This window comes from Geomesophilobacter sediminis (genome assembly GCF_016458275.1).
Classification (GTDB): domain Bacteria; phylum Desulfobacterota; class Desulfuromonadia; order Geobacterales; family Geobacteraceae; genus Geomesophilobacter; species Geomesophilobacter sediminis.
Window position 1 is genome coordinate 1 of sequence record NZ_JAEMHM010000029.1, and the last position, 57,671, is coordinate 57,671.

Genomic DNA, 57,671 nt, shown 5'->3' on the forward strand with positions numbered 1-57,671 from the left:
GCCCTGACCACCGCAGAGATCGCGGCGATCAGCACCGATAACATCTCCACGCTGACTACCGCTGAGGTGAAAGCACTTACCACGGCTCAAATCGCCGGCCTCGATACCGCTCACGTCCAGGCGCTGGGCACCGCACAAGTTGCGGTCCTCTCCACCGCCCAGGCCCAGGCACTCGGTGCCGCAGGGGTAGGCGCACTTACTTCCGATCAGCTCCGCGCCCTCTCGACCGGCGATGTGGCGGCCCTGACCACCGCCGAGATCCAGGCGATCAGCACCGACAACCTGGCGACCCTGACTACCGCGGAAATCGCGGCACTGACCACCGCTCAGGCACAGGCCCTCGGCGCCACCGGCATCGCAGCCCTTGGTTCCGATCAGCTCCGCGCTCTGGCAACTCAGGATGTAGCAGCCCTGACCACCGCTGAGGTAGCGGCGATCAGCACCGATAACATCTCCCTGCTGACCACCGCCCAGGTCAAGGCAATGACCACGGCCCAGATCGCCGGCCTTGATACCGCTCACGTCCAGGCCCTGAGCACCGCAGAAATCGCGGTCCTCTCCACCGGCCAGGCTCAGGCGCTTGGTGCAGCAGGCGTTGGCGCACTTACCTCCGATCAGCTCCGTGCGCTGAATACTGCGGACATCGCAGCCCTGACCACCGCAGAGATCGCGGCGATCAGCACCGATAACATCTCCACGCTCACCACGAGCGAGATCAAGGCACTTACCACGGCCCAGGTCGCCGGCCTCGATACCGCTCACGTCCAGGCGCTGGGCACCGCACAAGTTGCGGTCCTCTCCACCGCCCAGGCCCAGGCACTCGGTGCCGCAGGGGTAGGCGCACTTACTTCCGATCAGCTCCGCGCCCTCTCGACCGGCGATGTGGCGGCCCTGACCACCGCCGAGATCCAGGCGATCAGCACCACCAACCTGGCGACCCTGACCACCGCGGAAATCGCGGCACTGACCACCGCTCAGGCACAGGCCCTCGGCGCCACCGGCATCGCAGCCCTTGGTTCCGATCAGCTCCGCGCCCTGGCAACTCAGGATGTGGCAGCCCTGACCACCGCTGAGGTGGCGGCCATCAGCACCGACAACATCTCCCTGCTGACCACCGCACAGGTCAAGGCAATGACCACCGCCCAGATCGCCGGCCTTGATACCGCTCACGTCCAGGCCCTGAGCACCGCGGAAATCGCGGTCCTCTCCACCGGCCAGGCCCAGGCCCTTGGCGCAGCCGGGGTAGGCGCACTTTCCTCCGACCAGCTCCGTGCGCTTTCCACTGCAGACATCGCAGCCCTGACCACCGCGGAGATCGCGGCGATCAGCACCGATAACATCTCCACCCTGACTACCGCTGAGGTGAAAGCACTCACCACGGCACAGGTCGCCGGCCTTGATACCGCTCACGTCCAGGCGCTGGGCACCGCACAGGTAGCGGTCCTCTCCACCGCCCAGGCTCAGGCACTCGGCGCTGCAGGGGTAGGCGCACTTACTTCCGATCAGCTCCGTGCGCTGAATACCGCCGATGTGGCGGCCCTGACCACCGCAGAAATCGCGGCGATCAGCACCGACAACCTGGCGACCCTGACTACCGCGGAAATCGCAGTCCTGACCACGGCCCAGGCACAGGCCCTCGGCGCCACCGGCATCGCAGCCCTTGGTTCCGATCAGCTCCGCTCCCTGAGCAACTCCGACATCGCGGCTCTGACCACGGCCGAACTTGCAGCGATCAGCACCGATAACATCTCCACGCTGACCACTGCCCAGATCAAGGCGCTCACCACGGCGGAAGTCGCCAGCCTTGATACCGCCCACGTCCAGGCGCTGGGGACCGACCAGATCTCGGTCCTGACCACGGCCCAGGCGCAGGCACTCGGTGCCACCGGCATCGGCGCCCTCGGCTCCGATCAGCTCCGCGCGCTGTCCACCGGCGACATCGCGGCCCTGACCACCGCCGAATTGGCAGCGATCAGCACCGACAACATCAGCACCCTGACCACCGGCCAGGTCATGGCACTGACCACCACCGAGGTCGCGGCTCTCGACACCGCCCACCTGCAGGCCCTGGGGACCAACCAGATTGCGGTCCTGACCACGGCCCAGGCCCAGGCACTGGGAGCCTCCGGCATCGGCGTTCTCAGCACGGATCAGCTCCATGCCTTCTCCACCGGTGATATCGCAGCACTGAGCACCGCAGAGGTTCACGCGATCGACAGCGCCCACATCTCGGGCCTGAGCACCGGTCAGATCGCGGTCCTCACCACGACCCAGATCCAGGCGCTGACTACCGACAGCATCCACGCCCTCAGCACGGATCAGGTCCACTCGATCAACGCCTTCGACGTACGGGCCATGACCACCGACCAGGTGGTGGCGCTGACCACCGACCACATCCAGGCGCTGTCCACGACCCAGCTCTACGCGATGACGACCGCCGAGGTGAATGCCCTCACCACGGACCAGGTCCATGCGATGACGACCACAGAGATCCACGCCCTGAGCACGGCACAGATTCACGCCCTGACCACCGGGGATATCAATAACCTCACTACCGATCAGCTGCGGTCCCTGACCACCGCACAGATCGCGGGTCTGAGCAGTGATCAGGTTCACGCCCTGACCACCGACCACATCACGTCCATGACCACCGCCCAGGTCTACGCGCTCACGACGGATAACCTGGCCAGCCTGACCACCGACCAGGCCCACGCCCTGAGCACCGCCGACCTGGCAGCCCTGGAGAACCCGACTGGCACCTACAACTCGGCTCTGGACAAGACCAACGCCCTCTCCACCCAGATTGCGGGTGGCGCCTTCGACAGCAGCCAGCTGGATGCCATCTTCCATACCCCGATCGTCCTCGACCTCGGGACCTCCGGCATCCATACCGTAGGGATCGGCGCCGGCAACACCTTCGACCTCGATGCCAACGGCGCCAAGGAGCATGTCGGCTGGATCTCCTCCGACAGCGGCTTCCTGGTACGGGATGTCAACCACAACGGCACCATCGACAACGGCAGCGAGCTCTTCGGCTCCGCTACCAAGCTCTCCAGCGGCGCTACGGCAGCTGACGGCTTCGCCGCCCTGAAGGATCTGGACAGCAACCACGACGGCGTCATCAACTCCAAGGACGCTGCCTGGAGTACCCTCGGCGTGATGACCGCCGACGGCAAGATCCACTCGCTCGACTCGCTGGGTATCACGAGCCTCAACGTGAACGCCACCCAGACGGCGATCAACAACAACGGCAACTTCGTCATGCTGGATTCCAGCTACACCACTGCCGACGGCAAGACCCACGAAATGGGCGACGTCTGGCTCAAGGACTCCGGCGACATCGCGCTGAGCACTGCCGAGGTTACCGCCCTGAGCACGGCACAGATCCACGCCCTGACCACCGCTCAGATCGCGACCCTGACCACTGCCGACATCGCGGTCATGAGCACGGAACAGATCCATGCCCTGAGCACGGATCAGATCCACGCCCTGACCACCCAGGACGTGGCGGCGATGAGCACCGCACAGCTCCACGCGCTCTCCACCGACCAGGTGGCGGCGCTGACCACGGCGGACATCGCGGCACTCCAGACCATGGGCCATGCCGACGCCCTGACGACCACCGCGCATCACAGCCAGATCCACCAGGGTCTGCAGGACATCCTCAACTTCAACAACCCGGCGTCCGCGCTGCCGATGGCCAACGCAGCCGATCACCTGGCGGTAACCGCCACCGGCCACGACCTTACCGCCCACGTCGCCGGCGCCCACGACACCGCAACCGTCGACGCCAACGGCCACCACGCCGACGGGACCGTGACGGTCCAGGGGGTCAACCCCCACCATCACGATCTGCTGATCGGCTAAACCTTCCCCAAGGTGCCGGGCTTCGGCCCGGCACCCAGTGGGAAAAGCTGGTAACACCTTTGAGTGCGGCCGGGCAATACGTTGCCCGGCCTTTTTTTTCTCCGGGGGGAATCCGGGAATCGCACCGGCGCCCAAGGAGCCGGGAAGGGGAGGGGGCTGTCAAATTCACCCTTGCGGCTTTTGGGCGGCCAGGACAAATTCTTGACGAAAAATACGGCGCGTTTTCTCCGCCAGCGCCGCCGACCGGTGCCGGCGCCGCTTTTTGCCCCGCTTCTGGGACGAATGGGTCACTTCCTCCCCGGAAATCCCGCTCCGCGGGGCCACCGTGGCTGACTCATGAACTGGCAGATAAATTGCAGTACCATCTCGTTCAGCGGCAATCACTACGGTCGGCAGGGGTAAGGAATGGAAAACGAAGCGGTACCGCAGCAGCATCAGCTGTCGGAGGAAGGAACCAGGGTGCTCAATGCAGCCTTCGATCTCGCCACGCGGGGGGAGCTGCAACTGATCGACCTGATCAACATCGCCGATCGACTGACCGCCGCGGGAAGGTGGGACCTGACCTCGTCCCTTTACCGCACCTTCCTGGAACACACGTCCCTCCCCACCGCCTACGTTGCCTATTTCAACTACGGCGTTTTGCTCTCCTCCCACGGAGAGACCTCCGAGTCCGAAAAGATGAACCGCAAGGCCCTGGAGCTCAACCCGGACCTCATCCAGGCCCGGCTGAACCTCGGGAACAACCTGGAGCAGCAGGGGCGCCCGGAGGAGGCCCTGGAGCAGTGGCGGGCGGCTCTCGCCTCGCCGGCCTCCCAGACGCCGGAGAACCTCTCCTTGCGCCTCCACGCGCTGAACAACCTGGGGCGGCTCCTCGAGTCGCGCCGGCAGTTCCAGGAGGCGCTCCAGATGCTGGAGCAAAGCATTTCCTTGGACCCTTCCCAGGAGAGCGTCATCCTGCACCTGGTCCATCTGCGCCAGAAACAGTGCATCTGGCCGGTGTACGCGGCGCCGCCGGGGATGACCCCCGAGGCCCTCGAAGCGCATACCTCCCCGCTGGCGATGCTGGCGGCCTCCAACGACCCTGCGCAGCAGCTTGACGCGGGGCAGCGCTTCGTCGCCTTCAAGTACGGGGTGGCCCCGGAGACCCCGCTGGCCACCGTTCCCTATGGCCACGAGAAGATCCGGATCGGCTACCTTTCCTCGGACCTCTGCCTGCATGCCGTCTCGATGCTGACCATCGAGCTCTTCGAGCGGCACGACCGGGAGCGCTTCGAAGTCTACGCCTTCTGCTGGAGCCGCGAGGACGGCACCGAGATGCGGCGGCGGGTGGTCGACGCCATGGATCACCTGATCCGGATCGACGCCATGGGGGACGCCGAGGCGGCGGCCTGCATCCGCTCCCACGAAATCGACGTCCTGGTCGATCTGCACGGACTCACCTCGGGGGCGCGTCCCAAGATCCTTTCCTACCGTCCGGCTCCGCTGCAGGTGACCTACCTCGGCTTTCCCGGCCCGACCGGCCTCCCCTGGATCGACTACGTCATCTGCGACCGGTTCCTGATCCCGGAGGCGGAGGTCGGCAACTACACCGAAAAGCCCCTGTACCTGCCGCACTGCTTCCAGTCGAGCGACAGCAAAAGGGCCATCGGTGCGCTGCCGACCCGCGCCGCCAACAACCTCCCCGAGGACGCGGTCGTCTTCTGCTCGTTCAACAACAACTACAAATTCACCCCCCAGCTCTTCGCCCTTTGGATGAAGATCCTGAAGCGGGTCCCCAAGAGCGTCCTGTGGCTTTTGGCCGACAACCAGTGGTCCCACGACAACCTCTGCCGGGAGGCCGAGCGGCACGGCGTGAAGCGGGAGCGGCTGATCTTCGCCTCGCGGGTGGCGCCGCCGGATTACCTCGCGCGCTACCAGCTCGCCGACCTTTTCCTCGATACCTTCCCCTTCAACGGGGGGACCACCGCTAACGATGCCCTCTACATGGGACTGCCGCTGCTCACCGTCTCCGGGCGCACCTTCGCCTCGCGCATGGCGGGTTCGCTTTTGACCCACCTCGGACTCGATGAGCTGATCGCCACCGATTTTGCCGACTACGAAAGAAAAGCCGTCGCCCTGGCGCGCAAGCCCTCCCGGCTGCGCAAGCTTAAGGAACAGCTCCTGGAAAAGCGCTCCCAGCCCGGCTCCCCCTTCGACATGGGGACCTTCATCAAGGATTACGAGGGCGCGATACTGGGCGCGCTCTCCGAAGTGAAACGGCCTGCCGAGCCGGCTCCCGCCGCGCACCAGGCTCCGGCGCCCCTGGTCCAGACCGCGCCTGCGGGACCACCACTTACCATTCTGCTCATGGCGGTAAATCCCGGGTTCTTCGCCGAGGCGCTCGGCTCCGTGCTGAGCCAGACCTTCGGGGATTACCGGCTGGTAGTGAGTGACAACAGCGAGCCGGGCACCATCCTCGCGCAGTTTCGGGACCGGTTTTCCGACCCCCGGATCACCTGGGTCCACGCCTGGCCGCAGACCAAGGGGAACCTGCTCAACCACGTCCGGTTCCTGCTGGACCTGGTGGAGACCCCCTTCTTCAAGTTCATGCACGACGACGACATCCTGTATCAGACCTCCAACGCCCACCTCATCTCGCTGCTGCAGCAAAACGAGAACGTGGTCTGCGCCTTCCACGGCAGGCACATCATCAACGAGCTGGGGCAGTTGGTCAGCCTGAGCCACTGGTTGCCGACCGGACAGCTACAGGCCTTCACCGAACGGCAGATTGCGGAACTGGTCTGCAAGACCGCAGCTAACCTCTTCGGGGAGGTCCCCTTCGGCATGTACCGCAGCACCGTGCGGGAATGCTGGTCGGCAGAGTTTGCCGGCTGGCCCTTTACCTACATTGGCGACATCACCTCGGTCCTCAACATCGCGCGGCTGGGATGGATTGCCGGCTCGGGGGCCATCCTCGGGGCCTACCGGCGGCACGGGAGCCAGATTTCCGTGGTCGATTCTCCGATCCGCCTGTCGGCGACGGTGGAGACCGACCTGTTGAGTCGGCTCCTCAACGCCCGCTTTGGCTTCTCCCCGGAGACGGTGTCGACAACCTACGACCGGCTGTTGGAAACCTACCAGCGCAATCTCCCCCATTTCCCGATCCTGGAGCGTTTCCTGAGCAACCTGCAAAGTTGCGTCACTGAGGGGCGGTTCGCGCCGGACCGGGAGTTCTACGAGCTCTGGAGGGAAGCCCGGACCATGCAGGACCTTCCGGTGGTGGATGCGGAGCAGCTGGTGTTCTGAAGTTCACAACCGGGGAATGAAAAAACGGCGTCCGGCCGGCCACGATGAAGGCCGGCGGGACGCCGTTTTTTTTTGTCGGTCAGGGGAGGGGGGCGGTCGGTGGCTGGGCGGGCGCTGCTCGGGTAGCGGCGCTGCAACCGGGAAAGGTAACCCTTCGCGGTACCCGGCCGTTTACCCTGGAAACGTCGTCAGTCCCAGATCTTCTTCTCGTTCACGACCCCGAACAGCTCGTCGACGAAGAAGGTTTCCTTCACCTCCGGGGCGATGGTCATTCTGCCGTCCATGCTCAGCCCGAAGATCTCATCCACCAGTGCCGGAGAGACGGGGGGCATCGCCTTGCCGTTGAGCTCCAGCATCTCCAAGATGAAGGCCTCGATCCCGGCATGGAGCTGCGCTTTCTGGGCGAAAAGGCGCTGGTTGTTGAAGCAGGGGCCGTTGACGAAGGTGCCGTCCGGATTGGCCTTGATGTACATCCCCTCCGGTGCGGCCAGCGCCGATTCGAAAAGGATGTGGTACTTCATCACGTTGCTGGGGCGGCCGTGCCCTGGGGGGCTTTCCGGGAACAGCGCCTTGGTGCGGTCCGCCATCCCGTACGGGTTCCAGGCTCCCACGAAACCGGTGACGTAGAAGCCGAAGAAATCGGCGTCGAAGAACCGTCCCAGATAGTACTGGATCGACCCCTTGATGCCGATGTCGGACAAGGCCAGCCGGCTGCCGGGTTTGAGGCCGATCTCCCGGATGTAGCGGAGATACCCGGCGCGCTCCCGGGCGGCATTTTCCAGGATCTCCTCAAGGTGATCGTCCACCACGGTCTTCAGCCTCGGGTCCGTATTGACCATGATCTCGTCCGAATCGGCCTCGTCTCGGCAGGGAACCCCGAACCGGTTGTTGAGAAGCTGCTTCGTGGTCCCGGAAAAGCTGTCCTTCAGGGTCTCGTGAACGTCGGCGGCGGTTTTCAGCGCGGCCACCGAGGCCATTCGGCGGGAGGTCTTGAAGTAGATCCCCTCCGGGAGATCGTCCCGGTCCAGGCGCCGCACGATTCCCGCGTAGAGTTTTTCCAGCAGGTAGCCTTCCCGGGCCAGGAAGAGGACCCGGTCGAAACGCCCCGCCTCCAGTTCCGCCGTCAGCCAGGAAAAATAGTTGTAGAGGAGCGGCCCGAAGAAGACGTAGCCGAAGTCGAAGAGAGAGCTGATTTCGGGGACCCCCTTCTTGCCGCTGAGCGCAAAGGGGTTGTCGAAGAGACGGGCGAGGAGCAGCCCCACCGCCTTGCTGTCGGGCAAGGTGGTGCTGTGGACGGCAGCGTCCCTGATGGACGAGGCGAGGAGCATCTCGTAGGGACCCATCACCTTGAAGGTATCGATGCCGTGGGGGAGGGGATTGGCGACGTCGGCCCGGTCGCTGTCGCCGATATGCAGGGCGGTTTTCCCGGCGACGACGCGGGCATAGCGCTCCCAGAGCGCCCCGGACTTTTTCGACGCACCCGCCTCGCACGATACCAGCAGCCCCGCGTACCCCTCGATGCCGCAGCGGGAGAGGATCTGTTCCATCACCGGGAGGGGGAGGTGGATGTCGCTGATCAGGTAGACGGACTTTTTCCCGGCGAGACAGTGCCGGTAGAGACGGAGGAGCTCCTGCCGGGGGACCGCGTGGTCGATCTCCGCGGCGACTTCCAGCTCCCGCAGGTGTTTCGCCTCGGCCTCGGGGAGGCCGGCGGCCTGGGCGAGCTGGCCGTAGATGTCGTCGATGGTGAAGTTCTCGCCGCTTTCCCGCAGGCAACGCTCTTCGGCCTGCTTGCGGGCGTTGAGAAATTGCTCCGGCCCCATCGCCAGGCCTTTGGCTTCGGCCTCCACCACCTGCAGGAGGTCTTCCGGCCGGCTGACCCCGCGCAGCACGAGGGTGTCGAAGACGTCGAAGGAGATCACCTCGTGGGCGTCGATCGCCGCTTCCAGCTGGGCGGCGGTCACGTTCCAGTAGGGATTGCCGCTTACCGAGGCGTCCCCCTGCTGCAGCGCTGCGATCTCGCCGTTGGTGAAAAAGATCTCTTTGCCGTGCTCGGACTTGAGAAAGGCGATCCGCTTGAAAATGGTCTCCCAGTAGACGTCGCTGGAGGCGATGATGACCGCATCGACCGCACCGATTACCTCGTGGTAGTCGAGGACCCTCTTGCCGTAGATGATCTTGCCGGTGTTTTCCGGCGCCTTGTCCATCAGCCCCGCGATGCGAAGGTGCGGCAGGGCGTCGATGACGCTCTTGGCGACCGCTCCGATCCCGTAGACCGCGAAGTTGAATTCCCGGTAGGGGCTCGTATTCAGGCGCTCCGCCAGGCGTCCGGTTTTGTCGTTGGTCAGATCCAAGGTTGCGGTTCCCCCAGCGGGTTCAGCGGCGCGGCAGCGAGGCGCGGATTCGCCTCGCTGCCGGCACCCGGCTCGGTTGGGCGGCTGATCAAAGCTGCTCGCCCGCAGTCACCTCTTTCGCACCGCCCGGGATCGAGCAGTAACGGCAGGCGTCGATGAATTCCACCTTCTCGAACTTGTCCAGCTCCCGGGCCAGGTCCGCGACCGAAAGCCGGTGGATGTCGACGTATTGTCCCTCCACCTTCTCGAATTTGCCGAGTTTCACCCCGTTGCACTGGTACGGGCAGTGGTAGAGCGTGCCGTTGTACATCCTGCGGCAGGCGGCCAGGAAACAGTTGCTGTAGTTGGCCTCGAGGCGGCCGTCGTCGGCCTGGTGCAAGTCGAAGGAGTTGATGTCGAACCAGTAGCGGTCCGAGTAGTTGAAATGCTGCACCCCGTACTCGGCGAGCTTTTTCAGGGTCTGGGCGATTTTGGCCCGGAACTGGTCCGAGAGGGACTCCCCGTAGTTGGCCACGGTGACGATGATCCGGTCGTTCTTGAGGACCTGGCAGAGCTCGTCCGAGGGGACCACGGTCCCGTTGGTGAATACGCCGATGTACCCGATCCGTTCGATCCGGAGGATGTCCCGAACCAGATCGGCCAGTTCGCGGTGGAGAAACGGCTCCCCGCCGACCAGGTCCAGCCGGTGGATGAAGCGGCAGGCCTGCACCATCTTTTTGATGTCGTTCAGGATGGTGTCCTTCGGGAGGGTCTCGCGGTTTTTCAGGTACGGCACCGCCTCCAGGCAGTGCTTGCACTTCAGGCTGCAGACCTCGCTCAGCAGGTAGCCGAACTCGTTGAACGAGGAACCGGCGACCTCCTGGTAGGGGTTGTCCCGATAGGCCATCTCCTCGACCTTCTTGCAGAAGATCGGGCACTTGTACGGCTTGACGTGGTACGAGGTGCACTCGAGGAGCTCGGGCGGGGTCCCCGCGGCATGGTGCGCCTTGCAGACCAGGTATTTGAGGAGGTAGACGAGAAACAGCCCGTTTGCTTTGGGATGGGTGCACCCGAGCTTGACGATGTCGTCGTCGATCAGCTCGGCCAACTGCATGGTCCCGGCGGCGATGATCAGCAGTTCGTCCGCCTGGGGCGGCCGGGCGGTCAGCGATGCCGGGGCGTCGACCGGGACGCCGTTGACGGAGCCGATCTGGTCGTGAAAGCGGTCGATGAAGCGCTCGATGGGAATCCCCAGCTCCTGGAACGCACCGTAGAGCATCTTCCCGGCCCGTCCGGCGCCGTAGATGATGTTCTTGCGGGTCTTGAGATACGCGATGACTTCATCCGCGGCCTTCTGGTCCGGTTCGGTCCCCTCGATCAGGCCGTCGTACAGCTCGGACAAAGTCTGGTTGAGCTCGATGAACATGTTCTTTCTCCTTTGGGTGCAGCTTTGTATCGGTTGAAAGTGGCAAACAGACGGTTTTTTTGGTTCAGGCGGAGCGGCTTCCGGCGTCCGGCTGCCGCTCCGCGGGGATCGCGTAGAGCACCAGGCCGGTGGCGCACCAGCCGTGCAGCCGTAACAAAAAGCGGTATCCCTCCAGCGCCTGCATCAGGAAAAGGGGGAGTTCCCACAGTCCCAGGCGGTTGTGGTAGGCGGTCGCGGCGATGATGGGGCGGCAGCGGCGGATCGTCTCCACCCCCCCTTTCAGGACCTCCAGTTCCCATCCCTCCAGATGGAGCTTGAGGAAGGTGGGGTCCTCGTGGAGCTGGTCGATGGTGGTGGTCGCGACCCGGCGGGGGCCGATGGCGGAGAGCTGGGTCGCGTAGCCCAGCCCGTCGTAGAGGAGGGCGCTTCCCTCCTGCTGTGCCAGGACCCGGTCCGAGATGGCGATCCGGCCGGCCGGCGCCGGGATGGCCGCGGCGATTTCCCGGCGTAAGACGGCCAAGTTGTCCGGGTCCGGTTCGACCGCCACGATCTCCCGGAACCGCTCTCCCACTGCGCGGGCAAAGGCGATGCTCACTTCGCCGTGGTGCGCCCCTACATCCAGCAGCGCTTCCTCGTCCCCGAGCAGTTCCCGCACCTGTGGAATGAAGTAGCGGTCCGCCACGGTGACCGGGGCTTCGGGGAAAAGCCAATCCTGGCGCAGCCGGCGCCAGGCGAAGAACTGAAGCTGATGCGCCCGGGAGATCGGGTCCTCCCAGCGGCTGAGTACCTCTTTCATCCCGGCGCGGTCCGCGTCGGAGATCTGGTCGGCGAACCACCCGTTACTCAGCGGATGGCGGTCCCGGTACGCCTCGGCCACGTCGTAGAAGGGGATCACGTCCGGCCATCCCTTAGCCGTCAGGCTCCGGTGCACCGGGCCGTACTGAACGGTGGAGATGCAGACCGCGAGCAGCACCCTGGATTGCTCTTCGGGAGAAACCTCATCCGGCGCGAGGATCCGGGTGCCCTCCCAGAAGGGATCGGCGCGGTGCTGCGCCGCGTTGGCGTCGACCACGTACTCGAACGGGATCCCGACGTGGCGGAGGTACTCGGCGGCCATGTGCCCCAGGTTTCCCGCGCCGTAGAGGACCAGCGGCTTGTCCACCGGGCGCGGGCCGAGTTCCGCCGGGGTGGCTGCGATCCGGTCGATAAGCGCCGCGCCCCCTTCTCTGGAGGGGAGTTCGGCAAAGGTCAGTTCACGGTAGCCACAGTCTCGGCCCATCGCCGCAACCTCTCGTTTTCGGGAAAATGCTGTTGGAAGTGGAACACCGACCCCTTGGTCTTTTCCACCAGGCCGTGCCGGGAAAAGGGGGACGGGACCGGTGCCGCGCCGGTGAAGATCTCCGGGTGCGCCTGGCAGGAAAGGAACCATTGCGCCGGGTCGGCGCCGAAGATGGCGGGAAAGGCGATCTCCCGCTTCGGCTGCTCCAGGACCGCCCGGTAATGCCCTTCGAGGAGCTCCACCATCCGGGGAACGGCGAAACGGGTCCGTACCGAGGCCGCCGCTTGCTCCCCCATCTCCCGGCGTGCCTCCGGGTGCTCCCAGAGCCATTGCAGGGCGTCGGCGAGCTCTTCCGGGGTCCGGACCACCAGGCCGGTTTTGCGGTCTTCCACCAGGTGGCGCTCCGCGGGGTTGTCCAGGACCACCGGGACGATCCCCATCGCCATCGCCTCCAAAAGCGCGTTTTCCGTGGTCCCGTAGTGCTCCGGGTTGAGGAGGTAGACCAGGGTGTCGATGTCGGCCAGCGCGCCGACCACATCGGGGGTGTACCCGGCGAATTGGAGCATCCCGGGGCGGCCGGCCAGCTCGCACTGCCGCTCCAGGATCTCCCGGTTCAGGGTGTCGCCCACCAGGCGGACCGTGAAGCCGGGTATCCGTACCTTTTTCAGGAAGTTGACGTAGTCCGGATGCAGCTTGGCGAAGTTGAGGCTCCCCAGGTATCCCGCCCGCATGCCGGCGACCTGGCGCCGGGCCGGCTCGGGAAAGCCGTCGAACCCACCGCAGCTGTGCACCACCCCGAGTCGTTCCCGCTGTGCCGGGTGCAGTCGCGCGACCGCCTCGGCCTCATAGGAACAGGGCGAGGTGAAGAGGAAACGCTCGGCGTTTTCCAAGAGCCCGGACGGGATCACCGGGGTATGGAGGCCGGAGACGTGGCACCAGACCAAAAGACGCATCGGGGGGAGCGCGGCGCGGCAAAGGGCCGCGATGGTGGCGGGATGGTTCCACCATTCCAGCTGCACGACGTCGGCGGCGGCGACCTCGGCGGCCAGGGTCGCCGGGTCCGGTTCCACGATAACCGCTCCGCCGGCGGCCAGGGTCCGGTCCACGAAGAGCGGCTTTTCCGGGCGCTCCAGGCAGACCACGCGGTGCCGAAACGCCCCGGAAAAGGCGCCGCCGACCACTCCGCTCAGCGCTTTCCCCACGCCACCGCCCAGGTGGGCGGTGAGATGCAGGACGGTCACCGGCCTCATCGGCGGCTCTCCTCCAGTTTTTTCAAAAGCTCGCCGGCGTACGGGTCGATGTTGTCCGGCAGGCAGTGGCTCAACTGGCCGCACTGGCTGCAGATCGGGTCCTGCATCCGCTCCCCGCGCAGATGCGCCACCCGGTGGCGGTACATCGCTTCCGAGTTCCAGATCTCCTTCACGCTCTGGGTCCGGACGTCGCCGATGATGAGCTTTCTGGCCCAGTCGAGGAAGCAGAGGCTCACCGAGCCGTCCGAGTTCACCGACATGGAATAGAAGATGTAGGGGCAGACGTTGGTCTCGCCGACCGGCTGGTCGTAGATCCCCTTCTCCATGGAGACCCCCAGCCGGTCTTCGATGTCGAACTCGGGCCAGCAGGGGGCCATGTTCTCGATGAAGATCCGGTCCGCGTAGTTGCCGAAGGTGGCGTAGAACCGCTCCTTGTCCGCCTCGCTCAGGAAGTCCCCGGCGATCTTGATGCAGATCTCGCAGTTCCCCTTGAATTCGTAGAGCTTGGCGATGTTCTCCACGAAGCGGTTGAAGTCGACCTTCACCCCGGTGAAATCCAGAAACTGCTGGTCGGAGAGGCCGTCCACCGAGATGTTGATCCGGTCGATCCCCGCCTCGATCACCGGGCGGATCCGCTCCGGCTCGAAGAAGTAGCCGTTGGTGGTGGTGTCGATGGCATCGGCCACCCCCCGCTCCTTGGCGTAGCGGATCATGTCGGCGAAGTGCCGGTTCATCATCGGCTCCCCTTCCTTGTAGAGGCGGAGCACCTTGAGGGGGCGGTCGAACTCCTGCAGGTCGTCGATCACCTTTTTGTAGAGATCGAAATCGAGCGGCCCCTGGAAACGGCCGGTCTCCCGGATCAGCTTGTCATCGCCGTTCGGGCAGAACTTGCAGCGGAAGTTGCAGGCGCTGGAGGGATCCACGAAAAGCACCATCGGGGTGGCGAGCGGGATCACCGTCTCCAGGCGGGTCCTGCCTTCGGCGTTGATGCGGGGTTTGATCTCTGCTTTCATGCGCGTCGTTTCCTTTTGTGTGGGAAGGTGAGGGGGAGCGCTACCTTTCGGACCGGTCCCCTTTTTCCGTTTCGTTGCCGCCCGCGTCAGGCGGTGAGCTGTTTCAGTTTCCCGGCGTCGCCCCAAAAAGCCATCGGCTCCCACTCCGGGTAGGGATAGCGGCCGAGCTCCAGCCGGATCGAGGCGCCGCGCCGGGCGATGTGCTCCTCCACCAGCCGGCGCACCGAAATGGGGGTGCCGCTGCAGACGTTAACGATGCCGTCGAAGTCGCGCCGTTCCAGAAGCCGCACCAGGCGCTCGGCGATGTCGCCGACCGGGGAATAGTCCCTGAGCTGCTCCCCGCCCGACATCGCGAAGTTCTCCGCACCGGCGTCGATGGCCCGGTCCAACTGGGCGATCAGGCTGCGCGGGTTCTGTCCCGCCCCGTGCATGTAGAAAAGCCGGGTCCAGGTGAGCCGGAAGGGGATTTCGCGCTGGAGGGCCTGGAGGAAGCGGCGCAGGGTGTCCTTGGCCTGGGGGTAGGGGAGGATCGGGGCGGTCGGGCACTCCTCGGTGAGGGGGCCGTTTTGCAGCCCGTACTCGAAGCAGGTGCCGGCGACCAAAAGCCGCGGCACCCCGGCGCGGACCACCAGTTCCAGGAAGCGGCAGTGCTCGCCCAGGGTTTCCGAGAGGTGCCGCAGCGCGCGGTAGTTGTCCAGGTCCGGCCAGGCCAGGTGCAGGAGGGCGTCGTGGCCGGCGAGCGGCTGGAGGTCGGGAGGGTTTTGCAGGTCGCAGGGAAGGGTCGCGACGCCGTCCGGCGGCTGCGCCGCGGAGCCCGGACGCACCAGCAGGGTCACCTGGTGGCCCCGCTCCAAAAGCGACGCCACCGCGTAGCGGCCGATGAAGCCGGTCCCGCCGGTCACCAACACCTTCATCGCGCCCCTCCCATGGTGAAGGGGGAGACGAACTCGGCCAGGGGGGCGAAAGAGCGGTCCCGCTGCGAGATGACCGGATCGGCATCGGGCCAGGGGATGCCGGCGGAGTCCCAGCGGATGCCGGTGTCGTGGGCGGGGGCGTAGACGGTGGCGACCTTGTAGAGCATGGTTGCCGGGCCGTCGGTGACGTAGAAGCCGTGGGCCACCCCCTTGGGAAGGTAGAGGAGGTTCGCCCGCTCCGCGTTCAGCTCGAAGAGCTCGTGCCTGCCGTAGCTTGGCGAGTCCCGGCGCAGGTCGAGGACGACGTCGAGCACCCCGCCGGCGCTGCAGTAGACCAGCTTCTCGTGATCGTGGGGGGGGAGCTGGAAATGGAGCCCCCGCAGCACGCGCGGGTGCGAGACCGAGTAGTACTCCTCGCGCCAGTCGGTGTTGAGCCCCAGTTCGGTGAAGAGCCCGTGGTGGAAGGTCTTGACGAAGCTCCCCCGGTCGTCCCGGAACCGGTCCGGAAGGAGCTCGCAGCAGCCCGGTATCGAGGTCTGGCGGAGCTCCATCAGGAGGCCATCCCGGCGAAGCGGCGCATGGTGGCGGCGATTCTCGCGATCATCTCGGCGGAGAGCCCCGGGTAGACCCCGACCCAGAAGGTGTCGCGCATGATCCGGTCGGTGTTGGCGAGCTCGCCGACCACACGGTAGCCCTGGCCGCTGGCCCGCATCTCGTCGAAGCAGGGGTGCTTGAGGAGGTTGCCGGCGAAAAGCATCCGGGTCTGGATCCGCTCCCGTTCCAGATGGCTGACCATCTGGTCCCGGGTGAACCCGGCATCATCGCGCACCGTGATCAGGAAACCGAACCAGGAGGGATCTGAGTTGGGGGTCGGCTCGGGGAGGATCAGCCGGTCCGCCAGCGGGGTGAGCTCCTCGCGGAGCTGGGCCCAGTTCTTCTTGCGCGCCTCGACGAAGCCGGGGAGACGGTCCAGCTGGGCGCAGCCGATCGCCGCCTGCAGGTCGGTCACCTTCAGGTTGTAGCCGAAGTGGGAATAGACGTACTTGTGGTCGTAGCCGACCGGGAGCTCGCCGAACTGCTGGTCGAACCGGTGCCGGCAGGTGTCGTCGCGCCCCGAGGGGCACCAGCAGTCGCGTCCCCAGTCGCGGAAGGACTCCACCAGGCGCTTGAGCTGGGTATCGCCGGTGTAGACCGCCCCCCCCTCGCCCATGGTCATATGGTGCGGCGGGTAGAAGCTCGAGGTCCCGAGGTCCCCGATGGTCCCGGTGTAGCGCCACTGCCCGCGGAAGAGGTAGCGGGAGCCGAGCGCGTCGCAGTTGTCCTCGATGAGCCACAGGCCGTGTTTCTCACAGAAGGCGCAGACCGCCTCCAGGTCGAAGGGGTTGCCCAGGGTGTGGGCGACCATGACGGCGCGCGTCTTCGGGGAGAGGGCGGCTTCCAGCTGGGTTACGTCGATGTTGTAGCCGGGAAGGGTCACGTCCACGAAGACCGGGACCGCCCCGTACTGGATGATGGGTGCCACGGTGGTCGGAAAACCGGCCGCCACGGTGATCACCTCGGCGCCGGGGAGAATCCGCCGGTCCCCGAGCTTCGGGGAGGTGAGCGCCATGAAGGCGAGGAGGTTCGCCGAGGAGCCGGAGTTGACCAGGGAGCAGTGGGGGACCCCCAGGAAGCGGGCGAATTCGGTCTCGAAACGCTCGGCGTAGCGCCCGGTGGTGAGCCAGAAATCGAGGGTGGCTTCGGTCAGGTTGGCGATCTCTTCCTCGCCGAAGATCCTCCCGCCGTAGTTGATGCGGTCCCCCGGGGCGTACGCCGGCTTGTGGCCGTGCACCTCCCGGTAGTAGGCAAGCGCCGCGGCCACCGCCTCGCGGCGCAGCGTCTGTTCCCGGTTATCGGCCATGCTCGGTCTCCCCCGATGCCAGAGTTTGGTAGTTTTCGATCTGCCGGAGGGTGAACTCCCGCATGTCCCCCCCCTTGAGCTGGGTGCGGTACCAGGAGACGGTCCAGTCGAGCGCCGTCTCCAGGTTCAGGGCCGGCTGCCACTTGAGCCCGGCGCGGGCCGCGGAGCAGTCGAGCTTCAGGTACTTCGCCTCGTGGGGCTGCGGCGTGCCGACGAGCTCCCAGCCGGCTCCCTCGCCCCACAGGGCGCAGGTCCGGGAGACCAGGTCGAGGGTGGGACGGGCGTCCTCGTCGCGGGGGCCGAAGTTCCACCCGCGGGCGAAGGGCTCGCCTTCCTGGTGCAGCTTCCGGGCGAGGGTGAGGTAGCCGCGCAGGGGCTCCAGGACGTGCTGCCAGGGGCGGATGGCGTCCGGGTTTCTGATCTGCACCTTCACCCCTCCGGCGCAGGCGCGGATCAGGTCCGGCACCAGCCGGTCCGCGGCCCAGTCGCCGCCGCCGATGACGTTGCCCGCCCGGGCGGTGGCGAGAAACGGGGCGGCGGCAAAGAAGGAGCGGCGGTAGGAGGCGGTGACCAGTTCGGCACACCCTTTGCTCGCCGAGTAGGGGTCGTTCCCCCCCATCGGCTCGTTCTCGCGGTAGCCCCAGTCCCACTCCCGGTTCTCGTAGCATTTGTCGCTGGTGATCACGACGGCGGCGGCGACCGAAGGGGTGCGGCGCACCGCCTCCAGGAAGTTCACCGTCCCCATCACGTTGGTGGCGAAGGTTTGCGCCGGGGTCTGGTAGGAGGCGCGCACCAGCGGCTGCGCCGCCAGGTGGAAGACGACCTCGGGGGCTGCCTCCCGCATGGCCGCGGCCAAGGCCTCCGCGTCGCAGACGTCGCCGATGCGGCTGACGATCCCCTCGGCGGCACCGGTCACCGTGAACATGCTCGGGTCGGTGGGGGGATTGAGGGCGTAGCCGGTGACCCGGGCCCCGAGCAGCTTCAGCCACAGGGTGAGCCAGGTCCCCTTGAAGCCGGTGTGGCCGGTGATGAAGACCGATTTTCCCTTCCAGAACGAGCCGTTCATCACCAGGTCTTCCATTTGGCCTGGTTGGTGGTCCACAGGTGCTCCAGGTCCTGCTTGTCGCGCAGGGCGTCCATGCATTTCCAGAAGCCGTGGTGCTTGTAGGCCTTGAGCTGGTTGTCGTGGGCGAGGTTTTCCAGCGGTACCTGCTCCCACATCCACTTGTCCGCATCCTCGGGGAGGTAGTTGAAGATCTCGGGCTTGAGGACGAAGAAGCCGCCGTTGATCCAGCCCCCCTCCTCGATCGGCTTCTCCTTGAAGCTGGAGACCGTGCCGTCCTCTTCGAGGTCTAAAAGGCCGAAACGTCCCCCCGGCTGCACCGTGGTGACGGTGGCGTACTTGCCGTGCTCGTTGTGGTAGGCGACCAGTTGCTCCAGGTTGACGTCGGCCACCCCGTCGCCGTAGGTGAGGAAGAAGTCTTCCTTCCCCACGTACTGCTGCACCCTTTTCAGGCGCCCGGCGGTCTGGGTCATCAGCCCGGTGTCGACCAGGGTCACCCGCAGCTTTTCGGTGTTCGCCTGGTGGATTTCGAAGCTGTTGGTCTGCAGGTTGAAGGTGACGTCGGAGTTATAGATGTAGTAGTTCATGAAATACTCTTTGATCATGAACCCCTTGTAACCAAGACAGATGATGAACTCGTTGTGCCCCTGGCTTTCGAAGATCTTCATGATGTGCCACAGGATCGGCTTCTCTCCGATCTCGATCATCGGCTTCGGCTTCAGGTACGACTCCTCGGAGATGCGCGTGCCGAGACCACCGGCGAAGATGACAACTTTCATAGAGGCTCCTGGGGGATTTGGATTGAAAGATCCTGGAGGGGCTGCCGCCAGAGTTCATTCTGTAGATGTGACCCGGGCTTGACTTGCAACGGCTGTGCCGTGCCTTTGCTGGTGCCGTCTGTGAGCATCCCGGGGCGATTTATGCCAGTGGGGCGGCCTTTTTTTGTCAAAGCTTTGGCTGAATCCCCGCGGCGAATCTGTCAATAATTTGAAAATAATGGGGAAATGAGCGGGGCGCGGGGGCTTGGTGCGGCAGCGGCGCAAGCGACCGCTATGGCCGGCGGCAGAGCGCTCCCGGCTCCCCCGACCCCGGTTCAGGACCCGGGCACTGTTGTTGCAGTACCGGTTCGTTTGAGGATCGGCCCCGGCGCCTTTCCCCGACGGCACCTAATCTATCGACACGGGACGGGATTGATGAACAAACTGGACAAGACGCTGAACGAAGCCACCGCACTGCAGCAGGCCGGTCGCTTCAAGGACGCCGAGAAGCTTTTTCTCAAGGTACTGAAAGCGCGCCCCAACGACCTGGTGGCCATCTATTCCCTGGCGGTGACCGCGGCGAAGTTCAAGGAGCGCGAGAAGGCTCTTTCCTATTTCGACCGGGCCGCCCAGCTCAACCCGTCCTACGGGCCGACCTGGTACAACCGGGGCCTGGTGCTCCAGGAGCTCAACCGCCACGACGAGGCGGTCGAGAGCTACCAGCGGGCGGTCCAGCTCGATCCCGGTGACTTCGGCTCGCTCTACTCGCTCGGGGTGATCGCCTCCCTGCGCGGCGACCAGGCGACCGCACTGGATTACATGGAGCGCTCGCTCAAGATCAACGACGCCTTTCCCTGGACCTGGTACAGCCGCGGCGTCATCTTCCATCTGCTCCACAAAAACAGCGAGGCGCTGGAGTGCTTCGAGCGGACCCTCAAGCTCGATCCGACCTTCATCCGTGCCATGATCAACCGCGGCAGCGTCCTTGAGGAGCTGGGGCGCCACTCCGAGGCGGTGGAGAACTACGATCGGCTCCTCGCCATCGAACCGGACAACCAGATGGCGCTCGGCAACCGGGGCATCATCCTCACCGAGCTGAACCGCTACGAGGAGGCGGTGGCAGACTTCCAGCGCCTCCTCGCCCTCAACCCCGATTACGACTACGCCTGGGGGCTTCTCTACTTCGCCCAGCTCTACATCTGCCGCTGGGAGCATCTCCCGGAGTACCTCCCCCACATCGAGGAGGGGGTGGCCCGGGGGAAACGGGTCTGCAAGTCGCTGCCGCTCCTCTCCGTGTCCGACAACTCCCTGGATCACCTGCGCTGTTCGCGCATCTTCGCCGCCCAGCACGCCCCGGCCCGACAGAACGCCTGGACCGGGCCGACCTACCGGCACGACAAGATCCGCATCGCCTACGTCTCTCCGGACCTGCGCGAGCACCCGGTCGGGCACCTGACCGCCGGCATCTTCGAAAACCACGACCGATCCCGGTTCGAGACCATCGCCATCTCGCTCGACGGCGGGGACCAGAGCAAGCTGCACCAGCGCATGGTCGCCGCCTTCGACCGGTTCGTCTACGTGAACGAAATGTCCTCCGAGGAGATCGCCAACCTGATGCGCTCGCTGGAGGTCGACATCGCCATCGACCTCGCCGGCTACACCGCCAACAGCCGTCCCGACATCTTCACCTACCGTCCCGCCCCGATCCAGGCCACCTACCTCGGCTACCCGAGCACCACGGGGCTCGACTGCATCGACTACATCATCGCGGACCACACCATCATCCCCGAGGAAAACCGCCCCTTCTTCTCGGAAAAGGTCGCCTACCTTCCGGACACCTACCTTCCGACCGACGCCACCCTGAAGGTCGCGGAAAAGACCCCCTCGCGCAAGGCCTGCGGCCTCCCCGAGAAAGGGTTCGTCTTTTGCTCCTTCAACCACTCCTACAAGATCAACCCCACCATCTTCGGGGTCTGGATGCGCATCCTGAAGCGGACTCCGGGGAGCGTCCTGTGGCTGATGAAGCTCAACCCGGTGGCCGAGGTGAACCTGCGCAAGGAGGCCGAGGCCGCCGGCGTCGATCCGTCCCGGTTGATCTTCGCCACCCGGGTCCCCAAGGTGGAGGATCACCTGGCCCGCTACCGAAACGCCGGCGTCTTCCTGGACACCACCCCGTACAACGCCCACACCACGGCCAGCGACGCCCTCTTCGTCGGGCTTCCGGTCCTGACCTGCTTGGGGAAGGCCTTCCCGGGACGGGTGGCGGCGAGCCTGCTGAACGCCGTCGGGATGCCGGAGCTGATCGCTGCCGACCTTAAGGAATACGAAGAGCTGGCGGTGCGGCTGGCCGAGGACGCGGCACTGCTCACGGGGCTCAAGGAAAAGCTCGCCGCCAACCGGGGCAGCTACCCGCTCTTCGATACCGCGGGCTTTTGCCGCAACCTCGAGGCCGCCTACCTCGAGATGTGGGAGCGCCACCAGCGCGGGACGGCCCCGGAGAGCTTCTCGGTCCCCGCCCCGGCGGGACGTGCGATCCCGGCGGTAAGCGGGACCCCGGCAAAAGCGGCCGGTACCGCCTCCGGCGTTGCCCCGGCGCCCCCCACGCGCGAGATCGAGCGGATCATCGCGCCGGAGATCAAGGACGACGAGATGCACCAGATGATCGTCGAGCTGGCGCAGCGCCCCGACGTCAAAACCATCCTCGAGATCGGCTCCTCCGCCGGCGGCGGGAGCACCTCGGCCTTCGTGGCGGGGCTTTTGCGCAACCCGGTCCGGCCGACCCTCTACTGCATGGAAGTCTCCGGGCCACGCTTCGAGGTCCTTGCCGGCACCTACCGGGAGATCCCCGAGGTCCGCTGCTACCGCGCCTCGTCGGTCCCCCGGGAGCGCTTCCCCTCCGAAGAGCAGGTGCGCGACTTCTACCGCACCACCCGGACCAACCTGAACGCCTATCCCGAGGACGAGATCGTGCGCTGGCTCCGGCAGGACCTGGAGTACATCGCCGAGGCCAAGGTGAACGAGGAGGGGATCCGCACCATCAAGCGGGAAAACAACATCGACACCTTCGACATGGTGCTGATCGACGGCTCCGAGTTCACCGGGGAGGCGGAACTGGAGGAGGTCTACGGCGCCCGCTTCATCCTGCTGGACGACACCGTCGCCTATAAGAACTGGGCCACCTACCACCGGCTCGCCAAGGACCCGAACTACCGCCTGCTCAGGGAGAACCACCGGCTGCGCAACGGCTACGCGGTCTTCGAGCGGGTGACCCCGGCGCTGCGGCCCCAGCCCAACCCGGAGCTCCCGGTCCACTTCTTCACCATCGTCTTGAACGGCGAGCCCTTCATCCGCTACCACCTGGACGTCTTCCGCAGCCTCCCCTTCGACTGGCACTGGCATATCGTGGAAGGGGTGGCCGACCTCAAGCACGACACCGCCTGGTCGGTCCGCAACGGCGGGCGCATCGACGGCTCCTTCCATGACAACGGGGTGAGCAACGACGGGACCACGCAGTACCTGGACGAGCTGCAAAAGCGTTATCCGGATCGGATCACCGTGTACCGCAAGCCGGCCGGCACCTTTTGGGACGGGAAGCTGGAGATGGTAAACGCCCCGCTGGGGCGGATTTCCGAGGAGTGCCTCCTCTGGCAGGTCGACGTCGACGAATTCTGGACCTTCGAGCAGATCTGCACCGCGCGGGAGATGTTCCTGGACGCCCCGGAGCGCCGCGCCGCCTTCTACTGGTGCCGCTTCTTCGTCGGCCCCGAGCTCATGGTGAACAGCCGCTACTGCTACAGCCAGAACCCGACCTTCGAATGGCAGCGGACCTGGCGCTACACCCCCGGCTGCCGCTGGTCCTCTCACGAGCCGCCGCAGCTGGTCGAGCCGCAGGCGACCGGCGCGGCCCGCCCCCTGGCCGAGATGTCCCCGTTCATGCACGCCGAGACCGAGCGCAAGGGGCTCGTTTTCCAGCATTTCGCCTACGTGCTCCCGGAGCAGTTGAGCTTCAAGGAGAGCTACTACGGTTACAAGGGGGCGGTGAAGAGCTGGAAGAAGCTGCAGCAGCAAAGCCGGTTTCCGGTGCCGCTCAAGGATTACTTCGGCTGGGTGCACGACGGCACCACCGTGGACCGGACCCTGGCGCAGGGCGTGCTTCCGATGCCGCTGCCGGCGCAAGGGAAGGGGGGGCTGGATAGGTTCAAGGTCGTCCTGGACGGCGTCTTCCTGCAGCAGTACCGCACCGGGATCGCCCGGGTCTGGCTGTCGCTGCTGCAACAGTGGGCGGGGACCGCGTTCGCCGATCACCTGGTGATCCTGGACCGGGACGGGACCTTCCCGCGGGTGGACGGGTTCAACTATCGGGTGGTGCCGCGCCACGACTACGGCACCCTTGCCGAGGACCGCAAGATGCTGCAAAACGTCTGCGACGAGGAGGGGGCAGCGCTGTTCGTGTCGACCTACTTCTCGCACCCGCTGACCACCCCTGCGTTGCAGATGGCCCACGACATGATTCCGGAGCTGCTCCGGTTCCCGGCGCATCCCATGTGGGACGAGAAGAAAGCGGCCATCGAGTACGCGAGCGCCTTCGTGGCTGTTTCCGAGAACACCGCCCTCGATCTGGCCCGGCTCTATCCCAGGGCCGCCGCGGCCGGGGTGACCGTCGCCCATAACGGGATCGATCCCGGTTTCGGTCCCGCCACGGCCGAGGAGGTTGCCTCCTTCCGGAGCCGGTTCCAACTGGAGGGGGGGTACTTCCTCCACGTGGGGGCGCGCGGCACCTACAAGAACGTCGGAGCCCTGTTCAAGGCGCTGGCAGCGCTGCCGGGAGGGGAGGGGATCAAGGTGGTCTGCACCGGCCGCGCCCCGCTCGAGCCGGAACTCGCCGCGCTGCTGCCGCCGTCCCGGATCGTGATGGCGGGGGAGCTGGACGATGCCGGCCTGCGAGCCGCCTACAGCGGGGCGCTGGCGCTGGTCTATCCCTCCTTCATCGAGGGGTTCGGGCTGCCGCTGGTCGAGGCGATGGCCTGCGGCTGTCCGGTCATCACCGGCAGGCATCCGGTGCTGCGGGAGGTATCCGGAGATGCCGCCCTGTATGTTACCTGTGACGACATCGACGAGATCGTGAAGTCGATGCTTTCGGTGGAGGCGCCGAAACTGAGGGAGCTCCTCGTAGCGCGGGGGCTGCGCCGGGCGCGGCACTTCTCCTGGGAGCGGATGGCGCGGGAGGTGCTGCGGGCCTGCGGTCGTGCCGCCGGACTCACCCAGTGGGAGTGCGCGGCGCTGGAGGCGCGGAAGAAGCATCCGGCGCAAGGCGCCGGGGCGGCGGTTGCTGCCGGGGGGACCGGAGCCGGCTGCTACGCCCCGTAGAGCACACTGACTGATGAAATGAAAAGCCCCCGCAGCGCATGCGGGGGCTTTTTTTTCGTCTGGACGTGTGTTGTAGGAGCGCCATTCCTGTCGCGATCAAATGCCTGTTCTGCTCAGGGTAGATCGAACAGACCAGCAATTGGCTGCCTACCCTGTGGGAGCGCCTTTCCTGTCGCGATCCGCCGAAGGCGCTGACCGTGGTTGCGGATCGCGCCCGGAACGGTGCTCCCACAATTCATCGGCTCTTATCCCACCGGTTTCTCCAGCACCAGCAGGAGGCTGCTGTGGTCGAAGTTTTTCCGCCCCGGATACATCGCCTCCAGGCGCTCCTGCACCGGAGGTTGCATGTTGACCGGGAACATCGGCGTGCACTGAAGGGTCGTGAAGCTGCTCCTGGCGACGATCTCGCGGTAGTCGTCGAGGAAGAAGCGGTTGATGTGGGGCGAGGAGTACACGAAGTAGACGATTTCGCGGGCGGTCTCGGGGTCGGTCTTGCTGCAGAGAAAATCGAAAAGCTCCATCGGCCGCACCAAAAGGTGCGCCCACGGCGGCACCGGGGAGTTGCTGAAACTCCAGCGGTTGCCGGCTCGGTCCTCGATCTCGGGAAGGTGGTGCCCGTTGTAGGATGACCAGAGCGGGCCGAACAGGGCATAGAGCTTGCCCCCCGGTCTCAGCGCCTGCGCCATCTTCTCCAGTGCCAGCGGGAGCTTGGCAATGTGCTCGAAGGCGGCTATCGAGAAGATCGCGTCGAAATAGCCGGTGAGCGCCTCCGGAAGTTCCTCGATCCGGCCGAAGCAGAGGTTGTGCGCGGCAAACTGCGCCGGATCGGCCTGCGCGAAAAGCTTCTTTTCCCCCTGGAGCTCGGGCGGGGTTCCCTGCAGGTGTCCGGTGCTCAGGCTCTCGGTCCAGTAGTCGATCTCTTCCAGGGAGAGCCACTGTGCCGCCTGTAAATCCCCGATCACCAGCCCCTCGGGGAGACTCCCCCCCACTTCCAGGACCTTCTTCCCCTTCAGTCCGATCAACTGCTCCCCATAGAGGAGGTAGTCGATATGGTAGGTGAGGTTGTACTTCTGCTTCAGGGCAGCGGTGTCGGGGATAGCCATGGAGGACCTTTCTCGGAAAATCATGCACGCACCGGCGGTGCGCGGCGGGGGGCGAGACCAACTTTCAGGACAACCCCGTGGGAGCCCCCTTCCGGGCGCGAGTTACTACTTCAGGAACGGGTTCCCCGGGTAGGCCGTGATCTTCCAGTAGCCGTTATACCGGGTCACGTCCACTTCCTGCAGCTTCTGCTTGTAGATGATCGCCAGGAGGTAGTTGTTCTTCTGCAGGTTCTGCGCGCAGCGCGCCTGCCCTTCCTCGGTCTGGCGCCGGAATTCCAAAAACTGCGGGATGGCGTCACTTGCCGGGAGTTCCTCGACCCCTTCGTAGTAGACGTCGAACAGCCCCCGCGTCGCCAAAACCGGCAGGTCGAGCCCGAGCACCACCTTTTCCAGTTCCCGCCGGGAGATCGTATAGATGTAGTTGCCGGCCTTCTCGTAGCCGAGGATCGGCTCCCCGGTGTACTGCGGGACGTCGATCATCGGGTCCTGCGGCTCGATCAGCACCACACCCTTCCGGGCCACCCGGAGCATCTCGTAGAGTGCCACCATCGGCCGGGGAAAATGGTGGAACGCCTCGCGGCAGACGGCCCAGTCGAAGCTTCCGTCGGCAAAGGAAAGCGCCTCGGCATTCTCCACCCGGTACTCAGCAATGAGCCCGCGCTTTTTCGAGTCCTCCAGGAAGGTTCCGCCGATGCTGGTCGGCAGCACGTTGCGGAAACCCTCGCGCATCATCTGGAAGGCGTCGGAGCCGAAGGTGTCGCCGACGGTGAGCCAGCGGTCGTTCTTGGTATGGGAGAGACAATCGAAGACCGGCTCCCACAGGCGCCGGTGCCGCCACCAGTTGGCGGTGTCGGTTCTCAGCCGCGCGTCGAGCGAGCTCTCCAGACTGGTTTCCTTCTCCTCGAATTCAAGATGGGCCCGGTACACCCGCTCCGCGTGACTCTCCCCGGCCACCGGCGGGGCCGCGCCGCCGATCCGTTCCAGGGCCTCCCGGACCGCGTCTCCCATGCCCCCTTTCTGGGCGGCATCGGCGAAAGCCTGAAGCAGCGCATCCTTGTTGCGAAACTCCTCGTCCAATGCCGCGAGGTGCTCCTCGTACCAGCGCAGCAAGAGACTCTTTATCGGGGCGTACTCACTCTGTTTATTCCCGGTCATGCGCGACGCTTCCTCCAGATCGGTTGGGGGTGTTACAACGATGTCAGCGTGAAGCGAAGAGAACTGCTGGATTTGCAACAATGAAGTAAGTATTGAACGGTGACGGTTGACATATAGTGTTCGGCTGGTTGAATATGAAAGCCGCCTTAATATAGCTGGATGCAGATCTTGTGTCAAACGATCAAACCAATAACTGTGACCGAACCGACTCGTCGGCGCAGGATCTGTCGCCCCGCTTTCATAACAGGTGCTTTACTTGACGATTGCGGGGGGAAGGGCTATGTTGGGTGAATTTACAGATTTACCGGTGAAGGAGACCGCTATGTTCAGACGTACCAAGATTGTTGCTACCGTAGGCCCGGCCAGCGAAACGCCGGAGATGATCGACGCCCTGATCACCACCGGGGTCGATGTCTTCCGCCTTAATTTCTCCCATGGGGAGCAGGAACAGAAGGTTCCCATCATCCGCTGCATCCGGGAAACCGCCCGCAAGTACAAGAAGGCGGTCGCGATCCTCGGCGACCTGCAGGGTCCCAAGATCCGCGTGGGGCGGATGAAGGGGGGCGCGCTGGAGCTGGTGGCCGGAAGCGACGTCACCATCACCACCCGGCCGGTGGAGGGGGAGGGGAACCTCATCTCGACGGTGTACCAGGGGCTTCCCAAGGACGTGATCCCCGGGGACCGGATCCTCCTCGACGACGGCCTGATGGAACTGGAGGTGCTTGCCTCCATCGGCGACGAGGTGCGCTGCCAGGTGATTACCGGCGGGATTCTCAAGGACCGCAAGGGGATGAACCTCCCCGGCGCCAAGATATCCGCCCCGGCGCTGACCGAGAAGGATCGCGAGGACCTCGAGTTCTGCATCCGGGAGGAACTGGACTACGTCGCGCTGTCCTTTGTCCGCGAAGCGGCCGACGTCATCGAGCTTAAGGAGATCATCAAGGAGCGCGAGTCGTTTTTGCGGGTCATCTCCAAGATCGAGAAGCCTGAGGCGGTGGCGAACTTCGAGAAGATCCTCGACGTCTCCGACGGGATCATGGTCGCCCGCGGCGATCTCGGGGTCGAGATCAACCCCGAGAAGGTCCCCCTGATCCAGAAGCGGATCATCCGCCTGTGCAACGAGGCCGGCTGCCCCGTCATCACGGCAACCCAGATGCTGGAGAGCATGGTGCAGAACCCGCGCCCGACCCGCGCCGAGACCTCCGACGTCGCCAATGCGATCCTGGACGGCACCGACGCCATCATGCTGTCGGCGGAGACCGCCTCCGGGCGCTACCCGATCGAGGCGGTTTCCATGATGGTGCAGGTGGCGCGCGACATCGAGGCGGAGCCGCTTTTGCCCAAGCCGAGCCTCACTCCCAGTATCGAGCTGAAGGACCACGGCCGGCTTTCCGAGGTGATCGGGCAGGCCGCCTGCCGGGTCGCCGAAGGGGTGAACGCCAGCGCGATCCTCGCCTTCACCCAGACCGGGAGGACCGCGACCCTGGTCTCCAAGTACCGCCCGCCGCTGCCGATCATCGCGGTGACCCCGGCCCAGCAGGTGCGGCGTCGGCTTGCCCTTTACGCCGGCGTGACCGCGATCCGCGTCGATATCGAAGGGGACACCGAGTCGCAGATCCTCTCGGTCGACGAGGCGGTATTGGCAACCGGCCTGCTGAAACCGGACGACGTGGTCGTCATCACGATGGGGAGCCCGCTTTCGACCACCGGCACCACCAACCTGCTCAAGGTGCACCGCCTCGGCGAGGCGCCCAGGAACTGGGGCGGCGAGTAGCCTTGAGGAGGACGGCATGAAGATGACCCTGTTGGCCCTGCTTCTGGCGACGACCTGCGCTGCAGTTCCCGTGTTTGCCTTCGAAAAGGACGTGATCGAGACCTCCGCCGGGCCCCTGGAAATCACCTTCATCGGGCACGGCTCGCTTATGTTCCGCTACGACGGCGAAGTGATCCAGGTCGATCCCTACAGCAAGCTTGCCGACTACGCCGGCTTTCCCAAGGCGGACCTGGTGCTCCTCACCCACGAGCACCAGGACCACCTGGATCCCCAGGCGCTCCGGAAGGTCCGCGGCGACCAGACCGCGATGATCCTGACCCAGCGCTGCGCCGAAAAGATCGGGGAGGGGATGGTTATGCAAAACGGTGACGCCCGCAAGGTCGCCGGGATCAGGATCGAGGCGGTCCCCGCCTACAACATCGTACACAAGCGCGAAAGCGGCGAGCCGTTTCATCCCAAGGGGGCCGGCAACGGGTACGTGCTCACCTTCGGGGACAAGCGGGTCTACATCGCCGGCGACACCGAGAACATCCCCGAGATGTCCGAATTGAAGGCGATCGATGTCGCTTTTCTCCCGATGAACCTTCCCTATACCATGACCCCCGAGATGGTCGCCGATGCGGCGCTCCGTTTCCATCCGAAGGTACTCTATCCGTACCATTACGGGGAGACCGATCCCTCCCGCCTCACCTACCTGCTTCGGAACCACCCCGAGGTGGAGGTCCGGATCCGGAGCATGAAGTAACCAAGCCGTCCCGCCCAAGTTCCCGTTGCAATCTCCCATCAAGGTCGCTCGTCACCCTAGGGGCGCAGCATGCTGCGCCCGTCCGTCCGCGGACTCCCCCTTTTGACGAAGGGGGGGACGGGGGGATTTGCCTCTCCTGGCTACGCTCGCTTTCCTTCTTGACTATATCCAAAATTATGGATATATTCCCGGCCATGGAAACCGTCGCCCAGATATTCCGTTCCCTCGAAGATGAGACCCGGCTGCGCATCATGGCACTGCTGCTGGAGCAGGAGGAGCTTTGCGTCTGCGACGTCATGGCTGTGCTCCAAATGCCGCAATCCACGGTCTCCCGGCAGTTGTCCCTGCTCAAGAAAGCCGGCTGGCTCAAGGATCGCCGCGTCGGTGTCTGGATCCACTACTCGGTCAGCCGCACGCTTTCCCCGATGCACCAGTACCTCCTCCCGGTGCTGCGCAACTTCCTGGCCGTAACCGATGCCGCACGACTGGACCGCGAGCGGCTCGCCGAGCGCAGGAAATCTTGTTGTCCTTGAGTTGTGAATCCACGATTTCGGATATAAGGAGGTAGTGGTGAAAAAACGGGTTCTTCTTCTTTGTACCCACAACTCGTGCCGATCCCAGATGGCGGAGGCGCTGATCAACCATGACCTCGGGGAGCGTTACCAGGCCTTTTCTGCCGGAACCGAGGCGACGCGGGTGCATCCTTGGGCCCTCCGGGTGCTGGAGGAGATCGGCATCGACGCGTCCGCTCAGTATTCCAAGACTCTCGACACCTTCGAGGGGGAGACCTTCGACCACGTCATCACCCTGTGCGGCTCCGCCAACGAGATCTGCCCGACCTTTTTCGGTGGGGTGCGCCGCGTCCACCTCGGTTTCGACGACCCCTCCCGGGCCGCAGGCGACGAGGCCGAGATTCTTGCCGAGTTCCGGCGGGTCCGGGACGAGCTGCGGCTGCGGTTGGCCGACTATCTGAAGGAGGCGGATCGATGAGCGAGGTGAGCAAGAATCTCTCTTTCCTGGATCGCTGGCTCACCGCCTGGATCTTCGCGGCGATGGCACTGGGCGTGGGGCTCGGCTATTTCGTTCCCGGCGTCGAGGATTTCGTGAACCGCTTCCAGGTCGGCACTACCAACATCCCGATCGCGGCGGGGCTCATCCTCATGATGTATCCCCCGTTTGCCAAGGTGCGCTACGAGGAGATGCCGGAAGTCTTCCATAACAAGAAGGTGCTCGGGCTCTCCCTGGTCCAGAACTGGGTGATCGGCCCGGTCCTGATGTTCGGCCTGGCGATCGCCTTCCTGTCGGACCGCCCCGAGTACATGGTCGGGCTCATCATGATCGGGCTGGCCCGCTGCATCGCCATGGTCATCGTCTGGAACGAGCTCGCCCAGGGGAACACCGAGTACGCCGCCGGTCTCGTCGCCTTCAACAGCATCTTCCAGGTTCTCTTCTACAGCGTCTACGCCTGGCTCTTCATCACCGTGCTCCCGCCGCTCTTCGGGCTCTCCGGGAGCGTCGTCGACGTGAGCATCGCCCAGATCGCCAAGAGCGTCTTCATCTACCTCGGCATCCCCTGCATCGCCGGCGCGCTGACCCGCCTGGTGGGAGTGAAGATGATGGGCAAGGAGCGCTACCACCGCGAGTTCGTGCCCCGGATCGGTCCGCTCACCCTGGCCGCGCTTTTGTTCACCATCGTGGTCATGTTCAGCCTCAAGGGGAAACTGATCGTATCCATCCCGATGGACGTGGTGCGGATCGCCATCCCGCTTCTCATCTACTTCGTGATCATGTTCCTGGTGTCGTTCTGGATGGGGAAAAGGCTCGGCGCCGACTACGGCAAGACCACGACCCTGGCCTTCACTGCCGCGAGCAACAACTTCGAACTCGCCATCGCCGTCGCCGTCGCGGTGTTCGGGCTCAACTCCGGGGCCGCCTTCGCCGCGGTGATCGGCCCCCTGGTCGAGGTGCCGGTGATGATCGGCCTCGTCAACGTGGCCTTCCGGTTCCGGCGCCAGTTCGCCGCCTGAGCCGGGAAAATTTCGGGTCCGGAACAGATGGAACGGAGGGGAGCGCCATGGAAGATTTCGCCGCCGTCTACCGGGAATTCCAGCCCAAGATCCAGCGTTACCTGACCAACCTGGTCGGGGAAGCCGACGCACCGGACCTCGCCCAGGTGGTCTTTCTGAAGGTGAGCCGTTCGCTCGACGGTTTCCGGGAGGAAGCGTCCCTCTCCACCTGGATCTACCGGATCGCCACCAACGCCGCGCTGGACCATCGGCGTGCGCTGCGGCATCAGGGGGCGGAGGAGCTGCTCGACGAGGAGGCGGTGGCCGACCTTCCCGATGCCGGAGCGGAGCGCTCCGACCAGCGGCTGATCCGGGAGGAGATGAGCGACTGCGTCCGCGCCATGGTGGACCGTCTCCCCGATGCTTATCGCACGGTGCTCCTTTTGAGCGAGTTCGAGGAACTCTCCAATCCTGAGATCGCCGGGGTGCTCGATTTGAGCCTGGATGTCGTGAAGATCCGCCTGCATCGAGCCCGGACCCGCCTGCGGGAGGCCATGCGGGTGCAGTGCACCTTCTACCGCGACGAGCGCAGCGCCCTGATGTGCGACCGGAAATGAAAAAAGCAGAGCAAGCGCGTATCCCTTCGCCCCGTCCCTCCGTCTAAGCAGGCAGCAGGATATTCCACCGACGGAGGTTGCCATGGACATGAAAGGATGCTGCGGGATGGACCGCAAGGGAGAAGACGCCGGTTACGAAACCGTACGGATCGAGATGGCGAAGAACAACTGCCATCTCTGCGACGAGTTCGCCGAGCGGCAAAAGACGAAGCCGGTCGCGGTGCTCTGCTGCGAGGGGGCCTGCCTGCGCGGCGAGATCGCCCGCCGGGCGGCGAATCTCCTCTGCCACGAGCTCGCGCCGCAGAAAACGGTCCGGGTCTGCCTGGGGGGCGCTTTCACCAAGAACGGCGGGCAGCGAAACCTCGTCGCCACCGTGGATCGGGTGATCGCCCTGGAGGGGTGTTTCGTGAACTGCTCCTCGCGCATGATGCGCGGGGTGGTGGACGGCCTCGCCCCCGAGCCGATCGTCGCCGACCGGCTCTACGAGTTCGACCGGTCCCTCTACGGGGCCGATGAGATGCCGGAAGAACAGATCCGGGCCCACGCCCGGACGGTCGCCGAGAAGGTTGCGGCCATGTTGTAGCAGTAAGATTTGGGCCGGGCCGGCAGCGGTCCGGCCCGGATCCCGCAGCGCTTGGCGCTACTGCAATTACCCGATGCCGTAGACCGCGGCAGCGTCCGGCACCCCGGAGCGCTCCGGGAAGGAGAATCTTATGAACGTCAAGACGGTGAAGAAACTGGGAGGGGGACCTTTGAAGGTGAAGGTTGCCGCCCCTGCGCAGTGCGGCGCTCCCTCGGACTCCGGCTCCGACAAGCCACCCTGTTGAGGCCCTCCCGTCTCCGCCGGCGGCGGAGCTATTGACGAGAAGGTTCCCGGTTTTGCCGGGTGGCGGGAAACCCCTGCCGGGCGGGTGGCCCGCATCGGCACCGTCTTGCAGGCTGCCGATCACCTCGGGGCCTGCCTGGCCCGCTGGGGGATCAACCGGATGCACTACCTGGTTCCCCCCGGGCTCTACGCACTGGGCAATCCGACCCCGGAGTCGCCGGTCCTGGTAACCGCCAATTACAAGATGAGCTTTGACGCGGTCCGCTCCGAGCTGGGCGGGCATGACGTGTGGCTGCTGGTCCTCGAGACCTACGGGATCAACGTCTGGTGTGCGGCGGGGAAGGGGACTTTCGGGACCGAGGAGCTGGTGAACCGGATCCGGCTAAGCCGGCTGGACCAGTTCGTCTCCCACCGCCGTCTGATTCTCCCGATTCTGGGGGCCCCCGGCGTGGCGGCGCACGAGGTGACCCGCCAGACCGGCTTCGCCGTCCGTTACGCCACGCTGCGCGCCGCGGACCTGCCGGAATACCTGGCAAACGGAGCGGTGACGACGGCCAGGATGCGGGAGATCACCTTTTCCTTCTACGAGCGCCTGGTGCTGATCCCGGTCGAGGTGATGCTGGCGCTGAAGCCGATTGCCTGGGTCGGGGCGGTTCTTTTCGCGCTCTTCTACGCGGTGGGTGGCTTAAGCGCCGCCCTCACCGCCTTCGGCGGTTACTTCGGCGCCTGCCTCACCGGCATTGCGGTAACCCCGGCGCTCTTGCCGTGGCTTCCCGGACGGAGCTTCGCCCTCAAGGGGGCGGTGGCGGGAGTCATCTATACCGCCTGCTTCTACCTGGGGGCCGGCGGTGCGAGTTGGGGGTGGCCCCTTGCCGCTGCCGCCTTTTTCGCCTTTCCCGCCTTCAGTTCCTTCTACGGGCTGAACTTCACCGGCTGCACCACCTACACCTCCCGTTCCGGCGTGAAGAAGGAGATGCGGCTGAGCCTCCCGGTGATGGCGGGGAGCTTGGCGGTGAGCCTGTTGCTGGTCGTGGCGGCCTGGTTCGTTTGAGGAGAGAGCTATGAAAGGATTTCGTTATCTGGAAGACGTGACGACGCTTCAGTTCGATCCGGCGCGCTGCACCGGGTGCGGCCGTTGCGTCGAGGTATGTCCGCACCAGGTATTTGCGGTGCAGGGGCGCAAGGCGGAGCTGATGGACCGCGACGCCTGCATGGAGTGCGGCGCCTGTGCCAAGAACTGCGCCGCCCGGGCCATCACTGTCGATGCCGGGGTAGGCTGCGCCAGCGGTCTGATCAACGAATGGCTGCAAGAGCGAAAACTGCTGAAGGGGATCAAAACGGGAGGGTGCTGTCAATGATCAAGGAACAATGATCAACAGCATACGAAGGGATAAGCCTTGGCATAGATGCCGAGGCTTTTTCGTCTTGCAGTCATGATGGAAATGCCGGCGATGGTTTTGATCATGGTTCATGGTTCATTGTTTCATTGATCAGGCTTTTCCCCTCCGCCTCGGAAAGTGCCGCCACGAACCCTTTCTCCTCGATCCGGCGGAAGAGCTCCGCCGTCCGCTGCGCCGCACACTCGGCCAGCTCGGACACCGTCTCCCTTCTTTGCTCCCCCGTGCCGGGGTGCCGCCAGCTCTCCGGCTCCGGCTGCGGTCTTCCCCTCCTTACCAACGGGTAGAACAGGTGGCGCTGATCGCTGAACGGCGCGCCGCAGATCCTTCCCACCACCCCCGCGAACACCTTCCAAGGCAACCGGTCGTACATCCCCTGGAACCGGCAGTGCAGCTCCAGGGCCCGCTCCAGGGTCGCCCGTGGCAGCCTTCCTTCCGGGTCGAATACGAGCCCCAGCGCCTCTACCAGCGCGCCGCGGGTGGCCGGGGTTACCAGCTCGCGCATGCGCCGTACCGGCGGCGTCTCGCCCCGGCGCAGAAAGTCGGTGTCGATGCGGGTCTCCAGCCGATAGTGCTCTCCCATCTTTTTTCCGGTGCGGGCAAAAACGTTCGGGTGGATCGCCATGTCCGCCTGCATGTGGCTGACCACCCCGAGCAGGCAGGCGAAGACGGGAGCGGGGAGCGAACCGGCTTTCTGCCAGGCCTGCACCAGGGGGAGGTAGCTGTCGTGAGGCGGATCGTGGAAGTGGTGCGAGAGCCCCAGGGCAACGCGGGCATGGGGCCCGCGAAAGACGTGCAACAGGGTGTCGGGGAGGACCGCCCCGGCCAGGTACTCGGCACGGTGCGCCGCGACGGTTGCGCCGATGCCGCTTCCGGAAAGCCGCTGCCGGGTTTTATCCGCAATGATCCAATGGGTCAGTTCCTTGGGCATGAATACCTTTTCGTCAGCTCGATCCCGTGCCTTTGCCGGGGCGTTGCGCTCACGCCCGTGGGGAATCTCGGCACGGCGCTCGACCGGGTCATCTTAAAGAAAAATGTCTCCTCGGGCAACCGAAACCTCAGCAAATCCGCGGCATCGCCCGGCTTGACTAAGTTGGTCGACCTGCTACAAATCTTGATGGCGTGAAGGGGCGGTTAAAGGAGACTAATAAATGGAAAAAGAAATGGTGAGAATAACAGCGTGCGATGTCGTCGACTGCTCATACAACAAACACAATGCCTGCCACACCCTGGCGATCACCGTCGGGGGGCCCGGCGACACCTGCCCCAACTGTGATACCTACCTGCACGGCACCCAGAAAGGGGGACTCGTCGACATCCAGGGTGGAGTCGGCGCCTGCAAGGTCGAGAAATGCACCTTCAACAATTCCCTCGAGTGCACCGCCACCAACATCACCGTCGGCAAGCACCAGGGACACCCCGATTGCTTCACCTATAAACCGAGGAGCTGATGCGGGGGAACCCGCTTTTCTTCCTGTTTTCCCCAACCTGAACCTCCGCTCCTTCCCGCTGTCTGCCCGAACTGCGGCGGACTCTCTGCTTGATCAGGCAGCACCCGGTACCGCATGTTGATGAAGAGATGGTTTCGTTTTACCGGAAAAAGCGCGGCAGGGATGCCGCAGCCAGTATCCCTGCCGCCCGCATCGGCACCACGGCAAGGAGGATCCGGATGGCTCGCGAGGTTTATGTCGACCAGGATGCCTGCATCGGGTGCGAACTCTGCACCGCCGTTGCCCCTGAGCTCTTCCGCCTCAGCGCGTCTTCGGTCGCGGAGGTGCACGGCCAGATTGCAGCGAGCGAGGCCAAGGCCCAGGAGGCGATCGACGGATGTCCCGTGGGGTGCATCCACTGGCGCTGAGCAAACCCAAGAGGAGGGGAACCATGACGACCGCGATACGCGAGGAAAGGCTTCAGGAGTTGGCGGAAAGTTCGTACCGGATACTGAAGGAGACCTACCGGGGGCTCGGCACCCTCCGCGAGTTGATCAAGGAACTGCACGATTCCTGCCTTTCCGGCGACGGCCCGGATTTCGACAAGGTCGCCGCGATGACCCTGACCTTCGATGAGGTCTACGGTGAGTTGGAGCGCTACCTGCGCCCGGAGGTCGATCCCGACAGTGCCGACGATGCTGCCATGCCCGAGGCGCCGCCCTCCTGAGCGCCGCCCGTGGTGAGAATTCCGAAAGGCCCCCCGGCTCATGCCGCGGGGGCCTTTCTATTTGTGCATCTCGAAATTTCCGGGGAGCCGGGGGAGCTCGATGACCAAGACCGGGTTATTGCCTTCCGAAACGTATGGTTCGTGGCATAGAGGTGATGCCGGCCATGCGACTATCTGTCATAGGCGCTGCAAAAAGCTCTATCAAATTCAGCACAAAGAAAAGATTAGCTTTGGTTAATTGAGTTGAACTTTTTCTTGTGGGAGATAGACTTGGGAGGCCGTTTAATCAGACAGTCAAAAGAGCAGCTCAATACCGGGTATTGGCGGTTTTCAGACGTCTCCCTTCATCATGAGCGGCATTCATGATCGACTTCAAGGTCACTGAGACAGTCGGTACCGACCGTGAAACTGTAGTACGTGTCGCGATAGCAAGATGTTTTGTCTTGTAGTGGGTGTCGCAGCAGTCGGTGTTTCGGGAAGGGGAGCCGCGTGATTGACCGGAGCGATCTCGACAGGATTTTTTACCTCGTAGCAGTCGCGTTGATTACCGCTGGGGTTTATCTCAGCAGCTTCTATTCCTACATCCTGTTCCACAGCCTGGTGGAAATCGCCACCATCGCCATCGGGTTCACCCTTTTCATCCTCGCCTGGAACACCCGCCGCATCGTCCCCAACGGCTGCATCCACCTGATCGGGGTCGGCTATGCCTTCGCCGCCTTCATCGACCTGTTCCACACCCTCGCGTACAAGGGGATCAACGTCTTCCCCCATTCCACGGCGAACCTCCCCACCCAGCTCTGGATCGCCGCCCGCTACCTGCAGGGGGCGACCCTGTGCCTGGCGCCGCTTTTCACCAGGCGCCGGGTGAACGACACCGCCACCTTCCTGGGCTATTCCGGCGCCCTGCTCGGGTTCGCGGTCACTCTCGCCACCGGGCATTTTCCGGACTGCTTCATCGAGGGAAAGGGGCTCACCCCTTTCAAGGTCGCCAGCGAGTACGTCATCATCGGGATGATCGGGCTCGCGCTGGTGCTTTTCTACCGCCGGCGCGAAGAGTTCGACCGCCAGGTCTTTCTCTACATCGTCTGCTCCCTGGGCGGCACGGCCTTGTCCGAACTCTCCTTTACCGCGTACCTGAGCGTGTACGGCTTTTCCAACCTGCTCGGCCACCTGCTCAAGCTCGCTGCGTTTTACCTCATATACCGGGCGCTTTTGGCGACCGGGCTCACCCATCCGTACCTCCTGATCTTCAGGGAATTGAAGGCGGCCGAACAGGCGCTGCGCCGGGAGCGGGAGCTTCTCGAGGAGCGGGTTGCGGAGCGGACCCGGGAGCTGCGCACCAGCCAGGAGAAATACCGGGTCCTGTTCCAAAGCGCCTACGACGCGGTTTTCATCCACGAGGTACTGGCGGACGGGACTCCCGGGCCCTTCATCGAAGTAAACGATGCCGCCTGCAACCTCCTCGGCTACCGCCGGGAAGAGCTGGCGCGGCTCAGTCCGCTGCAGATCGACGAGCCCGAACGGCGCGACAAGATCTTCTCCGTGATGCAGGCCCTGGCCCGCAACGGCCAGGCCGCTTTCGAGACGGTGCAGGTTGCCAAGGACGGGAGGAAGATCCCGGTTGAGGTGAGTACCTGTCTCACCGAAATCGAGGGGAAAAAGCTGATCTTTTCGCTGGTGCGCGACGTGACCCAGCGCCGGGAGGCGGAGGAGTCGCTGCGCCGGCTGACGGACCTTTTGGAGGAACGGGTCCGCGAGCGGACCCGGGAACTTGAGGAGAAAAACGAGGAGCTGGAACGGCTGAACCGGCTTTTCGTGGGGCGCGAGTTGCGCATGGCCGAGCTCAAGGAGCAGCTCGCCAAGCTGCAAGGTAGTGACGCTCTGGAGCATGCCTGATGGCAGGGGGGGACCTGGGACGCAAGCTGCTCGGTTGCCGGAGCGACCGACCCGACCGAGGCGCCCGCCGGCTCGGTGCGAGCCTTGAGGCGGAGGGGGGGCGATGACCCTGCTGACTCGGATTCCGCTGCGCTGGAGCATCCCGCTCGCCCTGCTCCTTTTGTTGCTTCTGGCCGAAGCGGTGACCTTCGGATACAGCCGCCGGGCCGCCGACGCCCAGGAAGAGGCTGCGGCCCTGGAGCTGGTGACCCAGGACATGCACCAGCTCCAGGAAACGATCCGGTACCGTCTTTCCCCAGACGACTGGAGCGGCGCTCAAGCCGCCCTCTCCACCTGGGGCGGCCATCCCGCGGTGCAGCGGCTCGTGCTCACCGACGAAAGCGGCAAGGTGACGGCAAGTTCCCGGGTGGAGTTGGTGGGACGGCCGGTAGCAAGCGTCTTCCCCGGCCTCGATCCGCAGCTGGCGCGGCGTGCCGCCGCCACCTTGGCCGGACAGGTGGCACCCGCCCCGGACCGGAACACCATCGTAGCCTGCTCTCCGATCCCCTTCGGCACCCGCGGCAAGCTGGGAGCGCATCGGCTCGGCATGCTGTACCAAAGCTACGACATGAGCTTCCGCAAGGCGGTCCGGCGCCACGCTTTGCAACGCCACGTGCTGATCACCGGCTCCTTTCACGCGGCCTGCATGGTGGCGCTGGGGATCTTCCTGCACCTGGTCTTTTCCCGCCGGGTGGGCGTCTTGGTCGCCGCCGCACGCCGCTTCACCGCCGGCGATCTCGCCGCCCGTGCCGGGCTGGGGGGGGAGGACGAACTGGCCCAGCTCGGCGCCGCCTACGACCGGATGGCGACGGAAATCGGGCGCAGCCACGAAGCCCTGCGGCAGGTTGCCGACAAGTACCGGGTGGTGGCGGACAACACCTACGACTGGGAGTTCTGGATCGACGCCGCCGGTCAGTTCGTCTACACCTCGCCGTCCTGCCAGCGGGTCAGCGGTCGCACGGCCGGGGAGTTTCTCGCCGATCCGGAGCTGATGGAACGGATCGTCCATCCGGACGATGTGCCGCTGTTCCGGGAGCACCGGCACGATTTGGGGAACGGCGCACCGGCCACGGCGCGGCTCCAGTTCCGCATCTTCCACACCGACGGAAGCCTGCGCTGGATCGAGCACGCCTGCCGTCCCATTCACGATGCGGCCGGCAACTTCCAGGGGATCCGGGGGAGCAACCGGGACATCACCGAGCAGATCGACGCCGACGCCGCGCTGCGCAAGGTGTCCCGGGAACTCGAACAGCGGGTGGAGGAGCGAACCGGGGCCCTGAACCGCAAGACCACCGAGCTGGCCGACAGCCAGCGGGCCCTGATCAACCTCGTGGACGATCTCAACCAGAAGACGGCAGAACTTCAGGGAGTCAACGTGCGACTGACCGAACTGGACCAGCTGAAATCCATGTTCATCGCCTCGATGAGCCACGAGCTGCGCACCCCGCTCAACTCGATCATCGGCTTTTCCAGCATCATGCTGCACGGCTGGACCGGGGCGATCAACCATGAGCAGCAGGAGAACCTGGAAATCATCCTGCGCTCCGGGCGGCACCTTTTGAACCTGGTCAACGACGTCATCGACGTCTCGCGCATCGAGGCGGGGCAGGTAGGGGCGGTGGTGGAGGAGTTCGACCTGGGAGAGCTGGTAGCCGAGGCGGTGAACCTGGTGCGCCGGGATGCCGAGGAGCGCGGGCTCGCGCTGCGGGTTGCCGCGGTGCCGGTCGCCCTGCGGACCGACCGGCGCCGGCTCCTCCAGGGGGTCTTGAACCTCCTCTCCAACGCGGTGAAGTTCACCAAGCGCGGGGGGATCGACCTTACCGTTTCGATCGAGGGAGCCGGAGAGCCGAGCCGGGTGGCGATCGCGGTCCGCGACACCGGGGTCGGGATCCGGGAGCAGGATCTCACCCGGATGTTCCAGCCCTTCGTCCGGTTCGGCCCACCGGACGAGGCGGCGCCCGGTACCGGGCTCGGGCTTTACCTTACCCACAAACTGGTCACCGAGGTCCTGCACGGCGAGGTGACCGTGGAAAGCGAACTGGGCCGGGGGAGCCGGTTTTCCATTTCGATTCCGGCGAGGCTGCCATGAAAAAGGTCCTGGTCATCGAGGACAACAAGGACAACATCCGGCTGGTTCGCTACGCCCTGGAGCGGGCCGGCTACCAGGTGCTCCCGGCGGAAACCGGCGAAGCGGGGGTGGCCCTGGCGCTTGATGAGGATCTGGTGTTCATCGTCATGGACATCAATCTCCCCGGTATCGACGGTGTCGAGGCGACCCGGCGCATCCGCAGCATGCCGCAGGGAGCCACCATTCCGATCGTGGCGATCACCTCCTTCGCCATGTCCGGCGACCGCGAGCGGATCCTGGAGGCGGGATGCACCGCCTACTTCGAAAAGCCGATCGACCCGCTCACCCTCGTGGAGCGGATTCACCAGGCGATCGGGATCGGCTAGGCGCGGGGAGAAACCGGGCCCGCCTGCCGATGCGGCACGGGCCGCGCCGCTCCCACCGGGGGCTTGAACTGTATTGCAACCTTTTCGGAGGTGAAGGGCATGAAGATACTGGTAGTGGACGACAACGCCAACGACCGCCGGGTCCTGCGCTACTACCTGGAGCAGCATCACTGCGAGGGGGTCCTGGAGGCGTGCGACGGCCTCGAGGGGTACAAGATGGCGCGGCAGCACCGCCCCGACCTGATCGTCTCCGACGCCCTGATGCCGCGTATGGACGGGTTCGAGTTTCTCCGCAAGGTGAAGACGGACCAGCTTACCAGGGAGATCCCCTTCGTCTTCTATTCCTCGGTCTATACCGGCTCCCGGGACGAGGAACTCGCCCTGCGCCTGGGGGCGGAAACCTTCATCACCAAGCCGAAGGAGCCCGAGGAGTTCTGGGACGAGCTCTCCACGGTGATGCAATCCATGTCCCAGGGGGAAAAGCCCCCTCCCGCCGAGCCGCTCGACGAGGAGAGCGAGTACCTGAAACGGTACAGCAGCATCGTGGCGGCCAAGCTGGAGGAGAAGGTCCAGGAGCTGGAAGAGAGCCTGCAGCGCCGCCGGGAGGCCGAGGAGGCGCTGCGCAAAAGCGAGCAGCTGTTGGCGACCGTGTTCGAGAACATCCCGGACCTGACCATCGTCGAGAACGCCGCCGACGATACCCTCCTCAAGGTGAACCGGGCCGGGGAGGAGCTTTTGGGCTACCCGCGGGAAGAGCTGCTCGGGAGGCGCCCCCAGGAGGTCTTCCCCCAGCGGCTTGCCGAACTTTTCACCAGAAGGAGCGGGGAAGCGATCGCCGGTGCGGGGATCGTGGAAATCCCGGAGGAGGTCCTCCCGACCCGGCTCAAGGGGGAACGGACGGTCCGGACCAAGAAGATACCGATCGCCGACGAGGGGGGGGAGCCGCGCTACCTTTTGCGGATCTCCGAGGACATCACCGAGGGGAAACGGGCCGAGGAGGAGCTCTTCAAGCTCTCCTCGGCGATCCACCAGAGCCCGGTCTCGATCATGATCACCGACGTGGGGGGATGCATCGAGTTCGTCAATCCGAAATTCACCGAGGTTACCGGGTACCTGGCGGATGAGGCGCTCGGGCAAAACCCGCGCCTGGTCAAGTCGGGGAAGACCTCCCCCGAGGAATACCGTAACCTGTGGCTGACCATCACCTCGGGGAACGTCTGGCATGGCGAGCTCTACAACAAGAAGAAAAACGGCCAGCTCTACTGGGAGCACGTGACCATCGCGCCGGTGAAAAACCGGGAGGGGGTGATCACCCATTTCATCGCCATCAAGGAGGACATCACCGAGAAAAAGACGCTCGAGGAGCAGCTGCGCCAGGCCCAGAAGATGGAGGCGATCGGGCAGCTGGCCGGGGGGGTGGCCCATGACTTCAACAACATGCTGATGGTCATCTTCGGCTACGCCAACATCATGCAGATGAAGATGGCCGAGGACGACCCGCTGCGCGCCAACATGGACAAGCTTTTAGCCGCCGCCGAGCGCGCCGCCGGGCTTACCCGCAGCCTGCTCGCCTTCAGCCGGCGGGAGCCGATCGATCCCCGCCCGCTCAATTTCAACGACGTGGTCCGCAAGGTGGAGAAGCTCCTCACCCGGATCATCGGCGAGGACATCGCGGTCCGTACCGAGTTCGGTGAGGAGCCGCTCCGGGTGAACGCGGACAGCGGCCAGATCGAGCAGGTGCTCATCAACCTTGCCACCAACGCCCGCGACGCCATGCCGCAGGGGGGTACCCTCAGCATTGCCACCGAGGCGGTGGCACTCGACGCGGAGCAGCTCGCGCTGCGCGGTGCGGAAGGGGCCGGCCGCTACGCCCTCATCTCGGTAACCGACACCGGCACCGGGATGGAGCAGGGGGTGGCGGAGCGGATCTTCGAACCCTTCTTCACCACCAAGGAGACCGGGAAGGGGACCGGCCTGGGCCTTTCCATCGTCTACGGCATCATCCAGCAGCACAGCGGGTTCATCACGGTCAACAGCGAGCCGGGGCAGGGGACCACCTTCCGGATCTACCTCCCGATTCTCCCCGAACCCCAGTGGGACGGCCGGGTTCCGGTCCAGCCGCCGCGGCCGCGCGCCGGGACCGAGACCGTGCTGCTCGCCGAAGACAACGCGGAAATCCGCCACCTTGCCCGCCAGGTATTGACCGACTTCGGCTATTCGGTGATCGAGGCGGTGGATGGGGTCGAGGCGGTGCGGATCTTCCGGGAACAGGGGGATAAGATCGCGCTCCTCGTCCTGGACCTGGTCATGCCGCACATGGGGGGCAAAGAGGCACTCCGGGAGATCCAGCAGCTGGGCGGGCGCGTCCCCGCGGTGTTCATCAGCGGCTATCCGAAGGACCTGGTGCAGAAGGGGGGAGGGATGCCGGAGGGGAGCTTCGACCTCCTGATGAAGCCGATTTCTCCCCAGGCCCTGCTTTTGAAGGTGCGCGAAGTCCTCGACCGCGGACCGGAAGAGCCGGCAGGGTAGTCGGACCGGGAGTGGAGCGGGAGGATCTTTGCGTTTACGTGTTGCCTCGCTCCCAAGCTCCAGCTTGGGAGCGTCCGATCTTCGCGAAGCTCCAGCTTCGCCACCCTGCCTTGCCAAGCCGCTCCTTTGCGGAATGTTCCGTTCCCAAGGTGGACCTTGGGAACGAGGCAGGGAGGTGGACCTTGGGACCGAGGCCAGACGAAGTTCCGGGCAGGATTCCAAAAACAAAAGGGACGGTCACCGCGGGGTGCCGTCCCTTTGTATTTTGCTTGCCTGGGGTTGCTGATCGGTGGAAGTTCCGCGCCCTTTTACATCCCGGCCCGCCAGGTAAACGCCTTCACCTGCGAGTTGAGGACGTCGTTGAGGGTGATGCCCATCTCGTCCAGGTGGCAGCGGATGTGGTCGAACTGTTCCTGTTCCAATAGTTCCGCCAGATGCAAAAGCCTCCCGAACCCGCCGGAGCGGCAGACCAGCGCGTCGCGGACGTCATCGGAGAGGTGCAGCTTCTCCACCATCTCGTCGATCGGGATGTCGTAGATCCGGTCCAGCATGGAGAGGATCCCGGTCATGAACGCCTTGTCCGGTGAGTCCTCCAGTCCCTGGAGGGCCAGGTAGCGTGGGGCCAGGCTCTCCATGAGGCTTGCCCGGACCGCGGCCATGTCCACCACGGGATTCTCGATGCCCCGGGCGTCGTTGCCGGCAAAAAGGGCGAGCTGCACCCACCGCTTGATCTGCTGGCGGCCGATCATGGTGATCGCGTGCCGCAGGCTCTCGATGCGCATCCGCGACCCGATGCCGACCGAATTCACCAAAAGGAGCAGCTTGTAGGTAAGCCCGGCGCTCTCCCGGATGGTCCGCTCGATCTCCGCGATCTCGGCATCCTCGGAGAGTTGTCGCATCAGCTTGAGGAGCGTCGTTCCCGCATCGTCCAGCCGCTTCTTCTCCAGGATCGCCGGCTTGGCGAAATAGTACCCCTGGAAGAGTTCGAAGCCGAGCTCCAGGCAGGAGCGGTAATTTTCCTGGCTTTCCACCTTTTCCGCCAGAAGCTTCATCGGGTAGCGGCGAAACTGCTCCACCATCGGGGCCAGCTCGAGCATCGGGGTCTGCACCAGGTCCAGTTTCACGATGTCGGCGAGCTGGTAGATCTCGTGGAAGTCGGGGTTGTAGACGTGGTCGTCCAGGGCGAGGACGAAGCCCTTTTCCTTCAGATGCCGGCACTGCTCAACCAGTTCCGGAGTGACCCGGACCGTCTCGAGGATCTCCAGCACCATCTGTTCTTTGGGGAGGATCTGCAGGGAGTCGTTCATCAACAACTCGAAGTCGAGGTTGATGAAACCCTTGTGCCCGCCGAGGATATCCTCGATGCCGAACCCGGTGAGGGTATTGACGATGACGTTGGCGGTCGCCTGAACCGCGTCCTGGACGAGCGCCTGCGTAGCCCCGGGGGAACGGAAGAGGAGTTCGTAGGCCACGATCTCCTCACTGCGGTTCAAGATCGGTTGCCGACCGATCAGGTAGCTGGAGCTGTCGTCCATTCCGGGGTCCTGTCCTGACGTCCCGCGCTGGCGGGGGCATTACTGCGTCAGGTGCTGGCGAACGCCGTCGCCGGCTCGTGCGCCCGGTGTTCCCGGTGGGCACGTGGCGGGGTCGGTTCTTCGGCGTTGAGCGCCTTGCGCAGCAGTTTGCTTGGGCGGAAGGTAAGCACGCGCCGGGCTTTGATGCTCATCAGCTCGCCGGTCTGCGGGTTCCTTCCGGTGCGGTCTCTCTTGTCTTTGAGTTCGAAACTGCCGAAGCCGGAGATCTTTACTTCCTCACCCGATTCCAGGGTGTCTTTTAAGATCCCCAGTACCTCTTCCACCATTTCCAGCGATTCTTTGCGGTTCAGTCCGCTTTGCTCCGCTATCCGCTGCGCGATCTCGATCTTCGTCATTGGTGCTGTCTCCTGACGTGCATGGTTACCCCGGGGGGATCAGGAGACAAAGTCCAAGTTCTGTGCCAAGAACCGGAACGGATAGCGCCGATGACAGAGATCGATTTAGGCTGGGGGAGAAACGCGCCGCCGCTGCGGAGGTTGCTCCTGTTTACGCGAAAAAAACCGCAAAGTCAATGTGTTATCGTCAGGCCAGGGCGGCGTCTGAGGATTTGGTGCGGCCGGACTTCACGGTGTCGGAAAAAAAAATGACGGTGCCGCAGCGTCGAAAACGGGTTCCCAGGCGGCTCGGCGATTGGATCGGTCTCATAAAACTGTAAAAAAATGGACAGTCCAAAATATTACAGCGCTCCGGTAACTGCCCGTAATTACGCTGGAACGGTCCTGGCGCAGGAGGCGGACTGTAACAAAATGGACACCCGCACTTATAGAAAAGGCCGGCTTCCAACGTTATAACTGGCCGAAATTGTAGGTATTGAAAAGAAAAATTATGGCATGCTTCTTGTTGCTTATATTTATCGGAAAAAAAGCGCAGAACTACTGTGTTTAAATGATTAAATCCTATTGAGTCTGGCGTTACCATATCTGAACTATTGATTGTTACTATAAAAAACGGCAGCACAGCTTCCCCCGATCGGGCGCCGTGCTGCCGTTTCTGTTGTGGGCTTTGGAAGCGGCGGCCCTACGGCACCGGGCTCCCCAGTCGGAGGATCGTCTCCCATTGCTGCGGCGTGACCGGCTGGATCGACAGCCGGCTGCGCTTGACCAGCGGCATGTCGCTCAACTGGGGGATCTGCTTGATCTGTTCCAGGGTGACCGGGGTGGCGAGGGCCTGCCGGTAGCGCACGTCGACCATGTACCAGATCGGGTTTTGCGGGGTGGCTTTCGGGTCGAAGTGATCTCCCTGCGGGTTCAGGGCGGTATGATCCGGATATCCGGCCCGGACCACCTCCGCGATTCCCACCACCGCGGGTTGCGCGATGTTGCTGTGGTAGATGAAAACGAGGTCCCCCAGGGCGACCGCATCACGCAGGAAGTTGCGCGCCTGGTAGTTGCGCACGCCGTCCCAGTGTTCGGTCTGGTTCGGGCGGCTCTTGAGGTCCTCCAATGAAAAGGCCGACGGCTCGGTCTTGAAAAGCCAGTACGCCATACTTACTCCCTCCCAAAACAGCACTGCCCCCCCCGGTCCCAAGGCGGGGGAGGCAGCGCTGTAGCGACGCCCGCAGCTTCAGCCGCGGGATTGATGATGTTTATCCTTTAGGGGTGGTTTTCCCGGACCCCTTGCAGAAACTGCACGGGACCTCGACTTGGTCATACCCGGTTTGCCGCGAGGCGGTGAGGATCTTTCCGCTCCCTTTGCACTTAGGACAAGTGATGGCGTTCATTGACTGTTCTCCTTGCTTTGTCTGCTTCGATGATCCTTATTATACAACGGAGCGGGGAAACACGGTCAGCGGAAAATCTTCTTTATTCCCGGAGTCTCCTTCCCCTGGAACTGGATCTCCAGCCGTCCGGTGATGGCATAGACGATGGGGAAGACACCGTCGGCCTGGCGCGGCCAGGAGACCTGCGGTTCCACCTCGTAAAAAAGCCAGGGCCTCCAGATGTTGCGCCGGTAGCGGACGTAGATCACGTAGTTGGTGATCCAGTCGTTGACGGAGGTCATGCCGAACATGCCGCCGGCAACGGTGATCGCGCTGCGCGAGCTGAGCTCGTGGAGCAGGGCCAGTTCGGAACCCCACTCCATTGCGCCGATCTCCTGGGATACCGTGCCCGTGTTCGACCACCGGAGCAGGGTCTTCGGATCGAGGGAGCGTTCCAGGATCACTTCTGTCGTCTCCCCGAGCCCCGCCTTGGTCTTGACGAAGAGCGTTTCGGACATGCGTGCCAGTGACAGCTCGCCGATCCGGTAGGTGTACTGGTAGCGGGCCCGGGTGAAGAGCTGGATCGGGATGGCGAGCTCTATGCCGGCACCGAGGAAGGCATAGGTGGTCGGGGTCCGGCGCAGCTGGTAGCGCAGCTCGGTGTTGACGACCCGGGCGGACTGGAAAGTACGGTCGAAGCCCGGATTGCCGGGGTCCTGGGGGAGCCGGGGCGCTATGGGATCCGGCTCGTTTTCGCCGGAGATGATCAGGTTCAGTCGGTCGTTGATCCGGGTGAGGTCGATGTCCGCGCGGACCGTAGCGCCGGGATCGAATCTCCCCCCCTGTTGCCAGCGCAGCGAGTTGCGCCAGATGAGGTGGTACGAGGTTCCCGGCGGCTTTTCCATGTTGGGATTGCCGAAAAAGTTATCCAGATGAACCGTCTGCTGCAGGATGCCCCGCTCCACGCTGTCGTGCGCGGCCTCGGCGGTGTGGCCCAGGGCGCGGATCTTGTCCGCCAGCTGGTCCAGGAAGGTGGGGCCGGGCTGGTACGCTTCCGGCGGAAGGAGGCTGGGCCGGGGCGGGGTGAGCGGCTTTTCCCAACGGGGGACAACCGGCCCCGTGAATATCGGCGCTGCCTGGGGCGGACAGTTGGCCCCGGCAGGCGCACCGGATCGGTCCGGGGCGCAGGGATCGGGCGCGGGGAGCGGAGCCTCGGCCGGCGCCGCGAGCTGGTCCCGTGGCCCCGTGGGCGACGGTTGCGTTGGCGGCGCCGGTTGCGTTGGCGGTGCCGCGCTTGTGTTACGGTCCGCCTGGCGCGGCCGTTTTGAGCGCTTTGGGGGCTGTTTTTTCTTTTTCTTCGGGGTGACTTTCTTGGATTTTGCTGCCGGGGGTTCGACCGGCTGCCCCGCCGTCGGCGGAGAAGCCGGGGCCGGAGCGGACGGGGCGATTTCCTCGCCGAGGGCGGAGTCAAGTCCCAGTCGCGGCACGGCCAAAATTGCACCGAGAGTTACCGCCAGGAGCAGACCCTTTACCTTTGTCGGACCAGGTATTACCCACCTCATTTTGATCATTCACCGCTCGCCAGGAAGAATTCCACCAACATCACCGGGTAGTTACTGTCGGGAAGTGAGTTTAGATGGAACCTTCTGTATTAGCAACTATGAATGCTTGCCCGTTCCTAGATTGCGTTATGGTTGCACTGATACCAGAAAAAGCGCGCTCCTCATAGAGCTGCCGTCTCATAACAAAGGGGAGTTCATCCTCCGCAAAAGGTGCTACTTGGCACGCCGGTGCAAACCCTGTGGGAGCGCCATTTCTGGCGCGATAGTTCGAAGCTGGCCCTGAAACAGTGCGGCACTGATCAAAACCGTGTGCCGGAAAGAGAAAAAGCCCTCCGTTTCCGGAGGGCTTTTTATTATGACAATCCGACGCACGAGACGTCTCCTCTACGTTCATCAGGAGATGCGCCGACTGTCGAACGCCGCCTGTCGAACGTCGAACGTCGAACGATCGCTACTGGCTTGCGTGCAGCGCCTGGTCGATATCGGCGATGATGTCCCCGGCATCCTCGATGCCGATGGAGAGCCGGATCAGGTCCGGCTTCACCCCGCTCGATACCTGCTGCTCCTCGGAGAGCTGCCTATGCGTGGTGCTGGCCGGGTGGAGGACACAGCTGCGGGCGTCGCCGACGTGGACCACCAGCGCGATCAGCCGGGTCGCTTCCATGAACTTGCGCCCCGCCTCGGCGCCCCCCTTGATGCCGAAGGTGAGCACGCCGCTGCACCCCTTGGGGAGGTACTTGAGCGCCCGGTCGTGGGTCGGGTGGCTTTCCAGCCCGGGGTAGCAGACCCAGCTGACCAGCGGGTGGGTTTCCAAATATTTCGCCACCGCGAGCGCGTTGTCGCTGTGGCGCTGCATGCGGAGGTGGAGGGTTTCCAGACCCAGGTTGAAAAGGAACGAGTTGAAGGGGCCCGGAGGGGTGCCCAGGTCGCGCATCAGCTGGACCCGCGCCTTGATGATGTAGGCGAGCGGCCCGAAGGTCTTCACGTACTCCAGCCCGTGGTAGCTGACGTCCGGTTCGGTCATTTCCGGGAAGCGGCCGCAGTTCCAGTCGAAGGTCCCCCCGTCGACAATGACGCCGCCGACGCTGGTGGCGTGCCCGTCGATGTACTTGGTCGCCGAGTGGATGACGATGTGGGCGCCGTGCTCGAAGGGGCGGCACAGGTACGGGGTGCCGAAGGTGTTGTCCACGATCAGCGGCGTCTGCATCTCGTTGGCGATGGCGGAGAATTTGGCGAAGTCGAGCACATTCAGGCCGGGGTTGCCGATGGTCTCGGCGAAGATGCAGCGGGTGTTGGGGCGGAAGGCCTTCTTGATCTCCTCGGCCGGGAGTTCCGGATCGACGAAGGTGACCTCGATCCCCATCTTGGGGAGGGTGACCGCGAAGAGGTTGTAGGTCCCGCCGTAGAGAGTGCTGGCGGTGACGATGTGCTGCCCCGCCTGGCAGATGTTCATGATGGCGAGGGTCGTGGCCGCCTGGCCCGACGAGGTCGCCATCGCGCCGACGCCACCCTCCATCTGGGCGATCTTGCGCTCGAAACCGTCGGTGGTCGGATTGGCCAGCCGGGTGTAGAAAAAGCCGGCCGCCTCCAGGTCGAAAAGCTTGGTGACGTGCTCGGCGCTGTCGTACTTGAAGGTGGTGCTCTGAATGATGGGGAGGATACGCGGCTCGCCGGATTTCGGCTCCCAGCCCCCCTGTACCGCTACGGTATCGATTTTCCAGTCCTTGTTCATAGTCTCTCCTTCCGGGTGATGGCGTTCAGCTTTGATACAGCAAATGAGTGCAACCTGAACAGCGGTTGCTTTTTGTCAAATGTAAAACGTAGTGATGCCGGTAGCTTAGCGTTGGCACGTTTTCCGCTTATACCGATCTCACGGCACTCAAAAATACAGCACCCTCGTGGGGCTGAAATGGAGAAGGAGGGCGTGTCATGGACGCAATCGTGGTAACTGCCGTAGTAACCATCGCCTTGATGTCGGTAACCGCTTTTTGTGTCCAGATGTGGGCACTCAAGAAGGCGGAACAGCGTCGGTAGTCCCGCAGCGGATCAAAGATAAAAAAGAAAAAAACGTACCGGTTTTTTTGGCCCCGAATGCACCCTCCTGGTTCGGGGTCTTTTTTTATCCCTGCCTCACTATCTAAAGGGCAAAGACCGCCGCCTACGGTTTCGCCCCGAGGGCAGCCAGGCGTTCCCGGGCCTCCTTGGCCCCCGGGCTGTCCGGGTACTTGGCGACGATTTCCTGATACAGCTGCCGCGCGTGATCGCGGTTGTTCTGCTTTTCCTCGAAGCGGGCCGTTTCCAAAAGTTCCTGGCTTTTGTTGCCGCTGCACCCGGCGGTGGCCACCACCAGTACCAAGACCCCCAGCATTGCCAATCTCTTCATGAACCCTCCTGATTACCGCCCGTGACCTGCTCTGCGGTCCCCGGCGCGGCGCCCGTCCCCTTCCTGCCGTGACCCGGGCCGGCGCCTCGGGGGCGCCTATTGTCGTACGGATTGTTATCCAACGCAATAAAAAACCCACACGATTTGCGCGGGAACCGGCTCGCCCCGCCCCAAGCCGGCGGCACCCTCCGCCAATTCGCCTCTTTTTCCGCCACCGCTGCAAAATTTCGCAGCGCTTTCCCGACCCCATCGGCCGATTTTGCAGCAACGGCGAGGCATCCGCATCCTGGCACGGCGTATGCTTCTACCAAGTCAGATGGGTCAAACGACTACCGGAAGACCAATAGGAAGCAGCATCTGGAGGTAAAACCTGTGTGCCCGGCGACGGTACGGCAGGTGGGGAGGTGGCCATGAGAACTTATGATAGAAGGAGAACCCTGCGTTATTCAGCCCCCCGCGAGAGTGTGCCGGAGCAGGACGTACTGACGCCCCCCGATGACCCGGTGGCGCGCCTGGCCTGGGAGTGGAACAACGCCCTGCGCATCGCCGCGGACCGGATGTGGGGCGAAAACGGCATGGTCGGGAGGAAGTGAGATCCGAACTCTTGCTCCTCCGCGGTTGGTTGCGGAAGAAGTGACTCGATCACCCAATAATGGAAAAGGTCGCCTCAAAAGAGGTGACCTTTTCTTTTTTGGGGCAGAAATCGGTGTCGGAAAAGCTGCCGTCTGCTCCGGCAAGCTGTCGGAAAAGCTTACCTTCTCCGCGGGAATCCCGCTCCCCAGCCGGGCAGGGGACGCACCCGCCGCGCCGCCGCGTTGTCCTCCCGGGGCGGCCTCGGCAGGCTACGGGACGGTGACGAAAGCGCCGTTGCCAGCGGTGTCGGCTTCGAGACCGTAGCCGGTCGCATTGAAGGTCAGGCGGGCCTTGGTGCCGAATGCGCCGCTCAGCAGGATGCGACCGGCGGTGGGATCGGCCGAGATGCTCGCCGCAGTCAGCGGGGTGGCCGTGGCGATGGTGACGTAGCCGTAGATGGGGTCGTAATAGGTACCGGTGAAGCTCAGCGAGGTCCCGGTGAATTGCAGGGTGTAGTCTTTGGCAACCGTCGTCCGCAGGGCGATGTTATCGGTGATCGCGAGGTTTGCGGTAAGGGTCGTGGTGGAGCCGTCGGAGTTCATCGCGAAGGTTCCCGAGATGGTATAGCTGTTGGACGAGTCGGTATAGGTCGCGCTGGAGGTGCTCATGCTCAGGGAAAAGGTCGTGCCGCCCGGGCCGGAAACGCCGGAAAAAGAGAACGTCCCGTCCAGCGTGGGAGCGGTGCTGGTCTGCTGGTAGTGGTGGTAGGTTATCGTGGCCGAGGAGGAGCCCGGGGTGCCGCTTATCGTGTAATCGCCGCTGTAGCCGTAGGTGGTTGCCGTGCTCGCCAGGCGTTTTGCCGGTTCCGTAACTTCGGCCGTAGCCGCCCCGGCCTCTTGGGCAATTACGGCAATTCTTTGCAGCAGCGAGATCGTCTTGTCGTTGCCGGTCGCCGCCGGTTTGGCAACCACATCCACCGGAGAGCCCATTTGCACGCCGTTCATGGCCCCGTCGGCCAGTCTTTTGGCATTGGACATGGTGATCATCGCCGGCGAGGTGCTGCCAATGTAGGAGGCGGGGAGACCATCCTGGGTCGCCGTCGACCCACACCCGCCCAGCAAGAGAAGTCCCGTCAGAACCAGCAGCAACTTTTTCAGCATGAATCCTCCCTTTGATTCAATCCGGGCTACTCCCGATCCGGCTACCTTGTGTTCCGGCGGTGCCCGGAACTGGCAATGCTCGATATTAAACAATTTCTTATACAAGAACGGTGCGGACTAATCAATTGAAAAGACACGGGGAAGAGGTAAATCAGGCCCGGGTGGCGGCCTCAGTCAGGCACGGCTCGGCGCGGGCTGGCACGCAACAAAGGGATGTGTGGATGTGATAGTGTCGGGTGTCGTTTCATTGTGGCGATGTTCTGGTACAGTGATTCACCACAGAGCAGGTAACAGCTCCCAAGTATCGCCTGTCCAGGATATCAACCACGACTGCATCCACCGATGCGGTGCAAAGGAGGAGGCGCAGATGCAACTCAACACCCCGTACGCTTTTGGCAAGACCATCGACCTGCCTTTTGAAGAGGCGCAAAAAAGGGTAAGGGAGGAGCTGGGAAAGCTCGGCTTCGGGATTCTCACCGAGATCGACGTGAGGCAGAAGTTCGCGGAAAAGCTGCAGAAGGATTTCCGCAACTACGTGATCCTGGGGGCCTGCAATCCGGGATTCGCGTATCAGGCGTTGGAACGGGAGATCAACATCGGCGCCCTGCTTCCCTGCAACGTGCTGGTCTATACCACCGACGACGGCAGGACCGCGGTGGTCGTGAAGGACCCCATCGCCGCCCTGGCCCAGACCGGCAATGCCGAGATCGCCGGGCTCGCCGCCGAGGTTGCTGACCAGATGAAACAGATGCTGGCCGCCCTCGAGCCATAAACCAAAGAACATAAAAAAAGGGGACTGGCACCGCCAGGTGCCTGTCCCCCTCTACCTTCCAGATGAAACTAGATGCTGGCCGTCCTCGAGCCATAAACAAAAGAACGTAAAAAAAGGGGACTGGCACCGCCAGGTGCCTGTCCCCCTCAACCTTCGTGGCCAATGAAAAAGGGGACCGTCACCCCAAGGCGTCTGTCCCCTTCGTGGTAATGTCCCCCTCGTCCCTCATTAAGGCCCGCCGCGCCTGCGGGGCGTCTCTTAAAAACCGCGGTCTACAGCCCGACCCCCCGGATCACCTTCTGTAAGTCCGCCAACGTGTACGGCTTCTGGATGAAGCCGGCCAACCCCTTGCCCACGAAGCGCTGGGTGACGTCCTGCTCGTTGTAGCCGCTGGACATGATCACCTTCACCTTCGGATCGATCAGCTTCAGTTCCCGGAAGCACCCCTCTCCGTCGAGGTGCGGCATGGTCAGGTCGAGCAGGACAAAGGCGATGCCCGAGGTGTTCCGGTAGCACTCCAGCGCCTCGCAGCCGTTTGACGCCGCCACCACCTGGAAACCCAGTTCCCGGAGCATCTTCCCGCCGGTCGCCTGCACCGTCTCCTCGTCGTCGACCAGAAGCACCGTCCCGCTTCCCTGCCACGACTCGTCCTTCTCCACGTGCTGCTGCTCGGCTACGGGCTGCGCACAGGCCGGAAAGAGCACCTTGAAGGTCGACCCCTTGTTGGGCTCGCTGTAGACCCGGATCGCCCCCTTATGCCCCCGGACGATGCCCTGCACCGCCGCCATCCCCAGCCCGCGCCCGGTGAATTTGGTGGTGAAGAAGGGATCGAAGACCCTGGCTGTCGTCTCGCTGTCCATGCCACATCCGGTATCGGAGACCTCGATATAGACGTAGGTTCCTTCCGGGATGTGCTCTTCCATCCAGACCGTCTTCAGGTAGCTGCGGTCGCACTCCATCCATCCGGTGTTGACCGCGATCACGCCGCTCTTTTCGCCGATCGCCTCGGAGGCGTTGATCACGAGGTTCATGATGACCTGCCGGATCTGGGTGGCGTCCGCTTCCACGGAGGGGAGGCGCGCCCCGGGATTGAAGCGGAGCACCGCGGTCTTGGAGATTGAGACCTGCAGCATGTGGAGCATCTCGTCGACCAGGCGGTTGATGTCGATCGGCTCGACCACGAACCTTCCCTTCCCGGAGTAGGCGAGCATCTGCTTGGCGAGGTCGGCGGCGCGGCCGGCGGCGCGGTTGATCTCGAAGAGGTTGTCGGCGACCGGCGACTCGGGGACCAACTTGCGCAGCGCGAGGTCGGCATTGCCGATGATCGACATGAGGATGTTGTTGAAATCGTGGGCGATCCCGCCGGCCAGAACCCCGAGGCTTTCCAGCTTCTGGGCGTGCAAAAGCTGCTTTTCCAGGGCGACCAGCTCGGCGTCGGCCCGTTTGCGCATGGTGATCATCCAGACCGCGTCCATGAACAGCTTGAGCTGGATGACGTCGTTGTCGGTGTACTCGTCCTCCTTGTCCGCCACCCCCACCACGGCGACCACCTCATCTCCCACCAGGACCGGAAGGGTCAGAAACCGCTTGAGCTCGATGTGCCCGGAAGGGTATCCCTTCTTGAGCGGGTGATCCGCCTGGAAGTTGTTGAGCAGGATCGGCCGGCGCTGGCGGACCGGCTCCCCCCAGATCCCCGTGGCGTCGAGGTGGTAGACCTTCTGGGGATCCTGGATCCGGCACTCCTGCATCACCTCGCCGGACCAGCTGTTCAGGATGAACTGGCGTTTCTGCTCATCGTAGAGATAGATGTAGCCGAGCTTGCTCGCGGTCAGCTTGAGCACCTCGGCCAGGGCGTGGTCCAGGAACCCCTCCTCGTTGAGGAACGGGTATTGGGTGATGCCGTACAGGCTGGCCATCCGCTTTTCGTTGGCCAGGTGCTCCCGTTCCGACTTCTTGCGGGATGTGATGTCGCGGGAGACGGAGCAGGTATACTCCTCCCCGTCGTACGCGATGTAGTTCGCCGATATCTCGACGTCCACCAGCCGTCCCTCTTTGGTCCGGTGTTGGGTCTCGCGCAGGATCGACCCTTCCGCTTTCAGCTGTTCCCAAAAGGCCGGCCACTGGTCCGCGCCGAAATGCGGGTTGAGCTCGGCGACCGTCATCCCGTCGAGCTCTTCCATGGAATAGCCAAGGAAGCTGCAGGCCGCCTGATTGACGCGGGTGATGCGCCCCTCGGCGGAAATCCAGTAGATGGGGTCGAAGACCCGGTCCAGGGAGAATACCGCCCGCTGTAGTTGCGCATTGGTTGCGGCGAGTTCCCGGTTGAGCTTTTTGATCTCATCCACCGACCCGATGACGTTGGGGAGCGCGATCGCCTCGGGGATGCGGGGGATGAACATGACGGCGGTGAGGGCGGAGATGCCGGCGGTGATGGCCTTGACCACCCCCTCGATCCAATAGTCGGGGCGGAAGATGGTATAGGCGGCGAGCAGATGGGTGGTGCCGCAGGAGAGGATGAAGAGCGCGAACATCAGGAAGATCTTGTAGAAGGGGAGATCCCGGCGCCGGTAGGCGAAGTAGAACATGGCCAGGGGGATGGAGTAGTAGGAAATGCCGGTGATGATGTCCGAACCGACGTGAAGAAAGACCAGGGGCGGCTCCCAGTTGAGACAGTAGCCGTGCTCCATGTAATTGCTCGCCATCAGGTGACCCGAATCCATGAAACCTCTCCTGCTGCATGATCCTTGTACCAGGGGCCCGTCACCCGAAAGGCGTCAGTTCCCCTTACCAACAGGGGACTGGCTCCGCCAGGTGCCTGTCCCCCTCCATGTTCACCAACCGATGGGCCCCCCAACAGGGGACTGGCTCCGCCAGGTGCCTGTCCCCCTCCATGTCCACCAACCGATGGGCCCCCCAACAGGGGACTGGCTCCGCCAGGTGCCTGTCCCCCTCCATGTCCACCAACCGATGGGCCTACCCACAGGGGACTGGCTCCGCCAGGTGCCTGTCCCCCTCCATGTCCACCAACCGATGGGTCCCCCAACAGGGGACTGGCTCCGCCAGGTGCCTGTCCCCCTCCATGTCCACCAACCGATGGGCCCCCCAACGGGGGACTGGCCCCGCCAGGTGCCTGTCCCCCTCCGAAGCTGTCCCCCTCCAAAGCACTGGAAGGTTCTTTTCCCATAACCTCTCCAACACGGGCTCCGTCGGTCGGGGAACTTGTTGATAGCTTTTATTAGAGCGGCTGTCAATGGCGAAGAACGATGCGCTCCTGCTTAGGGATAAATCTGCGCTGGGAGCCTCGATGTGCCGTGCGGTTGCGGGGCAGGGTGGAAAAAACCGGCGCGTCCGGTTGCCGGAGTCGGGTTGCTAAGTATGTTTGAAATTTTTCATTTGTAGCCGCTGGTCTTGGCCTTCACCACGGCACGTCGACGGAGGTATCGCTCATGAAGAAGCTCCTGCCCAAGCTCCTGGTCCTTTTTCTGTGCACCGGCTGCGCCGGTGCCGCCGTCCCTCTGCCCGGATTCTCCCCTTCGGTTTCGGTGCAGCAGCAACAGGTGCAGTCGGTGACCGCGGTGCAACAGCCTTTCTCAAAGCGCCTCACCAATCTATCCCCACCCCCGCGTTGCGAGCTTGCGGAGCCCTTTCACCCCTTGATCGCGCCGAAGGCGGCGAAGCAGGAATTTTTGTGCAAAAGCTCCACCTTGGCAAACCCCACCCTGCGCAGCAGGTCCAGTTGGTAGGTGACCGGACGGGGCGAGTCCTCCTGATCGATATAGGCGAAGACCCGGTCCCGGTACTCCTCACCGCCGATGCCGCTCAAGTAGCTGCCGTAGCGGCTCCACATCATCTCCTGCACCGCCGCCGTTTCGTGCGCCACCAGGTCCGTGATCCAGAAGCTTCCCCCCGGGGCGGTCATCCGGAAGATCTTCGCGAAGGCTGCTTCCCAGTCCCGGTCGTCGCGCAGATGGTGCAAAACTGCCGCAGCGAGGATCACGTCGTACGTTCCATCCGGAAGCTCAAGAGCGCGGAAGTCCCCCTGGAAGGTCCGCACCCTCCCCGACGTGGCCGCGGCCACCCGTGCCTGCGCCCGTTCCAGCATCGGCAGGCTCAAATCGACCAGGTCGCACTCCAGGCCCGGGACGTACTCCAGGAGTTTCAAGGTGTTGTTGCCCGCACCGCAGCCGATGTCGAGCATGCGCCGGATGGTCGCCTTCGAGGCAACGGCGGCCCTCGTGATCAGTTCCATGGCCAGCGGAGCGTCGATGGTCGCCGCCTGACCGGTGTCCAGGTTGGAGAACCGCTCCACGTCCCCGTCGAAACGTTCCCGGATCTGTTCCAGTGTCGATTTTTCCTCCAGTGACCTTGTTGCCATGCCGTACCCCTTCCCGTTGTGATGGAGGGACCTTTCGGTCCGTGGCCCGTCATGTTAGCAGAGCGGCGCCATCGCGAGTATGAAAAACGCGTGGATATTGTATTTGCTTGAAATCATTATAAAAAATCACGAAATTTGCTAAGATACTGGAAGGAAAGGGGAATTTACCATCCGCGGGAAGGTCCCGCGGAAAGGAGGTACATGATGATCGAAAGAGAAGACATCATCAGTAGGGAAGGGATCGTCGGCGAAACCGGTCCCGTGGTGCAAAACGAGTCCGCGCGAGTTTTCCTGCAGCCGATCGCGGCACCGTCAATCCTCGGGCTTTTCGCCTTTGCCGCATCGACGTTCATTCTTGCCGCGTGGGCGGTGGGATGGTACGGAACGCCGTTGTCTGCC

Annotated in this window: 44 protein-coding genes (1 of these 44 running past the window's edge); 22 read left to right on the forward strand and 22 right to left on the reverse strand. The window is 64.0% G+C overall.

Going from position 1 to position 57,671, the window contains the following annotated elements; translation table 11 throughout:
* A partial coding sequence (locus JFN93_RS23835; RefSeq protein ID WP_407931903.1) for a beta strand repeat-containing protein occupies positions 1 to 3,867 on the forward strand: 3,867 nt, incomplete at its 5' end.
* 405 nt (positions 3,868 to 4,272) lie between these two features.
* Positions 4,273 to 7,152 carry an O-linked N-acetylglucosamine transferase family protein gene (locus JFN93_RS23840; protein WP_199386890.1) on the forward strand — a complete coding sequence of 960 codons (2,880 nt, stop codon included), beginning with the start codon at positions 4,273 to 4,275 and terminating at the stop codon, positions 7,150 to 7,152.
* Positions 7,153 to 7,340: 188 nt separating this feature from the next.
* Here JFN93_RS23840 and JFN93_RS23845 read toward each other — a convergent pair whose 3' ends face one another.
* The 10 genes from JFN93_RS23845 to rfbF form a co-directional block, all read right to left on the reverse strand.
* Positions 7,341 to 9,506 (reverse strand): HAD family hydrolase, encoded by a 2,166-nt coding sequence (locus JFN93_RS23845; RefSeq protein ID WP_199386891.1) that lies wholly within the window; start codon positions 9,504 to 9,506, stop codon positions 7,341 to 7,343.
* Positions 9,507 to 9,594: 88 nt separating this feature from the next.
* Positions 9,595 to 10,911, reverse strand: a complete 1,317-nt coding sequence (locus JFN93_RS23850) for a radical SAM protein (RefSeq protein WP_199386892.1) — start codon at positions 10,909 to 10,911, stop codon at positions 9,595 to 9,597.
* Between the two features lie 64 nt (positions 10,912 to 10,975).
* The gene (locus tag JFN93_RS23855; protein WP_199386893.1) at positions 10,976 to 12,190 is read right to left on the reverse strand and encodes an FkbM family methyltransferase; all 1,215 of its coding nucleotides are present in this window, start codon (positions 12,188 to 12,190) and stop codon (positions 10,976 to 10,978) included.
* Positions 12,160 to 13,440 (reverse strand): glycosyltransferase family 4 protein, encoded by a 1,281-nt coding sequence (locus tag JFN93_RS23860; RefSeq protein ID WP_199386894.1) that lies wholly within the window; start codon positions 13,438 to 13,440, stop codon positions 12,160 to 12,162. Before JFN93_RS23860 ends, JFN93_RS23855 begins: the two co-directional genes overlap by 31 nt.
* Positions 13,437 to 14,453, reverse strand: coding sequence for a radical SAM protein (locus JFN93_RS23865; protein ID WP_199386895.1), 1,017 nt, complete (start codon positions 14,451 to 14,453; stop codon positions 13,437 to 13,439). Before JFN93_RS23865 ends, JFN93_RS23860 begins: the two co-directional genes overlap by 4 nt.
* Positions 14,454 to 14,539: 86 nt before the next feature.
* Positions 14,540 to 15,367: an NAD-dependent epimerase/dehydratase family protein gene (locus JFN93_RS23870; protein ID WP_199386896.1), complete on the reverse strand. Its 828-nt coding sequence runs from the start codon at positions 15,365 to 15,367 to the stop codon at positions 14,540 to 14,542.
* On the reverse strand, positions 15,364 to 15,918 hold the full coding sequence (locus JFN93_RS23875; protein WP_199386897.1) for a dTDP-4-dehydrorhamnose 3,5-epimerase family protein: 555 nt from the start codon (positions 15,916 to 15,918) through the stop codon (positions 15,364 to 15,366). The genes JFN93_RS23870 and JFN93_RS23875 overlap by 4 nt, the downstream gene beginning before the upstream one ends.
* Positions 15,918 to 17,267 carry a lipopolysaccharide biosynthesis protein RfbH gene (rfbH, locus tag JFN93_RS23880; protein ID WP_199386898.1) on the reverse strand — a complete coding sequence of 450 codons (1,350 nt, stop codon included), beginning with the start codon at positions 17,265 to 17,267 and terminating at the stop codon, positions 15,918 to 15,920. Before rfbH ends, JFN93_RS23875 begins: the two co-directional genes overlap by 1 nt.
* Positions 17,257 to 18,348 (reverse strand): CDP-glucose 4,6-dehydratase, encoded by a 1,092-nt coding sequence (rfbG, locus tag JFN93_RS23885; RefSeq protein WP_199386899.1) that lies wholly within the window; start codon positions 18,346 to 18,348, stop codon positions 17,257 to 17,259. The genes rfbH and rfbG overlap by 11 nt, the downstream gene beginning before the upstream one ends.
* Positions 18,333 to 19,109 carry a glucose-1-phosphate cytidylyltransferase gene (gene rfbF / locus JFN93_RS23890; protein ID WP_199386900.1) on the reverse strand — a complete coding sequence of 259 codons (777 nt, stop codon included), beginning with the start codon at positions 19,107 to 19,109 and terminating at the stop codon, positions 18,333 to 18,335. Before rfbF ends, rfbG begins: the two co-directional genes overlap by 16 nt.
* A gap of 414 nt (positions 19,110 to 19,523) precedes the next feature.
* Between rfbF and JFN93_RS23895 the strand changes: the two genes are divergently transcribed.
* Positions 19,524 to 24,455 carry an O-linked N-acetylglucosamine transferase family protein gene (locus JFN93_RS23895; RefSeq protein ID WP_199386901.1) on the forward strand — a complete coding sequence of 1,644 codons (4,932 nt, stop codon included), beginning with the start codon at positions 19,524 to 19,526 and terminating at the stop codon, positions 24,453 to 24,455.
* Positions 24,456 to 24,700: 245 nt separating this feature from the next.
* Here JFN93_RS23895 and JFN93_RS23900 read toward each other — a convergent pair whose 3' ends face one another.
* Positions 24,701 to 25,558, reverse strand: a complete 858-nt coding sequence (locus JFN93_RS23900; RefSeq protein ID WP_199386902.1) for a methyltransferase domain-containing protein — start codon at positions 25,556 to 25,558, stop codon at positions 24,701 to 24,703.
* Positions 25,559 to 25,663: 105 nt separating this feature from the next.
* A complete protein-coding gene (locus tag JFN93_RS23905; RefSeq protein ID WP_199386903.1) occupies positions 25,664 to 26,713 on the reverse strand; it encodes a class I SAM-dependent methyltransferase in 1,050 nt (349 codons plus the stop codon).
* A 322-nt stretch (positions 26,714 to 27,035) separates the two neighbouring features.
* Here JFN93_RS23905 and pyk point away from each other — a divergent pair, with 322 nt between their 5' ends.
* From pyk to hgcB, 9 genes are all read left to right on the forward strand, one after another.
* Positions 27,036 to 28,487, forward strand: coding sequence for a pyruvate kinase (gene pyk, locus JFN93_RS23910; RefSeq protein WP_199386904.1), 1,452 nt, complete (start codon positions 27,036 to 27,038; stop codon positions 28,485 to 28,487).
* 16 nt (positions 28,488 to 28,503) lie between these two features.
* A complete protein-coding gene (locus tag JFN93_RS23915; RefSeq protein ID WP_199386905.1) occupies positions 28,504 to 29,232 on the forward strand; it encodes an MBL fold metallo-hydrolase in 729 nt (242 codons plus the stop codon).
* Positions 29,233 to 29,426: 194 nt separating this feature from the next.
* Positions 29,427 to 29,765, forward strand: a complete 339-nt coding sequence (locus JFN93_RS23920) for an ArsR/SmtB family transcription factor (RefSeq protein WP_199386906.1) — start codon at positions 29,427 to 29,429, stop codon at positions 29,763 to 29,765.
* Between the two features lie 37 nt (positions 29,766 to 29,802).
* A complete protein-coding gene (locus JFN93_RS23925; protein WP_199386907.1) occupies positions 29,803 to 30,222 on the forward strand; it encodes an arsenate reductase ArsC in 420 nt (139 codons plus the stop codon).
* A complete protein-coding gene (gene arsB, locus JFN93_RS23930; RefSeq protein WP_199386908.1) occupies positions 30,219 to 31,259 on the forward strand; it encodes an ACR3 family arsenite efflux transporter in 1,041 nt (346 codons plus the stop codon). The genes JFN93_RS23925 and arsB overlap by 4 nt, the downstream gene beginning before the upstream one ends.
* A 47-nt stretch (positions 31,260 to 31,306) precedes the next feature.
* Positions 31,307 to 31,855 (forward strand): sigma-70 family RNA polymerase sigma factor, encoded by a 549-nt coding sequence (locus JFN93_RS23935; protein WP_199386909.1) that lies wholly within the window; start codon positions 31,307 to 31,309, stop codon positions 31,853 to 31,855.
* Between the two features lie 82 nt (positions 31,856 to 31,937).
* Complete coding sequence (locus tag JFN93_RS23940; RefSeq protein ID WP_199386910.1) at positions 31,938 to 32,438, forward strand: putative zinc-binding protein; 501 nt, start codon at positions 31,938 to 31,940, stop codon at positions 32,436 to 32,438.
* A gap of 130 nt (positions 32,439 to 32,568) precedes the next feature.
* Entirely contained in the window at positions 32,569 to 33,732 is a 1,164-nt protein-coding gene (hgcA, locus tag JFN93_RS23945; protein ID WP_264175415.1) for a mercury methylation corrinoid protein HgcA, read from the forward strand.
* Positions 33,733 to 33,742: 10 nt separating this feature from the next.
* Positions 33,743 to 34,039 (forward strand): mercury methylation ferredoxin HgcB, encoded by a 297-nt coding sequence (gene hgcB / locus JFN93_RS23950; protein WP_199386911.1) that lies wholly within the window; start codon positions 33,743 to 33,745, stop codon positions 34,037 to 34,039.
* Positions 34,040 to 34,142: 103 nt separating this feature from the next.
* Here the strand turns inward: hgcB and JFN93_RS23955 are convergent, their stop codons facing one another.
* Entirely contained in the window at positions 34,143 to 35,009 is an 867-nt protein-coding gene (locus JFN93_RS23955; RefSeq protein WP_199386912.1) for a zinc dependent phospholipase C family protein, read from the reverse strand.
* Between the two features lie 220 nt (positions 35,010 to 35,229).
* On the opposite strand from JFN93_RS23955, the gene JFN93_RS23960 reads away from it, so the two are divergent.
* From JFN93_RS23960 to JFN93_RS23990, 7 genes are all read left to right on the forward strand, one after another.
* On the forward strand, positions 35,230 to 35,529 hold the full coding sequence (locus JFN93_RS23960; RefSeq protein WP_199386913.1) for a DUF1540 domain-containing protein: 300 nt from the start codon (positions 35,230 to 35,232) through the stop codon (positions 35,527 to 35,529).
* A 218-nt stretch (positions 35,530 to 35,747) separates the two neighbouring features.
* Positions 35,748 to 35,936, forward strand: coding sequence for a ferredoxin (locus tag JFN93_RS23965; RefSeq protein ID WP_199386914.1), 189 nt, complete (start codon positions 35,748 to 35,750; stop codon positions 35,934 to 35,936).
* 23 nt (positions 35,937 to 35,959) lie between these two features.
* Entirely contained in the window at positions 35,960 to 36,235 is a 276-nt protein-coding gene (locus tag JFN93_RS23970) for a hypothetical protein (RefSeq protein WP_199386915.1), read from the forward strand.
* 489 nt (positions 36,236 to 36,724) lie between these two features.
* Complete coding sequence (locus JFN93_RS23975; protein WP_199386916.1) at positions 36,725 to 38,131, forward strand: MASE3 domain-containing protein; 1,407 nt, start codon at positions 36,725 to 36,727, stop codon at positions 38,129 to 38,131.
* Between the two features lie 103 nt (positions 38,132 to 38,234).
* Positions 38,235 to 40,259, forward strand: coding sequence for a sensor histidine kinase (locus tag JFN93_RS23980; protein ID WP_199386917.1), 2,025 nt, complete (start codon positions 38,235 to 38,237; stop codon positions 40,257 to 40,259).
* A complete protein-coding gene (locus tag JFN93_RS23985) occupies positions 40,256 to 40,624 on the forward strand; it encodes a response regulator (RefSeq protein WP_199386918.1) in 369 nt (122 codons plus the stop codon). Before JFN93_RS23980 ends, JFN93_RS23985 begins: the two co-directional genes overlap by 4 nt.
* A 99-nt stretch (positions 40,625 to 40,723) precedes the next feature.
* Positions 40,724 to 43,153: a hybrid sensor histidine kinase/response regulator gene (locus JFN93_RS23990; protein ID WP_199386919.1), complete on the forward strand. Its 2,430-nt coding sequence runs from the start codon at positions 40,724 to 40,726 to the stop codon at positions 43,151 to 43,153.
* 308 nt (positions 43,154 to 43,461) lie between these two features.
* On the opposite strand, the gene JFN93_RS23995 is transcribed toward JFN93_RS23990, so the two are convergent.
* The 6 genes from JFN93_RS23995 to JFN93_RS24020 form a co-directional block, all read right to left on the reverse strand.
* Positions 43,462 to 44,688 (reverse strand): EAL and HDOD domain-containing protein, encoded by a 1,227-nt coding sequence (locus JFN93_RS23995; RefSeq protein WP_199386920.1) that lies wholly within the window; start codon positions 44,686 to 44,688, stop codon positions 43,462 to 43,464.
* A 47-nt stretch (positions 44,689 to 44,735) separates the two neighbouring features.
* Positions 44,736 to 45,083, reverse strand: coding sequence for an integration host factor subunit alpha (locus JFN93_RS24000; protein WP_199386921.1), 348 nt, complete (start codon positions 45,081 to 45,083; stop codon positions 44,736 to 44,738).
* 682 nt (positions 45,084 to 45,765) lie between these two features.
* Positions 45,766 to 46,233 carry an EVE domain-containing protein gene (locus JFN93_RS24005; RefSeq protein WP_199386922.1) on the reverse strand — a complete coding sequence of 156 codons (468 nt, stop codon included), beginning with the start codon at positions 46,231 to 46,233 and terminating at the stop codon, positions 45,766 to 45,768.
* A 300-nt stretch (positions 46,234 to 46,533) separates the two neighbouring features.
* Positions 46,534 to 47,934, reverse strand: coding sequence for a hypothetical protein (locus tag JFN93_RS24010; protein WP_199386923.1), 1,401 nt, complete (start codon positions 47,932 to 47,934; stop codon positions 46,534 to 46,536).
* A 526-nt stretch (positions 47,935 to 48,460) separates the two neighbouring features.
* Positions 48,461 to 49,741, reverse strand: a complete 1,281-nt coding sequence (locus JFN93_RS24015) for an O-acetylhomoserine aminocarboxypropyltransferase/cysteine synthase family protein (protein ID WP_199386924.1) — start codon at positions 49,739 to 49,741, stop codon at positions 48,461 to 48,463.
* Positions 49,742 to 50,167: 426 nt separating this feature from the next.
* Positions 50,168 to 50,392, reverse strand: a complete 225-nt coding sequence (locus JFN93_RS24020) for a tetratricopeptide repeat protein (protein ID WP_199386925.1) — start codon at positions 50,390 to 50,392, stop codon at positions 50,168 to 50,170.
* A 410-nt stretch (positions 50,393 to 50,802) separates the two neighbouring features.
* Between JFN93_RS24020 and JFN93_RS24025 the strand changes: the two genes are divergently transcribed.
* Positions 50,803 to 50,985 (forward strand): hypothetical protein, encoded by a 183-nt coding sequence (locus tag JFN93_RS24025; protein ID WP_199386926.1) that lies wholly within the window; start codon positions 50,803 to 50,805, stop codon positions 50,983 to 50,985.
* A gap of 249 nt (positions 50,986 to 51,234) precedes the next feature.
* On the opposite strand, the gene JFN93_RS24030 is transcribed toward JFN93_RS24025, so the two are convergent.
* Positions 51,235 to 52,125, reverse strand: coding sequence for a hypothetical protein (locus JFN93_RS24030; protein ID WP_199386927.1), 891 nt, complete (start codon positions 52,123 to 52,125; stop codon positions 51,235 to 51,237).
* A 367-nt stretch (positions 52,126 to 52,492) separates the two neighbouring features.
* On the opposite strand from JFN93_RS24030, the gene JFN93_RS24035 reads away from it, so the two are divergent.
* Positions 52,493 to 52,897 (forward strand): DUF302 domain-containing protein, encoded by a 405-nt coding sequence (locus JFN93_RS24035; protein ID WP_199386928.1) that lies wholly within the window; start codon positions 52,493 to 52,495, stop codon positions 52,895 to 52,897.
* Positions 52,898 to 53,169: 272 nt separating this feature from the next.
* On the opposite strand, the gene JFN93_RS24040 is transcribed toward JFN93_RS24035, so the two are convergent.
* Positions 53,170 to 55,617, reverse strand: coding sequence for a hybrid sensor histidine kinase/response regulator (locus JFN93_RS24040; RefSeq protein ID WP_199386929.1), 2,448 nt, complete (start codon positions 55,615 to 55,617; stop codon positions 53,170 to 53,172).
* A gap of 926 nt (positions 55,618 to 56,543) precedes the next feature.
* Positions 56,544 to 57,272: a class I SAM-dependent methyltransferase gene (locus tag JFN93_RS24045; RefSeq protein ID WP_199386930.1), complete on the reverse strand. Its 729-nt coding sequence runs from the start codon at positions 57,270 to 57,272 to the stop codon at positions 56,544 to 56,546.
* Positions 57,273 to 57,473: 201 nt separating this feature from the next.
* On the opposite strand from JFN93_RS24045, the gene JFN93_RS24050 reads away from it, so the two are divergent.
* On the forward strand, positions 57,474 to 57,671 hold the 5' end (the start) of the coding sequence (locus JFN93_RS24050) for an acetate uptake transporter (protein ID WP_199386931.1). Its footprint extends 537 nt past the window's final position; 198 of the gene's 735 nt are visible here — the first part of the coding sequence; it begins with the start codon at positions 57,474 to 57,476; the stop codon falls past the right edge of the window.

Bases quoted from the DNA above. Each gene is read 5' to 3' on its own strand.
- JFN93_RS23840 (WP_199386890.1), top strand. From the start codon at position 4,273: ATGGAAAACGAAGCGGTACCGCAGCAGCATCAGCTGTCGGAGGAAGGA.
- JFN93_RS23850 (WP_199386892.1), bottom strand. From the start codon at position 10,911: ATGTTCATCGAGCTCAACCAGACTTTGTCCGAGCTGTACGACGGCCTG.
- JFN93_RS23855 (WP_199386893.1), bottom strand. From the start codon at position 12,190: ATGGGCCGAGACTGTGGCTACCGTGAACTGACCTTTGCCGAACTCCCC.
- JFN93_RS23860 (WP_199386894.1), bottom strand. From the start codon at position 13,440: ATGAGGCCGGTGACCGTCCTGCATCTCACCGCCCACCTGGGCGGTGGC.
- JFN93_RS23865 (WP_199386895.1), bottom strand. From the start codon at position 14,453: ATGAAAGCAGAGATCAAACCCCGCATCAACGCCGAAGGCAGGACCCGC.
- JFN93_RS23870 (WP_199386896.1), bottom strand. From the start codon at position 15,367: ATGAAGGTGTTGGTGACCGGCGGGACCGGCTTCATCGGCCGCTACGCG.
- JFN93_RS23875 (WP_199386897.1), bottom strand. From the start codon at position 15,918: ATGGAGCTCCGCCAGACCTCGATACCGGGCTGCTGCGAGCTCCTTCCG.
- rfbH (WP_199386898.1), bottom strand. From the start codon at position 17,267: ATGGCCGATAACCGGGAACAGACGCTGCGCCGCGAGGCGGTGGCCGCG.
- rfbG (WP_199386899.1), bottom strand. From the start codon at position 18,348: ATGGAAGACCTGGTGATGAACGGCTCGTTCTGGAAGGGAAAATCGGTC.
- rfbF (WP_199386900.1), bottom strand. From the start codon at position 19,109: ATGAAAGTTGTCATCTTCGCCGGTGGTCTCGGCACGCGCATCTCCGAG.
- JFN93_RS23895 (WP_199386901.1), top strand. From the start codon at position 19,524: ATGAACAAACTGGACAAGACGCTGAACGAAGCCACCGCACTGCAGCAG.
- JFN93_RS23900 (WP_199386902.1), bottom strand. From the start codon at position 25,558: ATGGCTATCCCCGACACCGCTGCCCTGAAGCAGAAGTACAACCTCACC.
- JFN93_RS23905 (WP_199386903.1), bottom strand. From the start codon at position 26,713: ATGACCGGGAATAAACAGAGTGAGTACGCCCCGATAAAGAGTCTCTTG.
- pyk (WP_199386904.1), top strand. From the start codon at position 27,036: ATGTTCAGACGTACCAAGATTGTTGCTACCGTAGGCCCGGCCAGCGAA.
- JFN93_RS23915 (WP_199386905.1), top strand. From the start codon at position 28,504: ATGAAGATGACCCTGTTGGCCCTGCTTCTGGCGACGACCTGCGCTGCA.
- JFN93_RS23920 (WP_199386906.1), top strand. From the start codon at position 29,427: ATGGAAACCGTCGCCCAGATATTCCGTTCCCTCGAAGATGAGACCCGG.
- arsB (WP_199386908.1), top strand. From the start codon at position 30,219: ATGAGCGAGGTGAGCAAGAATCTCTCTTTCCTGGATCGCTGGCTCACC.
- JFN93_RS23935 (WP_199386909.1), top strand. From the start codon at position 31,307: ATGGAAGATTTCGCCGCCGTCTACCGGGAATTCCAGCCCAAGATCCAG.
- JFN93_RS23940 (WP_199386910.1), top strand. From the start codon at position 31,938: ATGGACATGAAAGGATGCTGCGGGATGGACCGCAAGGGAGAAGACGCC.
- hgcB (WP_199386911.1), top strand. From the start codon at position 33,743: ATGAAAGGATTTCGTTATCTGGAAGACGTGACGACGCTTCAGTTCGAT.
- JFN93_RS23955 (WP_199386912.1), bottom strand. From the start codon at position 35,009: ATGCCCAAGGAACTGACCCATTGGATCATTGCGGATAAAACCCGGCAG.
- JFN93_RS23960 (WP_199386913.1), top strand. From the start codon at position 35,230: ATGGAAAAAGAAATGGTGAGAATAACAGCGTGCGATGTCGTCGACTGC.
- JFN93_RS23965 (WP_199386914.1), top strand. From the start codon at position 35,748: ATGGCTCGCGAGGTTTATGTCGACCAGGATGCCTGCATCGGGTGCGAA.
- JFN93_RS23970 (WP_199386915.1), top strand. From the start codon at position 35,960: ATGACGACCGCGATACGCGAGGAAAGGCTTCAGGAGTTGGCGGAAAGT.
- JFN93_RS23980 (WP_199386917.1), top strand. From the start codon at position 38,235: ATGACCCTGCTGACTCGGATTCCGCTGCGCTGGAGCATCCCGCTCGCC.
- JFN93_RS23985 (WP_199386918.1), top strand. From the start codon at position 40,256: ATGAAAAAGGTCCTGGTCATCGAGGACAACAAGGACAACATCCGGCTG.
- JFN93_RS23990 (WP_199386919.1), top strand. From the start codon at position 40,724: ATGAAGATACTGGTAGTGGACGACAACGCCAACGACCGCCGGGTCCTG.
- JFN93_RS23995 (WP_199386920.1), bottom strand. From the start codon at position 44,688: ATGGACGACAGCTCCAGCTACCTGATCGGTCGGCAACCGATCTTGAAC.
- JFN93_RS24000 (WP_199386921.1), bottom strand. From the start codon at position 45,083: ATGACGAAGATCGAGATCGCGCAGCGGATAGCGGAGCAAAGCGGACTG.
- JFN93_RS24005 (WP_199386922.1), bottom strand. From the start codon at position 46,233: ATGGCGTACTGGCTTTTCAAGACCGAGCCGTCGGCCTTTTCATTGGAG.
- JFN93_RS24015 (WP_199386924.1), bottom strand. From the start codon at position 49,741: ATGAACAAGGACTGGAAAATCGATACCGTAGCGGTACAGGGGGGCTGG.
- JFN93_RS24020 (WP_199386925.1), bottom strand. From the start codon at position 50,392: ATGAAGAGATTGGCAATGCTGGGGGTCTTGGTACTGGTGGTGGCCACC.
- JFN93_RS24025 (WP_199386926.1), top strand. From the start codon at position 50,803: ATGAGAACTTATGATAGAAGGAGAACCCTGCGTTATTCAGCCCCCCGC.
- JFN93_RS24030 (WP_199386927.1), bottom strand. From the start codon at position 52,125: ATGCTGAAAAAGTTGCTGCTGGTTCTGACGGGACTTCTCTTGCTGGGC.
- JFN93_RS24035 (WP_199386928.1), top strand. From the start codon at position 52,493: ATGCAACTCAACACCCCGTACGCTTTTGGCAAGACCATCGACCTGCCT.
- JFN93_RS24040 (WP_199386929.1), bottom strand. From the start codon at position 55,617: ATGGATTCGGGTCACCTGATGGCGAGCAATTACATGGAGCACGGCTAC.
- JFN93_RS24045 (WP_199386930.1), bottom strand. From the start codon at position 57,272: ATGGCAACAAGGTCACTGGAGGAAAAATCGACACTGGAACAGATCCGG.